This is a genomic window from Bradyrhizobium erythrophlei (assembly GCF_042430365.1).
In the GTDB taxonomy this organism is placed as follows: domain Bacteria; phylum Pseudomonadota; class Alphaproteobacteria; order Rhizobiales; family Xanthobacteraceae; genus Bradyrhizobium; species Bradyrhizobium erythrophlei.
On sequence record NZ_JBHMET010000259.1, the window covers coordinates 44,667 to 102,337 of the forward strand.

The 57,671-nt window shown below is 65.5% G+C and carries 50 protein-coding genes and 1 pseudogene (1 of these 51 only partly in view); 41 read left to right on the top strand and 10 right to left on the bottom strand.

Going from position 1 to position 57,671, the window contains the following annotated elements; translation table 11 throughout:
* Window positions 1-187 precede the first annotated feature (187 nt).
* Window positions 188-1,555, bottom strand: a complete 1,368-nt coding sequence (locus ACFFWD_RS39735; protein ID WP_376974845.1) for an ABC transporter substrate-binding protein — start codon at window positions 1,553-1,555, stop codon at window positions 188-190.
* Window positions 1,556-1,725: 170 nt separating this feature from the next.
* On the opposite strand from ACFFWD_RS39735, the gene ACFFWD_RS39740 reads away from it, so the two are divergent.
* Window positions 1,726-3,366, top strand: a complete 1,641-nt coding sequence (locus ACFFWD_RS39740) for a flavin-containing monooxygenase (RefSeq protein WP_376974846.1) — start codon at window positions 1,726-1,728, stop codon at window positions 3,364-3,366.
* A gap of 62 nt (window positions 3,367-3,428) precedes the next feature.
* Complete coding sequence (locus ACFFWD_RS39745) at window positions 3,429-3,851, top strand: (R)-mandelonitrile lyase (RefSeq protein ID WP_376974847.1); 423 nt, start codon at window positions 3,429-3,431, stop codon at window positions 3,849-3,851.
* A 118-nt stretch (window positions 3,852-3,969) separates the two neighbouring features.
* Here ACFFWD_RS39745 and ACFFWD_RS39750 read toward each other — a convergent pair whose 3' ends face one another.
* Window positions 3,970-5,034, bottom strand: a complete 1,065-nt coding sequence (locus ACFFWD_RS39750) for a LacI family DNA-binding transcriptional regulator (RefSeq protein ID WP_376974848.1) — start codon at window positions 5,032-5,034, stop codon at window positions 3,970-3,972.
* A gap of 87 nt (window positions 5,035-5,121) precedes the next feature.
* Complete coding sequence (locus tag ACFFWD_RS39755; RefSeq protein WP_376974849.1) at window positions 5,122-6,048, bottom strand: GlxA family transcriptional regulator; 927 nt, start codon at window positions 6,046-6,048, stop codon at window positions 5,122-5,124.
* Window positions 6,049-6,222: 174 nt separating this feature from the next.
* Between ACFFWD_RS39755 and ACFFWD_RS39760 the strand changes: the two genes are divergently transcribed.
* On the top strand, window positions 6,223-7,053 hold the full coding sequence (locus ACFFWD_RS39760; RefSeq protein WP_376974850.1) for a dienelactone hydrolase family protein: 831 nt from the start codon (window positions 6,223-6,225) through the stop codon (window positions 7,051-7,053).
* Window positions 7,054-7,061: 8 nt separating this feature from the next.
* Here ACFFWD_RS39760 and ACFFWD_RS39765 read toward each other — a convergent pair whose 3' ends face one another.
* Both ACFFWD_RS39765 and ACFFWD_RS39770 read right to left on the bottom strand, forming a co-directional pair.
* On the bottom strand, window positions 7,062-8,654 hold the full coding sequence (locus ACFFWD_RS39765; RefSeq protein WP_376974851.1) for an ABC transporter substrate-binding protein: 1,593 nt from the start codon (window positions 8,652-8,654) through the stop codon (window positions 7,062-7,064).
* Window positions 8,655-8,902: 248 nt separating this feature from the next.
* Window positions 8,903-10,105, bottom strand: coding sequence for a serine hydrolase domain-containing protein (locus ACFFWD_RS39770; protein WP_376974852.1), 1,203 nt, complete (start codon window positions 10,103-10,105; stop codon window positions 8,903-8,905).
* A 265-nt stretch (window positions 10,106-10,370) separates the two neighbouring features.
* On the opposite strand from ACFFWD_RS39770, the gene ACFFWD_RS39775 reads away from it, so the two are divergent.
* The 13 genes from ACFFWD_RS39775 (at window position 10,371) to ACFFWD_RS39835 (ending at window position 25,327) form a co-directional block, all read left to right on the top strand.
* Window positions 10,371-11,042 carry a helix-turn-helix transcriptional regulator gene (locus ACFFWD_RS39775; protein ID WP_376974853.1) on the top strand — a complete coding sequence of 224 codons (672 nt, stop codon included), beginning with the start codon at window positions 10,371-10,373 and terminating at the stop codon, window positions 11,040-11,042.
* 147 nt (window positions 11,043-11,189) lie between these two features.
* Window positions 11,190-12,767, top strand: a complete 1,578-nt coding sequence (locus ACFFWD_RS39780; RefSeq protein ID WP_376974854.1) for a gamma-glutamyltransferase family protein — start codon at window positions 11,190-11,192, stop codon at window positions 12,765-12,767.
* 90 nt (window positions 12,768-12,857) lie between these two features.
* A complete protein-coding gene (locus ACFFWD_RS39785) occupies window positions 12,858-13,853 on the top strand; it encodes a helix-turn-helix domain-containing protein (protein ID WP_376974855.1) in 996 nt (331 codons plus the stop codon).
* Window positions 13,854-14,007: 154 nt separating this feature from the next.
* Window positions 14,008-15,009 (top strand): SphA family protein, encoded by a 1,002-nt coding sequence (locus tag ACFFWD_RS39790; RefSeq protein ID WP_376974856.1) that lies wholly within the window; start codon window positions 14,008-14,010, stop codon window positions 15,007-15,009.
* 264 nt (window positions 15,010-15,273) lie between these two features.
* A complete protein-coding gene (locus tag ACFFWD_RS39795; protein WP_376974898.1) occupies window positions 15,274-16,938 on the top strand; it encodes an amidohydrolase in 1,665 nt (554 codons plus the stop codon).
* On the top strand, window positions 16,935-18,026 hold the full coding sequence (locus tag ACFFWD_RS39800) for a CobW family GTP-binding protein (protein WP_376974857.1): 1,092 nt from the start codon (window positions 16,935-16,937) through the stop codon (window positions 18,024-18,026). The genes ACFFWD_RS39795 and ACFFWD_RS39800 overlap by 4 nt, the downstream gene beginning before the upstream one ends.
* A gap of 33 nt (window positions 18,027-18,059) precedes the next feature.
* Entirely contained in the window at window positions 18,060-19,379 is a 1,320-nt protein-coding gene (locus tag ACFFWD_RS39805) for an ABC transporter substrate-binding protein (protein WP_376974858.1), read from the top strand.
* Window position 19,380: 1 nt separating this feature from the next.
* Window positions 19,381-20,112 carry an ABC transporter ATP-binding protein gene (locus ACFFWD_RS39810; protein WP_376974859.1) on the top strand — a complete coding sequence of 244 codons (732 nt, stop codon included), beginning with the start codon at window positions 19,381-19,383 and terminating at the stop codon, window positions 20,110-20,112.
* Window positions 20,099-20,797 (top strand): ABC transporter ATP-binding protein, encoded by a 699-nt coding sequence (locus ACFFWD_RS39815; protein ID WP_376974860.1) that lies wholly within the window; start codon window positions 20,099-20,101, stop codon window positions 20,795-20,797. Before ACFFWD_RS39810 ends, ACFFWD_RS39815 begins: the two co-directional genes overlap by 14 nt.
* Before the next feature lie 242 nt (window positions 20,798-21,039).
* Entirely contained in the window at window positions 21,040-21,906 is an 867-nt protein-coding gene (locus ACFFWD_RS39820; RefSeq protein ID WP_376974861.1) for a branched-chain amino acid ABC transporter permease, read from the top strand.
* Between the two features lie 4 nt (window positions 21,907-21,910).
* Complete coding sequence (locus ACFFWD_RS39825; protein ID WP_376974862.1) at window positions 21,911-22,930, top strand: branched-chain amino acid ABC transporter permease; 1,020 nt, start codon at window positions 21,911-21,913, stop codon at window positions 22,928-22,930.
* Window positions 22,931-22,997: 67 nt separating this feature from the next.
* The gene (locus ACFFWD_RS39830) at window positions 22,998-25,022 is read left to right on the top strand and encodes a copper amine oxidase (protein ID WP_376974863.1); all 2,025 of its coding nucleotides are present in this window, start codon (window positions 22,998-23,000) and stop codon (window positions 25,020-25,022) included.
* On the top strand, window positions 25,019-25,327 hold the full coding sequence (locus ACFFWD_RS39835) for a hypothetical protein (RefSeq protein ID WP_376974864.1): 309 nt from the start codon (window positions 25,019-25,021) through the stop codon (window positions 25,325-25,327). Before ACFFWD_RS39830 ends, ACFFWD_RS39835 begins: the two co-directional genes overlap by 4 nt.
* A gap of 126 nt (window positions 25,328-25,453) precedes the next feature.
* On the opposite strand, the gene ACFFWD_RS39840 is transcribed toward ACFFWD_RS39835, so the two are convergent.
* From ACFFWD_RS39840 to ACFFWD_RS39850, 3 genes are read right to left on the bottom strand one after another with little or no spacing between them, the layout of a single operon-like run.
* Window positions 25,454-26,806: an aminotransferase class III-fold pyridoxal phosphate-dependent enzyme gene (locus ACFFWD_RS39840; RefSeq protein ID WP_376974865.1), complete on the bottom strand. Its 1,353-nt coding sequence runs from the start codon at window positions 26,804-26,806 to the stop codon at window positions 25,454-25,456.
* Window positions 26,807-26,824: 18 nt separating this feature from the next.
* Window positions 26,825-27,490, bottom strand: coding sequence for an HAD-IA family hydrolase (locus tag ACFFWD_RS39845; protein ID WP_376974866.1), 666 nt, complete (start codon window positions 27,488-27,490; stop codon window positions 26,825-26,827).
* Window positions 27,487-28,755, bottom strand: coding sequence for a Tm-1-like ATP-binding domain-containing protein (locus tag ACFFWD_RS39850; RefSeq protein WP_376974867.1), 1,269 nt, complete (start codon window positions 28,753-28,755; stop codon window positions 27,487-27,489). The genes ACFFWD_RS39845 and ACFFWD_RS39850 overlap by 4 nt, the downstream gene beginning before the upstream one ends.
* Window positions 28,756-28,975: 220 nt before the next feature.
* Between ACFFWD_RS39850 and ACFFWD_RS39855 the strand changes: the two genes are divergently transcribed.
* The 15 genes and pseudogenes from ACFFWD_RS39855 to ACFFWD_RS39925 all read left to right on the top strand — a co-directional run bounded on the left by ACFFWD_RS39855 (window position 28,976) and on the right by ACFFWD_RS39925 (window position 44,747).
* Window positions 28,976-30,460: an aldehyde dehydrogenase gene (locus tag ACFFWD_RS39855; RefSeq protein ID WP_376974868.1), complete on the top strand. Its 1,485-nt coding sequence runs from the start codon at window positions 28,976-28,978 to the stop codon at window positions 30,458-30,460.
* Window positions 30,457-31,845, top strand: a complete 1,389-nt coding sequence (locus ACFFWD_RS39860; RefSeq protein ID WP_376974869.1) for a transaminase — start codon at window positions 30,457-30,459, stop codon at window positions 31,843-31,845. Before ACFFWD_RS39855 ends, ACFFWD_RS39860 begins: the two co-directional genes overlap by 4 nt.
* On the top strand, window positions 31,845-32,642 hold the full coding sequence (locus ACFFWD_RS39865) for an SDR family oxidoreductase (protein WP_376974870.1): 798 nt from the start codon (window positions 31,845-31,847) through the stop codon (window positions 32,640-32,642). Before ACFFWD_RS39860 ends, ACFFWD_RS39865 begins: the two co-directional genes overlap by 1 nt.
* The gene (locus tag ACFFWD_RS39870; protein WP_376974871.1) at window positions 32,643-33,413 is read left to right on the top strand and encodes an SDR family NAD(P)-dependent oxidoreductase; all 771 of its coding nucleotides are present in this window, start codon (window positions 32,643-32,645) and stop codon (window positions 33,411-33,413) included.
* A 182-nt stretch (window positions 33,414-33,595) separates the two neighbouring features.
* Window positions 33,596-34,762 carry a transporter substrate-binding domain-containing protein gene (locus ACFFWD_RS39875; protein WP_376974872.1) on the top strand — a complete coding sequence of 389 codons (1,167 nt, stop codon included), beginning with the start codon at window positions 33,596-33,598 and terminating at the stop codon, window positions 34,760-34,762.
* A 24-nt stretch (window positions 34,763-34,786) separates the two neighbouring features.
* Complete coding sequence (locus ACFFWD_RS39880; protein ID WP_376974873.1) at window positions 34,787-35,395, top strand: ANTAR domain-containing response regulator; 609 nt, start codon at window positions 34,787-34,789, stop codon at window positions 35,393-35,395.
* Between the two features lie 255 nt (window positions 35,396-35,650).
* Complete coding sequence (locus tag ACFFWD_RS39885) at window positions 35,651-36,886, top strand: transporter substrate-binding domain-containing protein (RefSeq protein ID WP_376974874.1); 1,236 nt, start codon at window positions 35,651-35,653, stop codon at window positions 36,884-36,886.
* A gap of 82 nt (window positions 36,887-36,968) precedes the next feature.
* The gene (gene urtB, locus ACFFWD_RS39890; RefSeq protein WP_376974875.1) at window positions 36,969-37,838 is read left to right on the top strand and encodes an urea ABC transporter permease subunit UrtB; all 870 of its coding nucleotides are present in this window, start codon (window positions 36,969-36,971) and stop codon (window positions 37,836-37,838) included.
* Window positions 37,839-37,857: 19 nt separating this feature from the next.
* On the top strand, window positions 37,858-38,994 hold the full coding sequence (urtC, locus tag ACFFWD_RS39895) for an urea ABC transporter permease subunit UrtC (RefSeq protein WP_376974876.1): 1,137 nt from the start codon (window positions 37,858-37,860) through the stop codon (window positions 38,992-38,994).
* Window positions 38,991-39,743, top strand: coding sequence for an urea ABC transporter ATP-binding protein UrtD (gene urtD / locus ACFFWD_RS39900; protein WP_376974877.1), 753 nt, complete (start codon window positions 38,991-38,993; stop codon window positions 39,741-39,743). The genes urtC and urtD overlap by 4 nt, the downstream gene beginning before the upstream one ends.
* A complete protein-coding gene (gene urtE / locus ACFFWD_RS39905; protein WP_376974878.1) occupies window positions 39,736-40,428 on the top strand; it encodes an urea ABC transporter ATP-binding subunit UrtE in 693 nt (230 codons plus the stop codon). Before urtD ends, urtE begins: the two co-directional genes overlap by 8 nt.
* 86 nt (window positions 40,429-40,514) lie before the next feature.
* Window positions 40,515-41,552, top strand: coding sequence for an aliphatic amidase (locus ACFFWD_RS39910; protein ID WP_376974879.1), 1,038 nt, complete (start codon window positions 40,515-40,517; stop codon window positions 41,550-41,552).
* A 218-nt stretch (window positions 41,553-41,770) separates the two neighbouring features.
* Complete coding sequence (locus ACFFWD_RS39915; protein WP_376974880.1) at window positions 41,771-43,111, top strand: purine-cytosine permease family protein; 1,341 nt, start codon at window positions 41,771-41,773, stop codon at window positions 43,109-43,111.
* Between the two features lie 74 nt (window positions 43,112-43,185).
* A pseudogene (locus tag ACFFWD_RS39920) lies at window positions 43,186-44,203 on the top strand (alpha/beta fold hydrolase).
* Between the two features lie 61 nt (window positions 44,204-44,264).
* Entirely contained in the window at window positions 44,265-44,747 is a 483-nt protein-coding gene (locus ACFFWD_RS39925) for an urease accessory protein UreE (protein ID WP_376974881.1), read from the top strand.
* Here ACFFWD_RS39925 and ACFFWD_RS39930 read toward each other — a convergent pair.
* Both ACFFWD_RS39930 and ACFFWD_RS39935 read right to left on the bottom strand, forming a co-directional pair.
* The gene (locus ACFFWD_RS39930) at window positions 44,723-47,053 is read right to left on the bottom strand and encodes a nitric oxide reductase activation protein NorD (protein WP_376974882.1); all 2,331 of its coding nucleotides are present in this window, start codon (window positions 47,051-47,053) and stop codon (window positions 44,723-44,725) included. The genes ACFFWD_RS39925 and ACFFWD_RS39930 overlap by 25 nt on opposite strands.
* Entirely contained in the window at window positions 47,041-47,841 is an 801-nt protein-coding gene (locus tag ACFFWD_RS39935) for a CbbQ/NirQ/NorQ/GpvN family protein (protein ID WP_376974883.1), read from the bottom strand. The genes ACFFWD_RS39930 and ACFFWD_RS39935 overlap by 13 nt, the downstream gene beginning before the upstream one ends.
* 542 nt (window positions 47,842-48,383) lie before the next feature.
* On the opposite strand from ACFFWD_RS39935, the gene ACFFWD_RS39940 reads away from it, so the two are divergent.
* From ACFFWD_RS39940 to ACFFWD_RS39985, 10 genes are all read left to right on the top strand, one after another.
* Window positions 48,384-49,172: an SDR family NAD(P)-dependent oxidoreductase gene (locus ACFFWD_RS39940; RefSeq protein WP_376974884.1), complete on the top strand. Its 789-nt coding sequence runs from the start codon at window positions 48,384-48,386 to the stop codon at window positions 49,170-49,172.
* A gap of 14 nt (window positions 49,173-49,186) precedes the next feature.
* The gene (locus ACFFWD_RS39945) at window positions 49,187-49,978 is read left to right on the top strand and encodes a MoaF C-terminal domain-containing protein (RefSeq protein ID WP_376974885.1); all 792 of its coding nucleotides are present in this window, start codon (window positions 49,187-49,189) and stop codon (window positions 49,976-49,978) included.
* 15 nt (window positions 49,979-49,993) lie between these two features.
* Entirely contained in the window at window positions 49,994-50,386 is a 393-nt protein-coding gene (locus ACFFWD_RS39950; RefSeq protein WP_376974886.1) for a nuclear transport factor 2 family protein, read from the top strand.
* 239 nt (window positions 50,387-50,625) lie between these two features.
* Window positions 50,626-51,891, top strand: coding sequence for an ABC transporter substrate-binding protein (locus tag ACFFWD_RS39955; protein WP_376974887.1), 1,266 nt, complete (start codon window positions 50,626-50,628; stop codon window positions 51,889-51,891).
* 6 nt (window positions 51,892-51,897) lie between these two features.
* Window positions 51,898-52,761 (top strand): branched-chain amino acid ABC transporter permease, encoded by an 864-nt coding sequence (locus ACFFWD_RS39960; RefSeq protein WP_376974888.1) that lies wholly within the window; start codon window positions 51,898-51,900, stop codon window positions 52,759-52,761.
* Between the two features lie 6 nt (window positions 52,762-52,767).
* Window positions 52,768-53,799 (top strand): branched-chain amino acid ABC transporter permease, encoded by a 1,032-nt coding sequence (locus ACFFWD_RS39965; RefSeq protein ID WP_376974889.1) that lies wholly within the window; start codon window positions 52,768-52,770, stop codon window positions 53,797-53,799.
* On the top strand, window positions 53,796-54,515 hold the full coding sequence (locus ACFFWD_RS39970) for an ABC transporter ATP-binding protein (RefSeq protein ID WP_376974890.1): 720 nt from the start codon (window positions 53,796-53,798) through the stop codon (window positions 54,513-54,515). The genes ACFFWD_RS39965 and ACFFWD_RS39970 overlap by 4 nt, the downstream gene beginning before the upstream one ends.
* Entirely contained in the window at window positions 54,512-55,222 is a 711-nt protein-coding gene (locus ACFFWD_RS39975) for an ABC transporter ATP-binding protein (protein ID WP_376974891.1), read from the top strand. The genes ACFFWD_RS39970 and ACFFWD_RS39975 overlap by 4 nt, the downstream gene beginning before the upstream one ends.
* A gap of 135 nt (window positions 55,223-55,357) precedes the next feature.
* Complete coding sequence (locus ACFFWD_RS39980; protein WP_376974892.1) at window positions 55,358-56,314, top strand: helix-turn-helix domain-containing protein; 957 nt, start codon at window positions 55,358-55,360, stop codon at window positions 56,312-56,314.
* 98 nt (window positions 56,315-56,412) lie between these two features.
* A protein-coding gene (locus tag ACFFWD_RS39985; protein WP_376974893.1) for an aldehyde dehydrogenase family protein crosses the window boundary here: on the top strand, window positions 56,413-57,671 show its 5' portion. Its footprint extends 148 nt past the window's final position; 1,259 of the gene's 1,407 nt are visible here — the first part of the coding sequence; its start codon is at window positions 56,413-56,415; the stop codon falls past the right edge of the window.

A 57,671-nucleotide genomic window follows, 5' to 3' on the forward strand; every position in this document is an offset into this window, starting at 1 on the left:
ACACGTCTTGCGAGGAGACACCTGCCACTGGGGCGTCAGGACCACACGACTTCACCGTCCGCATCATGCGCACTCGTCAGTTGCGCATTCCGCGTCCACCGCATCCCACACCACGTTCGTGACGATCGCGAGCCGCCCCTCGTGTTGGGTGGGACGGGGGAGTCGTAATGCTGAGTTGGGGTGCGGGTCAAGTAAAATTGCGAAAAGCAGAAATATATCTTCCGGGTATAGGCAGGTCTGCCCGGGGGCCGCACGAGTGCCCGTCTCGTTCATACAAAAGGCCCGCCATCTGCATGGCGGGCTCTGTTGCTCGGAGCGCCGGCCGGTATTCGCTGCCGACCTCGCCGGTGATGATATCGCCGAACAGCTTCCAGCTTTCGCCTTCGAAGCGCATCAACTGCTCCTGCTCGATCGGGCGGAAGTCGGCCGCGCCGGTGTTGATCTTGATGCCGGGCAGGATCATCTTTGGCGCGAAGTTCTTCAGGCTGGCGGCCTGCTTCATGACATTCTCGCGGGTCAGATCGTCGCCGCATTGCCGGAGCGCCTGCGCCAGCGTTTGCGCCACCGCGTAGCCATAGACGTGATTGCCGTTGGTCTTGTCGCTGTCGGGCATGTACTTGTCCATGAAGGCGCGCCATTCCTTGGTCTCGGCATCGTCGTTCCAGGCCGCATCGGTCGGGTCCTTCAGATAGGACACCGAGATGATGCCCTGCGAATGTTCGATGCCGGCGGCGCGCATCACCGAGGCAACCGACGTCGCCGTAGAGGTCAGGAAGAAGGCCGGCTTCCAGCCGAGCTCGGCGACCTTCTTGATGGTCTGCGCCGCGCCCTTCGGTGCCGCCCAGGTGAACAGGATGTCGGCGCCCGAGGCGCGCAGCGCCACGATCTGCGAGTCGAGCGTCGGATCGGTCACCTCGTAGGACTTGTCGGCGACGATCATGCTGCTCGCCTTGTCGCCGAGGCCGTCGCGCAGTCCCTTCAGCGCATCCTTGCCGGCATCGTCGTTCTGCCAGAGCACCGCGATCTTGCCGTCCGGGAACTTGTCGAGGATGTACTTGGCGTAGATGCGGCCCTCGCTCTGGTAGTTCGGCTGCCATCCCATCGTCCAAGGAAAATTCTTCGGGTCGCCGAAGCGCGTTGCGCCCGATGCGATGAAGAGGTGAGGGACCTTCTTGGTGTTGAGGTATTTCTGGATCGCGACGTTGGGCGCGGTGCCGAGCGGCTGGAACACCAAAAGCACCTCGTCGCCTTCGACGAGCTTGCGCGCCTGTTCGACCGATTTCGGCGGCGAGAAGCCGTCGTCATAGGAGATGAAGTTGATCTTGCGTCCGTTGATGCCGCCCTGGTCGTTGATCATGGCGAAGTAGGCCGCCTCGGTCTTGCCGATCGCGCCATAGGCGGAGGCGGGGCCGCTATAGGGCATGATGTTGCCGATCTTGATCTCGGTGTCCGAGACCCCCGGACCATAATTCTTCTGCGCGAGCGCCGGCGACAGCGCGCCGATCATCGCGGCGGCCGCCACACTCCACACGCGAAGACAAAAGCCGTTCAACATCCCTGATCCACTCCCTGCTGTCCGCCTTGAACCGCCGCCCGGCCCGCATGAGGGCCGAGGCGTTGACGGCCGGCGAAGATTATCGTAAGCGCTTCCGGTCTGGAAACGTTTCCAGAATGGCGCGTATTCCAGCGCATGGCAATATTCCTGCGACCCGGAGAGATCTGATCATGACGAAGCTGGAGCAGGCGAAGGCAGCCGATCGGCAGTACGGCCCAAGGCCATCAGTCATGGCCGACTATGATGCTGTCGTGGTCGGCGCCGGCTTCGGCGGGCTCTATGCGATCCATCGCCTGCGCCAGCTCGGCCTGAAGGTGATCGGCCTCGAAGCGGGGGCAGATGTCGGCGGCACCTGGTACTGGAATCGCTATCCGGGCGCGCGCTGCGACGTGCCGAGCCTGTTCTACTCCTACACCTGGTCGCCGGAGTTGCGGCAGGAATGGCGCTGGACCGAGAAATATGCCGCGCAGCCGGAGATCCTACGCTACGCGCAGCATGTCGCCGACCGCTTCGACCTGCGTTCCCTGATCCGGTTCGAGACGCGCGTAACGAGCGCCTGGTGGGACGAGGCGCGCCAGCGCTGGACCGTGCGCACCGACCGCGACGACTGCATCACCGCGTCATACTGCGTGATGGCGACCGGCAACCTCTCGGTCCCCAACAAGCCGAAATTGCCGGGCCTCGACTGCTTCCGCGGCGCGATCTATCACACCGGCCAGTGGCCGCATGACGAGGTCAGTTTTTCGCGGCTGCGGGTCGCGGTCATCGGCACCGGCTCCTCCGGCGTGCAGGCGATCCCGCTGATTGCGAAAGCGGCGAGCCGACTGACCGTGTTTCAGCGCACGCCGAACTACTCGGTCCCGGCGCGCAATGCGCCGCTCTCGGATGCCGACGTCGCGGCGGCGGAGCCGGTGATCGCCAAGTATCGCGAGAGCCTCGAGACGCCGGAATTCGGGCGGGTGCCGTCGAACGCGTTCGAGGCGCCGGTACCGGACAAGCACGTGCAATGGGCACGCTATCAGCAGCTCTGGGATCAGGGCGGCGGCGGCATCCTGACCGCATTCCCGAACATCCTGACCAGCGATGCCGTCAATCACGTCGCCTGCGAGTTCGTGCGCGACAAGATCCGCGGCATCGTCAAGGACAGCAAGACCGCGGAGGCGTTGTCGCCGAAGGATTATCCGCTCGGAGTCAAGCGCATCTGCATCGATACCGATTATTTCGCGACCTACAATCTGCCGCATGTCGAGCTGGTCGATCTTCGCGAGGAGCCGCTCAGGACGGTGACGGAGACCGGCGTCGAGACCGCGACGCGCACCTTCGCGCTGGATGCGCTGGTGCTCGCGACCGGGTATGACGCGATGACCGGCGCGCTCGCCGCCATGGATATTCGCGGCCGCGATGGCACGCGCCTGAAGGACGCCTGGGTGGACGGGCCGAGCACCTATCTCGGCCTGATGGTGTCGGGCTTCCCCAATTTGTTCGTGGTGACCGGGCCTGGCAGCCCGTCCGTGATCGGCAACGTGATCCACGCCTGCGAGAACCATGTCGAGTGGATCACGACCTGCCTTGATGCCATGCGCGCGAAGGGGCTGACCCGCATCGAGCCCGAGCGCAATGCCGAGCGCGCCTGGATGGCGCATGTCGCCGACGCGGCCAGCCGCACGCTCTATCCCAAGGCCAATTCCTGGTACCAGGGCGCCAACATCGCGGGCAAGCCGCGGGTCTTCATGCCCTATGTCGGCCAGGGCTACCGGCACCGCATCGCACAGATCGCGCAGCGCGATTACGAAGGGTTTGTGATGCAGTGAGCCGGCGGTCGGCGGCAATCTGGAACCGTTTCCAGATCTATGGTCAAGCAGAAGGACGACAGATGGAAATCACGCGTTCGGGATCGATCGCGAGCCGGCGCGGCGGCGCCGATTGGTTCAGCGGCACGGTATGGGCCGATGCGATCGTCAACGCGCCGGCGCCGGCGCACGTGCAGGCGGCGCGCGTCACCTTCGAGCCGGGCGCGCGCACCGCATGGCATACGCATCCGCTCGGGCAGACGCTCTATGTCACCGCAGGCGTGGGCTACGTCCAGAGCTGGGGCGGGCCGATCCGCGTGATCCGCCCCGGCGACGTGGTGTGGATTCCGCCGGGCGAGAAGCACTGGCATGGTGCGGCGCCGAAAACCGGCATGAGCCACATCGCGATCCACGAGACGCTCGACGGCGACTATGCGACTTGGATGGAGCACGTCTCCGACGCGCAATACGCGGCGGGACCGCAGGCGGATTGGGAGGGGCATTAGCTCGTCATGCCCGGCCTTGGGCCGGGCATCCACGACTTTCGTCACCGCTTGCAAGCAAGACGTGGATGGCCGGGACAAGCCCGGCCATGACGGATGCAGAGGAGCCAAGCAAAAGACGCTATTTCCGCCCGCGAGCCGGCGGCGCGGCGCAGGAGTGGCGCAGGATGAAGCGCGTCGGCAGATAGATCGGTTCGGCGGGCTTCGCCTTGTCGCCGTCGCGGATCTGCTCCAGCAGCAGCCGCGCGGCGGTGCGGCCGACTTCGTTCATGTCCCAGCTCAGCGCCGAGATCGCAGGCGTCGCATGGCGCGCGAGATCGGTGTCGCCGCTACAAACGATCGAGATGTCCTGCGGATAGCGCAGGCCGTTGCTCGTGATCGCCTCCAGCACCTCCGCCAGCATGCTGGTGCCGAGCGAGATGATCGCGGTCGGCGGCTTTGCCGACTGCAACAACTGGCATACTGAGCTGAACGCGGTGTTGGCGCCCTGCATGTGCGGGCGGATCAAATGCGGATCGACCTCGATCCTCGCTTCCTGATGCGCCTGGCGGTAGCCGGCGAGCCGCTCCGAGCTTGGCAGCACCGCGGCGCTTCCGGTCAAGAGCGCGATGCGGCGGTGGCCGAGGCCGATCAGATAGCGCGTCACCTCCAGCGCACCGCCGCGATGATCGACGCGAACCGAGGCGCTATTGGGCACCTCGCGGTCGACGGCGACGCAGGGCAGGTCGAGCGTCGCCAGGCCCTTCATGAAATCCTTGTGGGAATTGTCGCCGGCGAACAGCAGCAATCCATCCATCTGCCGGCGCCGCACCGCGGACAGGAAGGCCGCCTCGCGTGCCGGCTCGTGCTTGGTCGCGGCCAGCATCAGCAGGAAGCCGGCGCGCTGGAATTCCTCCTCCGCCGCGCTCACCATGCCGGTGTAATGCGGGTTGGAGAAATCGGCCACCATGCATCCGATCGTGTTGGAGGCCCGCGAGCGCAGCGCCTGCGCCGCCGAATCCGGCTCGAAGCCGAGACGCTTGACCGCGCGCATGATGCGGGCGTGCAGCTCGGCACTGGTATAGATGCCGCCATTGAGCGTCCGGCTGACGCTGCTCACCGACACGCCGGCCTCGGCCGCGACGTCACGAATCGTCGGTCGTGTCCGTCGCGTTCGTGTCATTCGTGGTCGGGCCCTGTCGCTCATGTTGCAGCCTCGCTAGACCTAATCAGGCTCTGCTGCGAATCTCAATGATTCTCGCGTGAGGTGTGGCTGATGGCGCCATCAGTCCCGTCACCCGGCGGACCGGAAATGCCGTGGCGAATGCCTGGTGTCGCGCCGGATCAACCGGCGCAGCGTCGACGGCTCGGCATAGCCGACCTCGCGCGCGATCTGCTCGACCGACAGTCGCGTGGTCTCCAGCAGAGACCGTGCCGTCTCGATCCTGATCTGCTGCACGAACTGAATAGGCGAGACGCCGCAGACCGCCTCGAGTCGTCTGGCGAAGGTTCGCGGCGCCAGCGCGGCGGCATCGGCGACGTCCTTGATCGTGAAGTCCCGGCTGATGTTGTTGCGCACCCATTTCTCGGCCTTGGCGACCGTGGCGTCCTGGCCTGCAAGATAGGCGATGGCCATGAACGGCGCCTGGGAGCGCCGTTCATCCAGCAGCAGGTAGTTGGCGCAGCCCTTCGCCACATCCGGGCCGGCGAAGCGCGCGACCACCGCGAGCATCAGGTCCATTTGCGCCATGGCCGCGCCGGCGGTAGCGATCGGCCAGTCGGCGACGACCATCCGCTCGGTCATCAGCTCGACCTTTGGATAGCGTTGCCGAAACAGCGGCGCAAACCACCATGTCGTGGTCGCGCGTTTGCCGTCGAGCAGGCCGGTCTCGGCCAGCAGGAAGCTGCTTGCGCAGGAGGCGGCGAGCGCGGCGCCGTCCGCGAATGCGGCAGCCAGCGCGTCGCGCGCGCGTTGGCAGGCGGGGGTCGCAAGCTTGCGCTCCAGCATCTCGGCCGATGCCGATCCGAGCCCGGGCACGATCACGAGATCGGCGCCGCGGAGACGACCGCCGCGCCGCCGCGGGCCGTAACGCAATGTCGTCACCTCGAAGCGCGTCCGCTTCGTCGCGCCGAGCCGGTTGGCGGTGGCCAGCACGTCGTAGGTGATGGCCGCACTCGACGCCAGGCAGCCGTCGATCTCGACAACGGCAATCTTGGGCATGGCATAAAATCCGCGATTAATGTCATTTTTGACACTAGCAGCCTGGCTGGAAATCGCAATGATCGCGACCAATACGCCGCCCGTTGCTCAGGCTCGGGAGTGTTCACGCGCGCGGGCGTCACGGTCTGCGTGCGGATCGCGCCCGAGCGCCATCCTCGACAAGGAGTACCGCCAATGCCGAACCGCTCGATGACGCAGGACGATCCGCTCGAGGATTTTGGACGCCGTGACATCACGCTCGATGGTGCGAGCAAGCTCGTCTATGTCGGAGGGAGCGGCCCTGCCGTCATCGTGATGACGGAGATGCCAGGCATCAGCCCGCATGTCGCGCGCTTCGCGCGCTGGGTTCGCGATGCCGGCTTCACCGTCTACATGCCGTCGTTGTTCGGCCGGGACGGCGCCGTTGCCAGCGCAGAGGAGGGCGCCGCGGTGTTTCAGCGCGCCTGCGTCAGCGCGGAGTTTCGCGCGATGGCCGCAAACCAGTCCAGTCCCGTGACGCAATGGCTGCGTTCGCTCGCGCGGTTGGCCCACGGCGAATGCGGCGGCCCCGGCGTCGGTGCCATCGGGATGTGTTTCACCGGCAATTTCGCGCTGACGATGATGCTGGAGCCATCGATGCTGGCGCCGGTGCTGTCGCAACCGTCATTGCCGCTGAACGATCCGGCGGGCATCGAGATCGCGCCCGAGGACGTGAAGGCCGTTCGCGAGCGGCTGGAGCGCGAAGACCTCACCGTGCTGGCCTACCGCTTCGCGGGCGACAAGTTCTGCATGGCACAGCGCTTCGCGGCCTATGCCGAGGCGCTGGGCGATCGCTTCGTCGGACGGGTTCTGCCTGACAGCGCGGCGAACCGAAGTGATCTCTCTCCCTTCTTCCAGAACTTTGTGACGACACCGCACAGCGTCGTCACCGCGCATCTGATCGACGGGGCCGGCCAGCCGACGATCGCGGCCCGCGACGAGATCCTCGCCTTCTTCAAACAGCGGTTGTCGACCGCCAGGGGTTGAGCCGCGCGTCAGCCGGTCTTGTCGACGTTCCAGAACAGCGGCACCGGGGCGCGAACGATGTCCTTCAGCGCCTTCCGCGTTCCGGCCGGCTGGTTGTACTGACCGGTCGGAACGTGGGTGACGACGTCATAGGCGCGGCCCTGGATCTTGTCGGCAAGCGCCTTCTGGTCCGCCGGTGCCGCGGCCCTTGCAAAGGTGTCGCGCAACTTTTCGAGCTCGGCGTCCTCGACCCAGCCGAAGAAGCCGCCATTCTTGCCCTTGCCGTTGACGCAGGCATTGCCGATCGGATTGACCAGGTCGGCGCTGGCCCAGGTCGAGTGATAGATCGACCAGCCGCCTTCGGCCGGCGGCGACTGCTTGGCGCGCCGCGCGACCACCGATCCCCAGTCCATGGCCACGAGGTTGACGTTCATGCCGATGCCGCGCAGCGCCTCGGCGGTGACGGTGCCGAGCGCGGTGATGATCGGTGCGTCGGTGGCGTGCAGGATCGTGATCGGCTCGCCCTTGTAGCCGCCCTGCTTCAGGAGCTCCCTGGCCTTTGCCGTGTCCGCCTTGGTCGACCAGCCATTCGTGCTCTCGAACGGCGTGCCGGCGATGAAGATCGCGGGCGTGACTTTATAATAGTCGGGATTGCCGATCTGGGTGTCGAGCCAGTCCTTCTGGTTCACCGCGTGCAGCACGGCCTGGCGGATCTCCGGCCGGTCGAACGGCGGGTAGAGCCAGTTCATCCGGCACATGCCGGAGAAGCCGAGCGTGTTGTAGTCGGTCAGCTCGACATTCTTGGCGCGCGCGAGCATCGGATGATGGTCGTGCGGCGGCACCTCGAAATAGTCGATCTCGTCGTTGATCAGCGCATTGGTTGCGGTCTGGAAGTCCGGCATGCTGAGCCATTCATAGCGGCCGATCTTCACGACCTTGCCGCCGCCGGTGCCGTCGGACGGCTCGTCGCGGGAGACGTAATCCGGGTTCTTCTCATAGGCCGCCTTGGCGCCGGGCTGGAATTCCGAGGTGATGAAGCGGAACGGGCCGGAGCCGAGGTGATCGGTGATGGCCTGGTCGGGCGGCATCGCCGCGATCCGCGCCGGCACGATGAACGGCACGTTGGCGGTCGGCTTGCCGAGCGCTGACAGCACGAATCCGCAAGGCTCCTTCAGCACCATGCGGAAGGTGCGTTCGTCGACCGCCTTCAGCTCGGCGACGAAGTCGAACAGCTTCTGTCCCATCGTGTCGCGCTTGGACCAGCGCTGCAGCGACGGGATCACGTCCGCCGACGTCACCGGAGAGCCGTCGTGGAATTTGAGGCCGGGCCGCAGGCGGAACGAGTAGGTCAGGTTGTCGGACGAGACCTCCCAGGCCTCGACCATCTGCGGCTTGATCTCGAACTTCGAGTTGGTCGAGAACAGCGTGTCGTAGATCATGTGGCCGTGGTTGCGCGCGGTCCACGCCGTCGTCATGATCGGGTCGGTGGCGCGCAGCGGCGCGTGCATCACCGAGATGATCGTCTTTGACGATTGCGCCCGCGCGATGCGCGGCATCGCGAGCCCCAGCGTCGCTCCGGCGCCGATCTTCAGGAGATTGCGCCGATCGATCGAATGCCCCATGACCATGTCTCCTTGTCGCGATGATTCCTGGTTGCTTCACCTCTCCCGCTTGCGGGGGAGGTCGCCGCGCGACGAGCGACGCGAAGCGTCGTCCGGAGCGCGGCGGGTGGGGGCTCTCTCCACAGTACGACTCGCTGTGATACCCCCACCCCAACCCTCCCCCGCAAGCGGGAGAGGGAGCACACCGTCTTTCCGGTCGCCAATTCGACCTAATCTCACCATGCTCTAGTCGCGATCGGCAGCCCGCTTCAGGACTTGCCGCCCAGCCTGTGTGCGATCGCGCGGTAGCCGCGCAGCCACATGTGATCGAGATCGAGGTCCATCGGCAGCGGCTGCGAGGAGACGCGGGTGATGACGGTCTCGTTCGCCGGATCGATGTAGATCCACTGGCCGTGGATGCCGACCGCCGCAAACGGCGTCTCGCCGCGATCGATCGTGTACCATTTGTTGCGGTAATTGCCCTTCGGAAACACTTTCGTCAGCTCGCCGCGCGTCCACGCCTCGGCGTTGCCGTTGTGCCTGATGTCGTCGATCCACCAGGTCGGCACCACCTGCCGGCCGTTGCTGACGCCGTGATTGCGCATCATCTCGCCGAAGCGGGCGAGATCGCGCAAGCTGGCGCAGATGCCGCCGGCGACACGCGCCGCGCCCTGCGAGTCGACCGTGATGTAGGCGTCGTGCGCGGCGCCCATCGGCTGCCAGAGATAGTGCGACAGGATTTTTGCGTAGGACATGCCGCAGGCGCGTTCATAGACCCAGCCCAGCACGTCGGTGTTGGTCGATACATAGTGGAAGGTCTGACCGTGCGGCGTGCCGTCCGGGCGCAGCGTCCTCAGATACTTCCGCAGATGGGTCGGCGGCACGCTTGCATCTACCGGCTCCCAACCCGTGGAGCGGCGATAGTTCATGACGTCGCCGTCGGGCGACATGTAGTCTTCCTCGAAGTGGATGCCGACGCTCATGTCGAGCAAATGACGCACCGTGCAGCGGCCGCCATAGACCGATCCCTCCATCTCCGGGATGTAGCGCGTGACCAGCGCCTCCGGATCGAGCTTGCCGCTGTCAGCAAGGATGCCACCGAGCGTGCCGGCGATCGACTTGCTGACCGAGAAGATCAAATGCGGGGCGTCCGGCGCAAGACCGTGCGTGTACCACTCGTAGACGATCTGGCCGCGATGCGACACCACGATGCCGTCGGTATGGCTGGTGCGCAGTGCGGTGTCGACGCCGACGGTCTCGCCGCGCGGGTTCGCGAAGCAGACATCATCGAGATAGCGTTGCGCGAAGGACAGCGGCGCCGGCGCCGCCGCGCGCGCGATGTTCGCGGTGGGCAACAATTCGCGCACGTTGCGGAAGGCCCATTCGTTGAACGGATGCTGCCGCCAGTTGGCGAGCGTGACTTGTGCCTCTGCGGCCGGCGGGAACGCGGCCATGATGTGTCGTGAATCCATTCCTCTGTCCGATAATCACCTCGTGAGCTGCTACAGATTTTCGCGCCGGTCGCATGGCCGGCAATCCACCGGATGGTGGAGGTTCCACCGCTGGTTACTCCTGCGTAACCGCAGCAAAACTCCTCCAGAACAATTGCTTGGCCCGCAATTTGCTTGACTAAGCGGCGCGTCTGTCCCAGCGTGTTCAGCTGTGAGGCGCGCAGACGTCCGCGATTGGGAAACGTCCACCATCGGAAATCGATCGGGAATCTTGGGAGGGTAGGTCATGATTGCGCTATTGGGCCGACCGGATCCGGCAACCACGCAAGCCATCCAGTTCGCGCGGGGGATTCTCGAGGGCTCCGCGACCGCTTTCTATGAGGTCGACAGCAACCTCAATCTCAACCGCTTTGTGCTCTCCACCGGTGTCCCGGCCGGCTTTCATGATCAGTATCTGGCCGGAATGAACCGGCTCGATCCGCTGCATCCGCGCTCGGCGACCAATCAGCCGATCGCCCGGCTGAGCACAGCCCTCAATCAATGCGCCACTCGCGATGCGGCGACCTACCGCAGCTTCGCCGACCAATGCGGCGTCGCCGACATGATCGAGTTCTTCTTCCGCCGCAACGACCGGATCGTTGCCGGGATGAGCGTGCTGTGGGCGCCGGGCTGCAAGATTCCCGACGGCAGCATGAACATCGCCGAGAAGATCCACGACTATCTCGAGTTCAACCTGACCAGCCGCCTGTCCGGCAGCGACGAGGCTTCGCGCTATGGCTTGACCGCGCGCGAGCTCGAGGTCGTCGAGCTGCTGTGCTGCGGCCGGACCAACCGTGAGATCAGCGAGTGCCTCAACATCGGCCTCGCCACCGTGAAGACGCACCTGATCCACATCTTCGAGAAGCTCGGCGTCGAGACGCGCTCCGCCGTCGTCGCGCTGATGTCGCGGCCGCATTAGGGCTCGCGGCATCACGCATCTGACCCATCCACCGTTCGGTTGATTGCTGCGGCGCACGCGGCGGGTCGAGATTTCAGCTATCGGCGTCGTTTCCGACTGCGTTGGCGAGCGGCTCCCGCTCTGGTCCACAACGCTCGAGGAAACGGCATGCGTGATTTCATGGCCATCGGCCGCTCGGTGGCGGTTGCGGAAAAAGGCATGGCCGCGACCTCGCATCCACAGGCGACGCTCGCCGCGGTCGAGATGCTGAAGGCCGGCGGCAACGCGGTCGACGCCGCGATCGCGGCGGTCGCGGTGCAGGGCGTCGTCGAGCCGCAGATGACCGGGATCGGCGGCGACTGCTTTGCGCTCTATTCGCCAAAGGCCGGCGCGCCGATTGCACTCAACGGCTCGGGACGGACACCCGCCGGCACCGATGTCGGCAAATATGCCGAAAGCGCGCAGCGCGACATTCCGCCGACCGCGCCGGAGGCGGTCACGGTGCCCGGCGCGATCGACGCCTGGTGCCGGCTCGCCGCCGATCACGGCAGCAAATCGCTCGAGGAGATCTTCCAGCCGGCGATCGCGGCGGCCGAGCAGGGTTTTTGCATCACGCCGCGCGTCGCCGAGGATTGGCGACGGTTCCGCGCGCGGATCGAGATCGATCCCAACGCGGCCGCGCAGTTTCTTCCCGGCGGCAAGGCGCCCGAGGTCGGCGACGTCCGCGCGCAGCCGGCGCTCGGCGCGACGCTGCGCAGGATCGCGCGCGAAGGCCGCGCCGCCTTTTATGTCGGCGAGGCGGCCAGCGAGATGGTCGCGATCCTCCGCGCATTGGGCGGCGCCCACACCTCGGATGATTTCGCGGCGCAGACCTCCGACTATGTGACCCCGATCTCCGCGCGGTTCCACGATCACGACGTGGTCGAGTGCCCGCCGAACGGGCAGGGGTTGGCCGCGCTAATGATCCTGCGCACGCTCGCGGGCTTCGACGTTGGTGCGCTCGCGCAGGCCGACCGCATCCATCTGCTGGCCGAGGCGACGAAGGCGGCCTACCGCGCGCGCGATGCGTTCTTCTGCGATCCCGCAACCGGCGCGATCGATCCGGCATCCTTCCTCACCGAGGACTACATCGGCAGGATCCGCGTGCGGATCGACATGGCGCGCGCATCCGACGCCATGACCTGGGACGATATCGAGCATCGCGACACCGTTTACGTGACCGTCGTCGACCGCGACCTCAACGCGATCTCGCTGATCAACTCGTTGTTCTATCCGTTCGGCAGCGGCATCTACGCGCCAAAATCGGGAATCCTCCTGCACAATCGCGGCTGGAGCTTCCGCGCGAGGCCCGGCCATCCCAACTCGCTCGAGCCGTGCAAGCGCCCGATGCACACGATCATTCCGGGCATGCTGCGCAAGGACGGCAAGACCGTGATGCCGTTCGGCGTGATGGGCGGACATTATCAGGCAGCCGGCCACGCCAATTTGCTGTCCAACATCTTCGACATGAAGATGAACATCCAGGCCGCCGCCGAGGCGCCGCGCTCCTTTGCCTTCGACGGCGTGCTGTCGCTGGAGACGACGATCGCGCCTGCGATCCGCGACGATCTTCGCGCACGCGGCCATGATGCGCGGTTCTCGCAAGAGCCGATCGGCGGCTGCCAGGCGATCCGCATCGATCATGCGCGCGGCGTCCTGCTCGGCGCCTCCGATCATCGCAAGGATGGTTTGGCGCTCGGTTTCTAAGGACAAACCAGGTTACCTCGACGCTATCGTTCCAACGGTTGATTGCTACCGCCTTGCCCGCTCGCCAAGCTCGATGCCGGGGAGCGCTTCATGGGGGGCAGACGCGGCGCGGTCGAAAGGACCGGCGTGTCGATCGTCGAGTCGGTCGATGCGAACGAGTATGCCGGCTGCCTGCGCGGCTGGAACATGCGGATGGACCAGGTGTCGTCGGGCCCCTTTGCCGGACGCCTGGTGATGATCAGGCTCGGCGGCCTTGAGATCGTCCGCGAGACGACGACGCAGGCCCTGCTCAAGCAAGGCTCGGCCTGGTCCGATGCGCTCGTCTTCAGCCTGCCGCTCGCGGTCTCCAATCCCGGATATTACAACGGCCGTCCGCTGGCGTTTCCACATCTCCTGCTCAGCGACGGCGCAAACCTGCTGCCGCTACTGACATCCACGCGGGTCGATGTGGTGTCGATTGCGGTCTCTCGTGATCGGCTGTCGTCATGCCTCGAAACGCTCGGCGAGCCGCGCGCGGCCGACTTCATCGCCGGCCTTCGCGATCAGCAGCACGCCTTCAGCGGATTGCATCACGGGCTGACCGGCCTTCAGCACGGCCTCCGCCAGATCTGCGACTATGGCCAGCGATTGGGACCGGCGCTCGCATTCGAACACGTGCGCCGTTCGCTTCAGGACACGGTCGTCGATGCGCTGGCCGGAATCCTGTCGGAGCACGCCTGGACCGACATCCGCGGCTGCACGGCGCAAACGGTCGATCGCATCCGCGAATATGTGTTCGAGCGGGTCGAGGACCCGCCGCGAATCGCCGAGCTCTGCCGTCATGTCGGCGTCAGCCGCCGGACGCTGCAGGATTGCTTCCAGGATGCGCTCGGGCTGACGCCGCTGCAGTATCTGCGCATGCTTCGGCTGAACGCGGTGCGCCGTGAGCTCGGCGCGCTTGCCGCGACGGGACAACCGGTCTCGATCGGCGACGTTGCGGCACGGTGGGGCTTCTGGCACTGGAGTCGCTTCGCCGAAAATTATCGGCAACTGTTTGGCGAGCTGCCCTCGCGCACCGTGCAGCGTGTGGCATCTGCCTCACGCTAGGATTTTTCACAGCGCGAATTGCACTTTTGCCGATTCCGGATAACGCCGGCTGAATACCCCTTTCTAGATTTCGCCCGCTCTGCACGACGCCGCACGCGATCGATCGTCGATCGACCGCGGCGCGATGCAGCGATCCTGGGGACAAGGGGGCTACATGACGATCAATCGAACAATTGCCGTTGCCGCGCTGGTGGTGGCGAGTGCGGGCGCAACATCGGCCAATGCCTACGAGTTTGGGTCTCCCGGCTGGGCACAGAAGCCGGGCATCACTCTGGGCGGAGGCACGGCCGGCACGCCGCCGCCGGGGCTTTACAGCTTCAACCAGGTCTTCACCTATCAAGCCAACATCGTCGGTCCGGGCGCGCCGAATGTCGGCGGCAGGGCAACACCGGTGCACGCCGCCGTCGAAGCATCGGGTCTCTTGTGGGTGCCGGGCTGGACCTTCCTCGGCGCGACCTACAACGCGGTCATCGTGCAGCCCTGGATCATGGCCGATGTCGGCGGGCCGATTAACGTCCAGCAGGCCGGCATGCACAACACCTTCATCGTGCCGGCGGAGTTGAGCTGGAAGCTCGGCGACAGCGGTTTCTTCGTCAAGACAGGCCTCGGCATGTATGTGCCGAACGGGTCGATCAGCGGACCGGCCGGATTGAACAATGTCGGCAATCCCTGGTGGACCTTGCAGCCTGAACTGGTCGTGTCCTACCTGAAGGACGGCTGGAATCTCACGGCCAATCTGTATCATGAGATGAACACCAAGAACTCGATCACGGGCTATCGATCGGGCGACGTCTTCCACGCCGAGTTCACCGCGGCCAAGACGATCGGCAATTGGACCTTCGGGCCGATCGCCTATTACGTCGGCCAGGTGACCGGCGACACCTCGAGCGCGTTCTATAACGGCGCGATCAACGTCAACCGCCACAACATCTGGGCCGGTGGCGGCCTGGTCGGCTACAATTTCGGACCGGCCGCACTGACGGTCTGGGCGACGCATGAGTTCTCCTCGAACGCCTCCGGTGGCACTGCCGGCCCGCCCGGGATCGACACCGCCTCCATCACCAAGGGCTACTCGGTGTTCGCCAATCTGAGTTTCCGGCTGTGGGCGCCGGACGAGCCGGCGACGCCGCCCAAGCGTCCGATGTTCCACAAGTAGCGGGGGCTACGGCGCAAGCCGCCGCTCGGCCGGTGCAGGGGAATCGCGACGACGTCGCGGTTCCCTGACGCGCGCCTGCCTGCCGGGTCGCGGCGGTGTGACACTGCATCCACCGGATGGTGGATTGTTCCCAAACGCGACATGCCGAACGTTTTGGCCAAGATGCCGACCTGTCTGTTCGCGGATGTGCGGCGTCCGTTGCGTGCCGATCGGCGGGAGACGCCCGTCCCGTCGACACGCTTTCAACCGGGAAGTTAGATGCCTATGGACAAGACCTACGCCGACGCGGTGTTTCGCAACGGCCGGATCTACACGTCGAACCGGCGGCAGCCATGGGCTGCGAGCGCCGCCGTCAAGGCGGGCCGCTTCATCGCCGTCGGCGAGGAGCGTGACATCGCGCCGCTGATCGGCGACGGCACCGTCGCAATCGATCTCGGCGGACGGATGGCGATGCCGGGGATCGTCGACATCCACAATCATATCATGATGGGCGGGCAGGCCGATCTCTACGAGCTGCGCTTCGCATCCAGCGACAGCATTCCGAAGATCGCCGAGACCCTGCACAAGGCCGCGTCGGCAGCGGCGCCCGGCGCCTGGATCGTCGGCGGTCAGTTCGGCAACAACCTGCTCAACGAGCTCAACACCGCCGAGTCCTGCGCGCTGCTCGATGCCGCGAGCCTCGGCCATCCCGTCGTGCTGCGCGACGACACCTATCATAACCGCTGGGCCAGTTCGGCGGCACTGCGGCTCGCCGGCGTGAACGCCGATTCGCCCAACCCGACCGACGGCGAGATCGGCCGCGACCTCAAGACCGGCACGCTCACCGGCGTGATGATCGAGGCGGCATCGGGGCTCGTCGAACGGGCGCTTGCGGCCTCCGGCCACTACACCGCGGAGATGGATCGCGCCGCCGTTGCGCGCTCGATCTCGGTCTTGAACGCCTATGGCGTCACCGCCTTCATCGACGCTGCCAGCATGGAGCCGATCATGGCGGCGCTGAAGGGGCTCGACGATCGCGGCGAGCTCACCGCCTGGGCGGTCTGCGCGATGCCGGTGGTCGAGCCGGGCTTCATGTTCGGCAAGGCGGGCGAGGAGCTGTTTGCGCTGCGCGAGCACTATCGCGGCGCCCATGTGAAGCCCGATTACGTCAAGGTGTTCCTCGATGGTGTGCCCGGCGCGAAGACCGCGGCATTCCATGAGCCCTACCTTGCCGATGCCGTGCGCGGCTGCTGCTTCCGCGGCTCGACCATGCTGACCGTGCCGGAATTGATCCGCTGGCTCGGCCGCTGCGAGAAGCTCGGGCTCGCCGCCAAGATCCATTGCGCCGGCGACGCCGCGGTGACGCAGGCGCTCGATGCGATCGACGTCGTGCGCAGCTTCAACGGTCCGACCAACCTGGTCCACCAGATCGCGCATGCGAGCTACATCACGCCGGACGACGTTCCACGCTTCGCCGAGCTCGGTGTCGCGGCGGATCTGTCGCCGATCATCTGGTACCCGACCATCTTCCTCGAGGCGCACAAGGCCGCAATGGGCGACGAGCGCGCCCAGCGCTTCTGGCCGAACAAGGACCTGAAGGCCGCGGGCGCGCTGATGGCCGGCGGCTCGGACTGGCCTGTCATCCCGATCCCCGATCCCTGGCAGGGCATCGAGGGCATGGTGACGCGGCAAAATCCGACCGGCGATTTCCCCGGCAAGTCGCTGTGGGCCGAGCAGGCGCTCGACCTCTCGACCGTGATCGACATCTACACGATCGACGCCGCGCACGCCGCCGGGCTCGAGCAGACCACCGGCTCGATCGAGGTCGGCAAATCGGCCGACCTGATCGTGCTCGACCAGATGATCTTCGATATTCCCACCGACCAGCTTGCCGACACGCGGGTCGAGATGACCTACTTCGCCGGCCGCAAGGTGTACGAGCGGGGATGACGATGGGCGCGGTGGCGGACCATATCCCGGTCACGGTTCTCACCGGCTTCCTCGGCAGCGGGAAGACCACGGTGCTGAACCATCTGCTGCGCCAGCCTGCGCTTGGCGGCGTCGTCGCCATCATCAATGAATTCGGCGAGGTGGCATTGGATCATCTCCTCGTCGAGAGCAGCGAGGATCGGCTGGCGCTGCTCGACAATGGCTGCATCTGCTGCTCGGTGCGCGAGGATCTGATCGAGACGTTGACCGATCTCGCCGCGCGCCGCGCCACGGGCACGATCCCGCCGTTCCACCGCGTGCTGGTCGAGACCACCGGCCTCGCCGATCCGGTTCCGGTGCTGCATACGCTGATTACCGCGCCCGATATCGTCGGCCGCTACCGGATCGACGGCGTGGTTGCGACCGTTGATGCGGTCAACGGCGCGCATACGCTTGATGTGCATCCGGAGGCCGCGAGGCAAATCGCCGTCGCCGACCGGCTGCTGGTGACCAAGACTGACCTTGCTGACGATGATGCGCTGGCGCGGCTCGAGGCGCGGCTTGCCGCGATCAACCCGGTTGCGGCGAGGTGCCAGGTCCGCAACGGCGTGGTCGATCCGGCCGGGATGCTGGACGCCGGACTGTTCGATCCGGCGGCAAGGTCGACTGACGTCGTGCGCTGGTTCGAAATGGCCTCGCAAGCCGCGAATGACCATCACGCCCATCATCATTGCGACGGGGAGGCGTGCGGGCATCACAGCCACCATGCGCATGATGAGGGCGTCTCGTCCTACAGCCTTGTTATCGACGAGCCGATCCGCCGCGACGCGTTTGCGCGCTGGCTCGACTATGTGGCGGCGCTGAAGGGCGAGGACCTGCTGCGCTTCAAGGCCATCGTGAATGTCGCCGAACAGCCTGATGTGCCGGTCGTGGTGCACGGCGTGCAGCACGTCTTCCATCCGCCGATTACGCTCGACGGCTGGCCGTCGGCGGACCGCCGCTCACGGCTCGTCTTCATCGTGCGCGGCATCCCGCGCGACATCATCGAAAACACATTGTGCAAGTTCGCAGCCGTCAGCCGCACGGCAATCCAGCGATCCGCAGCATAAGCGGCGATTTTCATCAAGGTCAGGGAGAGGGACATGACTGATAAGACAAACTCGAAATCGCCATCCACAGGCCGGCTCAACCGGCGTACGCTTCTGAAAGCTGCCGGCGCCTCCGGTCTTGCCGCCGCGACGAATTTTCCGCTGGTGAACATCGCGAGCGCGGCCAGCAACACCATCAAGATCGGCTGGGTCGGCTGCCTGTCCGGGGTCCGTGCGCCGTTCGCCGAGCCGGACACCTGGATCCACGAGCGGATCAAGGCCCGCCTGAAGGATGGGCTGAAGATCGGCGGCAAGACCTACCAGGTCGAGTTCGTCTTCAAGGACAACCAGTCCGATCCGAACCGCTCGTCGGTGGTCGCCAGCGAGCTGGTGCTGCGCGAAAAGTGCGACCTGATCCTGATCGAGGACGGCGACGCGCAGGCCCCGGTGCAGGAGCTCTCCGACGCCCGCGGCATTCCCTCGATCTCGACAATGGTGCCGTGGCAGGGCTGGATGTTCCCGCGCAAGGGCACGCCGGACAAGGGCTTCCCCTACAGCTTTCATTTCTTCTGGGGCGCTGACGACGTCGTGAAGAATTTCATGGGCATGTGGCAGTCGGTCGACACCAACAAGAAGGTCGGCACCCTCTATATCGACAACCCCGCGGGTCAGGCCTTCTCCGATCCGAAGGTCGGCCTGCCCGGCGGCATCACGCAGGCCGGCTACAAGGAGTTCTCGGCAGGCAAGTTCCAGATCGCGACCGACGACTTCACCAATCAGGTCTCCGCGTTCAAGAACAACGGTGTCGATATCGTCTCCGGCTTCACCTACGGCAATCACTGGGTGACGCTCTGGAACCAGGCGGCGCAGGCCGGCTTCCGGCCGCAGATCTGTACTGTGGCGGCGGCCTTCCTGTTCCCGAGTGCGGTGAACGCGCTCGGCGATCGCGGCGACGGCATGTCGACCGAGGTGTGGTGGACGCCGGCCTATCCGTTCAAGTCGTCGTTGACCGGCCAGAGCGCCGGCGAGCTCGCTGCCGAATGGGAGAAGACCACCAGCAAGCAGTGGACCCAGCCGATCGGCTACGCCCACGCCTTGTGGGAGGTTGCGCTCGCGGCGCTGCAGAAGAGCGATCCGAAGGACAAGAACTCGCTGCGCGATGCGATCGCGGGTCTCGACATGGAGACGGTGGTCGGGCAGGTCAAGTTCAAGGACAGCCCGATCAAGAGCGTTGCCGTGACCTCGCTGGCGGGCGGACAGTGGCGCAAGACCAAGAGCGGCAAGTCGAAATACGAGCTCCTGATCGTGCATAACGGCACCGCGCCGTTCATTCCGAAGCAGGCCGATCTCCAGTTGCTCTCCAAGCTGAGCTGAGATGGCACCGCTTCTGCGCGTCAATGGCTTGCGCAAGCGCTTCGGCGAAATCGTCGTCGCCGACGACGTCAGCTTCGAGCTAGCGCGCGGAGAGTGCCTCGGCGTGATCGGCCCCAACGGGGCCGGCAAGAGCTCGCTGCTCAACCTGATCGTCGGCCTTCTCACGGCCGACGACGGGTCGATCATGCTCGACGGCGAGGAGATCACCGGCTTGCCGCCGTATCGCCGCGCGCGCAAGGGCCTTGGCCGAGCGTTCCAGATTCCGCAGCCGTTCCCGCATCTGTCGGTTTATGAGAATGCGCTCGTTGCCGCGTCCTACGGCGCCGGGCTGCATGGCGACGCCGCGTCAAGCTGGACGATGGAGGTGTTGCAGCGCACCGGGCTCGAGGCCAAGGCGGACAAGCTGGCGGGCGCGTTGCCGCTGATCGACCGCAAGCGGCTGGAATTCGCCAAGGCGCTGGCCTCCAAGCCGGCGCTGATCCTGCTCGATGAAATCGCCGCCGGCCTCACCGAGCCGGAGGTCGAGCGCCTCGTCGCGATCATCCAGTCGGTCAAGGCCGATCATGCGATGATCTGGATCGAGCATATTGCGCACGCGCTGCGCGCGGTGTCCGATCGCATCCTGGTGCTCGACTTCGGCCGCAAGGTCCTGGAAGGGCCGCCGGCCGAGGTCATGGACAGCGCCGTGGTGCGCGAAATCTACATGGGGCTGAAGGCCGATGGCGTTGCTTGACGTAAGTGGCCTGCAGATCTTCTACGGCGATCTCCAGGCCGTGTTCGACATGAACTTCACGGTCGGAGACGGCGAGGCGGTGGCGCTGGTCGGCGCCAACGGCGCCGGCAAGTCGACCTTCCTTAAGGCGCTCGTCGGGCTGAACGAGGAGCGGTCGGGAGCGATCCATTTCGACGGCGCCGACATCTCGCGCATGCCGGCGGAGCAGGTGTCGCGGCTCGGGCTGATCATGATCCCCGAGGGACGGTTACTATTCGACTCGCTGACCGTCGAGGAGAATCTCTTGATGGGCACGGTCAACCGGCGTTCCGGAAGCTGGACGCTGCGGCGGGTGTTCGACCTGTTCCCGATCCTTGCAGAACGGCGGCGGATGAATCCCGGGCAGCTCTCCGGCGGCCAGCAGCAGATGGCTGCGATCGGCCGCGCGCTGATGTCGAACCCCAGGCTTCTGCTTTGCGACGAGATCTCGCTCGGGCTCGCGCCCGTCATGGTCGAGCAGATCTATCGCTCATTTGCCGACATCCGCGGCGAGGGGACCGCTGTCGTGCTGGTGGAACAGGACGTCAAGCGCGCGCTCGCGGCATCCGAGCGCATCTATTGCCTCTTGAAGGGGCGGGTGTCGTTGACCGGGTCGGCGCGCGACATGCAGCCGGAAGCACTCACGCATGCCTATTTCGGCAACTGAAGCATGATGATTTATGTTTGAATCGAGCTGGCCGCAGACTTGTTCCACCTCTCCCGCGTGCGGGGGAGGTCGCATCGCATCAAAGATGCGATGCGGGTGGGGGCTCTCTCCACGATGTGACTCGCGGAGTGAGCCCCCACCCCAACCCTCGCCCGCACGCGGGAGAGGGGGCGCAATTCCTTCGCGGCCGCAATTCGACTCGATTTCATCAAGCCATAACATCTGCAATCGGACCTTTGGATATGATCTGGGTTGAGACGTTGATCAACGGGGCCCTGCTGGGTGGGCTCTACGGCCTGCTCGGCATCGGCCTTGCGCTGGTGTTCGGCGTGATGCGGGTCGTCAACATCGCGCATGGCGAGTTCATGGTGCTGAGCGCGTTCTTCGCGGTGCTGCTTGCCGCGCTTTTTCCGTCGGTGCCGCCGCTGTTGATGCTGATCCCGGTGATCGCCGTGTCCTTCCTCGTCGGATGGGTCTACCAGGCGGTGATCGTCAACCGCGTCGCCAAGTCGCCCGATCCGCTGGCGCCGTTGCTGCTGACCTTCGGCGTCTCAGTGATCCTGCGCAATGTGATGGTCGAGGTGTTCGGCGCCGACGTGCGCAGCCTTCAGGTCGGCGAATTGTCGCGCGCAAGCCTCGAGGTCGCCGGCATCAACATTGGCATCATGCCGCTGCTCACGCTGGTGCTCGCCGTCGTGCTGTTCGTGGCGCTGCAACTCATCCTGCAGCGCACCGAGTTCGGCCGCATCGTGCGCGCGACGGCCGACCGCCGCGATATCGTCCGGCTGTCCGGCGTCAAGCCGGACCGTGTCTACAATTATGTCATGGGGTTGTCGCTCGCGCTCGGCGCGATCGCCGGCGTGCTGCTGGCGGTGCGCTCGAGCTTCACGCCGTTCTCGGGCGCCGAGCGGCTCCTGATCGCCTTCGAGGTGGTTGTGCTCGGCGGGCTCGGCTCGTTCTGGGGCGCGCTGCTCGGCGGCATCGCGCTCGGCATGGCACAGCTGATCGGGCTGAAGATCGATCCCAATGCCGGGCTGCTTTATGCGCACCTGTTGTTCTTCATCATGTTGCTGATCAGGCCGTCAGGTCTCGTCTCGAGCAAGGCATAACCCGATGCCGACACGGACAATTCTGATAGCCTGTGCCGTCGTCCTGGTCGCGGCCATCACTGGCGCGCCCTTTGTGCTCAACGAGGGCTTCCTGCGGCTCGCGACCGAGTGCCTGCTGCTGCTCACGATGGCGCAGATGTGGAACCTGCTGGCGGGCTATGCCGGGCTGGTGTCGCTCGGTCACCAGGTCTTCATCGCCTTCGGCGCCTATGCGCTGTTCCTGACGTCGGGCTGGCTCGAGGTCACCCCGTTCTGGGTGCTGCCGGTGGCGCCGCTGGTCGCAGCGGCCGTCGCCGCCATCATCGCCTTTCCGCTGTTCCGGCTGCGTGATGCCTATTTCTCGATCGCGATGTGGGTGTTCGCGGAGATCATCGGTGCGTTCGCAATGAAATCGCAAGCCGTCGGCGGCACCTCGGGGATGCCGCTGGCGACCAGCAAACTGATCGATTTCGACTGGTTCGAGCCGACCATGTTCTGGCTCGCGGGCGCGCTGACGCTCGGGACCATCGCGGCGCTGTACAAGCTGATGACCTCGAGCTTCGGCCTCGGGCTGATGAGTGTGCGCGACAACGACCTGGCCGCGATGAGCGTCGGCGTCGACGTCCGGCACAACCGCTTCGTCGCCTTCGTGCTCTCGGCTGCGGGATGTGGGCTGGCGGGCGCACTCAGCTTCCTGGGCAATCTCTTCATCGCGCCGCTCGCGGCCTTCGACGTCAACTGGTCCGTCTACATGATGTTCATCGTGATCATCGGCGGTATCGGAACACTGGAAGGCCCGATCCTCGGTGTCATCATCTTCTTCGGCCTGCGCGAGCTGATGACGGGACCCCTGGATCTCTCCGGCGGCTGGTACCTGGTCGGGCTCGGGGTCATCGCAGTCGTCGTGATGATGGTGGCTCCGCGGGGGATCTGGCCGGTGCTGCGCGACCGCATCGGCGTCCGCCTGCTCGACGTGCACCGCGCCGCGCCGCGCCCGGCCGACGAGGTCGTCGTGCCGAAGATAACGGAGCGGACCGCAGGGTGAGCAGGGGCTTCATGCCGCCGCCTTTGCGAGTATGCTCTGCGACAGCAGCTTTGAAGAGGAGAGCGGAATGGCAACGATATCGCTGACATCCTGGGGCCGTGGACGGGCGCTGACCGGTCTGGCCGCAGCAATGGTCGCCATCGCCTCGCCGACGCATGCCGAGACCCGGGTCGCGCCGCAGGCGACCGCGACGCATCCGATGGATGCGCTGACGGCGGACGAAATCCGCACCGTCATGGACGTGCTTCGCAGTGCCGGCAAGGTCGACACAGCCGCGCGGATCGTTTCGATCACGCTCGATGAGAATGCCAAGGACGAGGTGCGTGCCTGGCGGGCCGGGCAGCCATTCGCACGGCGGGCGGCCGCGACGATCCTTTCCAACAGCAATCTCTATGAAGCAAAAATCGACCTCGGCGGCCGCAGTCTTGCCGGCTGGGATGAGATCAAGGACCGACAATCGGCGCTGATCATCGACGAGCTGATGTCTGCCGGCGAGCTGCCGAAGCAGGATCAGCGGTGGGTGGCCGCGATGAACAAGCGCGGCATCACCGATTTTGCCAACGTCATGTGCCTTCCGCTGACCGTCGGCCCGGTCGCGGACCCCGCGCTCAAGGGCCACCGTCTGCTCAACGTTCCCTGCGTCGACACCACCGGCGCCGGCAACAATCTATGGGGCAGGCCGATCGAGAACCTGATGGCGCAGGTCGACCTCACCGCCAGGACGGTACTGTCGGTCACCGATCTCGGCGTGGTGCCGCCGCCCGCGCCGACGCCGTCGCATGCCTATGCCGATTCCGGAAAATATCGCGCCGCGCCGAAGCCGGTCGAGATCGGCGCGCCGCAGGGCTCCAACGTGGCGGTGGAGGGCGGGCAGGTCCGCTGGGACAACTGGTCGTTCCACGTCCGGCTCGAGCCGCGCGTCGGCGCGGTGTTGTCGCTGATCCGCTACGACGACCACGGCACCGCGCGCGACATCGCCTACCAGCTCTCGGCGAGCGAGATGTTCGTGCCTTACATGGACCCTGCTCAGACCTGGCAGTTCCGCGCCTACATGGACATCGGCGAATACGGCTTCGGCGTGCTGTCGAGCGAGCTGCGTCCCGGCGAGGATTGTCCCGCCAGCGCGCATTTCCTTGATCTCACGATCTCGGACACCAAGGGCGGGCCAATCGTCTCCAAGGGCGCGGTGTGCATCTTCGAGCGGCCGACCGGCGATCCGATCTGGCGCCACAGCGAGCTGATCAACAACACCGCCGAGGTGCGACCGAACAACGAGCTCGTCGTGCGCATGGCGCCCGTCGTCGGCAATTACGACTATCTCGTCGACTATGTGTTCGATCGCGCCGGGAATATCGATGTCCGGCTCGGCGCCTACGGCATCGACGCCACCAAGGGTGTTGCGAGCCGCAGCCTGAGCGACCCGACCGCGGCGGACGATACCGCCTACGGCACGCTGATCAGTGAGCGGCTGCTCGCGGTCAATCACGATCACTACATGACCTTCCGGATCGACATGGATGTCGACGGCACCGGAAACCGGTTGGTCGAGGATCGCTTCAGCGTTCGCAAATTGACCGGCGAAGGGCAGCGCAAGAGCCTCTGGCAGGTCGAGACAAAGCCGGTTGCGACCGAGGGGCCGGTTACGACGCCCTTGAATGCCGCCCAGTTCAGGATCGAGAGCACCGGCAAGACCAACAAGCAGGGGTATCGTACCAGCTATCAATTGATGCCCGGCCATTCCGACGTGTCGCTGCTCGCCAAGGACGATCCGATCCAGCTCCGCGCCGGCTTTGCCGCCTACACGCTGTGGGCCTCGGCCTATGCCAAGGACGAGAGATACGCCGCCGGCCTCTATCCCAACGAAAACCCTGACGTCGACGGCCTGCCGAAATGGACGGCCGCCAAGCGCGCAATCGAGGATCGCGATCTCGTCGTCTGGTACACGGTCGGCTTCCGCCATGTGCCGCGCGCCGAGGATTGGCCTGTGATGCCCGGCCTCTGGCATGGCTTCCGCCTGCGCCCGTTCAATTTCTTCGATCGCAATCCGGCGCTCGACGTGCCGCCGGCGGTCGATGCCAGGGCCGGGAAATGATCCGCCGCCGGCATCGCCTGGGCGCGGCCGCCGTTGCGCTGCTGTCGTTGCTGGCCGCACAGCTGACCCGCGGTACTGCGGCGTCGCGTGATGTCACAGGCGACGATACGTCCTTGCTCTATCTGAGCCCGGCGGATTGGGAGCAGCAGCCTCCGCCGCGCAAGGTTGCGCTGGCGGCCGATTTCATGCGGATCTTCTGCACGGACCAGACGATGTCGCCGGCGACGCTGGCCGACTGCCTCGACAAGGACAAGGCCAATGGCGCGCTGTTCGAGCGCGCCATTGCCTGTGCGAGTGGGCGATGATTTTCTGCGTGTAGCCCTATCCCCGTCATTGCGAGCGAAGCGAAGCAATCCATAGTGCGGCAGGTGCAGCTATGGATTGCTTCGTCGCTATCGCTCCTCGCAATGACGAGGATGCTGCATAACGTCTCAGCCGGCCGCTGACAGGCCGGCGCCGATGCCTTCGGCGATCCTGGCCACGTCGGCCGTAGTCAGGATCAGCGGCGGCGACAGGATGATGTTGTTGCCGGAGACGCGGAGCATCACGCCGGCCTCATAGGCGGCGTCGGCGACCTTTGCCATGGTCTTCTTGTCCGCGGGCTTCTTGCTGTCGCGATCGGCGACGAGCTCGAGCGCGGCCATCAGGCCCTGGCTCCTGACGTCGCCGACCAGCGAATGGCGCGCCTTGAGCGCTGCGAGCGCATCGGCAAGTTCCTTGCCGCGGGCGGCCGCGTTCTCGTCGAGCCTGAGGCGCCGGGTCTCGGCCAATGCTGCGAGGCCCGCCGCGCAGCCGACCGGATGCCCCGAATAGGTGTAGCCATGGCCGATCGAGCCGAACGAGGTCGTGTCGGCCTCGAACGCCGTCGTGACCGCCTCGCCGATCAGCGTGGCGCCAAGCGGGAAATAGCCCGACGTGATCGCCTTCGCGATCGTCATCATGTCGGGCTTCACGCTCCACAGCCGCGAGCCCGACCATGCGCCGGTGCGGCCGAATCCGGTGACCACCTCGTCGGCGATCATTAATATGCCGTGGCGGTCGCAGATCTCGCGCGCGAGCTTCATGAAGGTCTCGTGCGGCACGATCACGCCGCCGGCGCCCAGCACCGGCTCCATGATGAAGGCGGCGATGGTGTCGGCGCCCTGGAACGCGATCTCGTCCTCCATCGCGGCGGCGCAGAGCTGCGCGAGCTTGGCCGGGTCGGTCTCGTTGAAGGGATTGCGGTAGGTCGACGGCGCCGGGATGTGGAACACGCCGGGCAACAGCGGCTCGTAGTTGCGGCGGAAATTGGCGTTGCCGTTGACCGAGGCGCCGCCGAAATGCGTGCCGTGATAGCCCTTCTTCAGCGCCAGGAACTTGGTGCGGTCGGCTTGGCCCTTGATCTTCCAGTACTGCCGGGCGAGCCGCAGCGCGGTCTCGACCGAATCCGATCCACCCGAGGTGAAGAAGGCGCGGACCATGCCCTCCGGCTTGAACCACTCCGTCAGTTCAAAGGCGAGCTCGATCGACGGCGCGGTCGAGGTGCCGCGGAAGCTCGAGTAATAGGGCAGCGCGCCGAGCTGGTCGGCGATCGCCTTCTTGATGGGATCGCAGCTATAGCCGAGGTTGACGTTCCACAGGCCGCCGACGGCATCGATCACCGTCTTGCCGTCGATATCGGTAACGTGAACGCCTTCGCCCTGCATCACGATCCGCGGCGGCTGCGCCCGCAGCTCGGCGGGATGCGCCATCGGGTGCCAGATCGGCTTGGCGTTGTTCTCGAGGAGGAAGTTCCTGTCGCGCATGATCGCTCTCTGTCCGGCTCAGTCGAATTCCAGCCCGAAATGCCGCAGCGCCTCGCTGTATGACGCGGCGGGATTGCGCACATCGAATAGCACGGTGCGCATGTTGCACGCGGCCGCGCCGACAATGTTGCGGCGTTGGTCGTCGACGAAGACGCAATCTTCCGCCTCCAGTGCCAGTTCGTCCAGCACGCTTTGGTAGGCGCGCGGGTCGGGCTTCAGGATCTTGGTGTGGGTCGCGTCCACGATGGTATCAAAGCGCGCCAGGACGGGCAGGCGGGCGCGGAAATCGGCGCCGTAGAACAGGTCGAGCTCGTTGGAGAGGATGGCGAGCTTGAAGCCGGCATCGGCCGCGATCCGGATCGCCGCCTCCGCCTCGGGACGGATCACGGTTGCCGGATCGGCGCCGCGCGCCCGCTTCACGAAGGTCTCCATGTCCAGCCAGTCTTCGCCGAGCATGCGCCCGACCTCGCGGCTGCGCGTCAGCCAGTAGTCGCGCTCGGAAATCTCGCCGCGCTGCATCGAGGTCCAGAGCGGATCGCTCTCGGGCGCGAACGGGCCCAGCCATTTCAGCGTGCATGGCTCAAGCCCGAGCGCCTGCTCGGTCATGTCGTGGGTCTCGAACAGCGTCTTCGAGATCACCCCGCCGAAATCGAGCACCAGCGCCTGGGCGAGCGGCCGGGTCACGCGGCAACCGTCGTCTGGCCGGGGCGAACGATACCGGCCTCGACCCAGCGGTCGAAGATGCCGAGCACCGTGTCGTTGAACACCGTGCTGTTGATGTGGTCCTTGATCTCGTGCAGCTCGACCGGCGGCTCGATTGCGGAGCGCATCGCGTCGATGAAGGCGGACAGGCCGTCAGGATCGTGCAGCGCTTCGCCCTCGCGGTCCCATTGCTGGACGCCACCGGCGGGCAGCACGAAGGCGACCGGTGCCTTGGCCTGCGCCAGCTTGTCGGCGATCGCCATCGCGATCCGACGGCGATCGATCGGCCGCGATGTCGCCGATGCGAGCAGGCGATTATGCGCGTGGAAGGGACGGTCGGTGAGGTCGCGCGGGATCGACAGCCATGCCGGAAAATCGACCATGTCGATGGCGCCGGGCGCGACGATCTGGGGAATTCCCGCGCGTCCCGCGTTCTCCAGCCGGTCCGCGCCCGAATTCACCACCGAGCCGGTGAGCTGGTTGGCGACTTCCTGCAGGCTCAAATCCAGCACCGCGGCGAAGCCGCCTTGCGCTGCGATCGATTCCATCGCGCGGCCGCCCATGCCGGTGGTGTGGAAGATCACGACCTCGTAGCCGCGCTTCTCGAGCTCCGGCTTCAGCCCGACCATGTAGCGCAGGCAGCTCTTGCCAAGCGATGTGATGGCGACGACCGGCCGTTCCTTGCGGGGCCGGATCGCGCTCTTCGCCGCGCCGACGATCGCGCCGCAGGCCTGCGACAGCACCGCCGTGCAGGTGCCGTTCAGGCCGTAGAGGCCGCCGGCCCACAGGATCATCATCAAATCGGCCGCGACGCGCTCGGGCGGGATCAGATGCGAGAATGCGACCGTCGAAACGATCATTTTCGGCAGGCCGAGCGGCAGCGCCTGCGCGACGTCGAGCGCAAGGTCGGTGCCCATGGTGCCGCCGATCGCGATCACCGCGTCGATGGCGTCCTGCTCGGCAAGCTCGCGCACCAAATTGACCGCGCCGACCGCCATCAGCGACATCGCCGAGTTTTCGTCGCCGCTGGATGCGATCGCCTCGATCGTCGTGTTGGCCGCCGCCGCCACCGCGTGCTTGTCGTGCGCGGGCCGGTAGGGTGGGTCGCCGAGCACGCTGATGTCCATCATGATGGTCTCGCCGCCGGCCTTGGCGATGCAATCGCTCATGAACAGGAGCTCGTCGGCCTTGGTGTCGCCGGTTCCAATCAGGAGGATTCGGGGCTGTGTGGGTATCGTCTTGGGCATCGCGTGTCAGTGCTCGCCGGTGGGCTCGAAGGATGTGGACGACGTGATGGCACCGCGGGCAGGGCGTTCGGCCGTCGAGGTTGATGTCACGCTATGGGGCCAAGGTCCGGGATGACATCAACCTATCGGTTGATTGCTGCCAAGGCCTTGAATTGGCGAGGATTACCGACGTCAGCGTCCCCCGCCGGGGATCGCTTTGCCATCGCCACAATTGGATCAAATGCAGCAAGCCCAGATCGATCGGTTGAGGACGGCCGCCATTCCGGCCCAGCAGTTTTTTGTCGGTGGCCGGACGATCGCCGCAAGCGGCGACGCACGGCTCGACGTGGTATCGCCGATCGACGGCCAAGTGCTCACCACGATCGCCGATGGCGACGCCGCCGATATTGACGTCGCCGTCAAGCGCGCGCGGCAGGCGTTCGCGCAAGGAAGCTGGTCGCGCGCGGCGCCGGCGCAGCGCAAGAAGATCCTGCTTTGCTTTGCCGACCTGATCGAACAGCACGCGCTCGAAATCGCGGTGCTCGGCGTCCGCGACAACGGCACCGAGATCGGCATGGCCTACAAGGCCGAGCCGCTGTCGGCCGCCGGCACCATTCGCTACTACGCGGAGGCGATCGACAAGGTCTATGGCGAGATCGCCCCGACGGCGGGCGATGTGCTCGGGCTCGTCCATCGCGAGCCGCTCGGCGTCGTCGGCGTGATCGTGCCGTGGAATTTCCCGGTGATGATCGGGGCGTGGAAGATCGGTCCGGCGCTCGCGGCCGGAAACTCCGTCGTTGTGAAGCCGCCGGAAATCGCCTCCCTCACATTGCTGCGGCTTGCGGAATTGGCGAGCGAGGCGGGACTGCCCGACGGCGTCCTCAATGTCGTCACCGGCCGCGGCGCGTCGGCCGGCGAGGCGCTGGCGCTGCACATGGATGTCGACGCGCTCGCCTTCACCGGCTCCGGCGCGGTCGGCCGCCGGTTGCTCGAATGCTCGGCGCGCTCGAACTTGAAGCGCGTCCATCTCGAGCTCGGCGGCAAGTCGCCCAACATCGTCTTTGCCGACGTGCCCGACATCAAGCAGGCGGCGAAGGTGTCGGCAAACGGCATCTTCCGCAACTCCGGCCAGGTCTGCGTCGCCGGTTCGCGGCTGCTCGTGCAGTCGCAGGTCTATGATCGCTTCATGGACGAGTTGCTCGAGGCGACCACGAAGCTCAGGGTGGGCGACCCGCTCGACCTCACGTCGGACATCGGCGCGATATCGAGCCGGGCGCAGTTGCGCAAGAACCTTGACGCGGTCGCCCGCGCCGAGGAGCAGGGCGCGAAGCGGCTGGCCGGCGGCGAACAGATTCGTGCCGAGAGCGGCGGCAACTACATGTCGCCGGCGATCCTTGCCGAGGTCACGCCGGCAATGGAGCTGTGGCGCGAAGAGGTGTTCGGGCCGGTGCTCGCGGTCACCCGCTTTGAGAGCGAGGACGATGCGATCGCGCTCGCGAATGCGACGCCCTACGGGCTTGCGTCCGCGGTGTGGACCGGCCGCCTGTCGACGGCGCACCGGATGGTACGCGCGATCCATGCCGGCGTCGTGCACGTCAACACCTATGGCGGCGCCGATATCACCGTGCCGCTCGGTGGCTTCAAGCAATCCGGATTCGGGCGGGACAAATCGCTCCACGCGCTCGACGCCTACACCGACCTCAAGACAGCCTGGATCGCCCTATGACAACAGCAACCGCCGAGCGTGCCGGCATCCTGAACCGATTGCTCGATGCCGAGCAGGACCGCTTCCGCACGACGCATCCGCGCGCTGCGGAAGCCTGGCAGGAGGGCAAGCGCAACTTCCTCTATGGCGGGCCGTCGCACTGGATGCGGCGCTGGGCCGGCGGCTTCCCGATCTATGTCGATGAGGCCAGCGGCGCGCATATTCGCGATATCGACGGGCGCGACTATATCGACTTCTGCCTCGGCGATACCGGCGGCATGTGCGGCCACGCCCCCGAGGCGGTCACCGAAGCCGCAATGCGCCAGCTCAAGCGCGGCGCGACGATGATGCTGCCGACCGAGGACAGTCTCTGGGTCGGCGCCGAGCTCTCGCGCCGCTTCGGCCCGCGATACTGGACGCTGACGACGTCGGCGACCGACGCCAACCGCGCCGCGATCCGCATCGCGCGCATGATCACCGGCCGCCGGAAGGTGCTGGTGTTCTCCGGCTGCTATCATGGCGGCGTCGAGGAGGCGCATGTCGAGATCCGCAACGGCCGCGTCGGCCTGCGCAACATGATCCATCCGAACGGCATCGATCATGACGCGGTGAGCAGGGTCGTCGAGTTCAACGATGTGGCGGCGCTGGAGGCGGCTCTGACGCATGGCGACGTCGCCTGCGTGCTGGCCGAACCACTGATGACGAACTTCGGGATGATCCCGGTCGATGCAGGCTATCACCGCACGCTGCGCGAGCTGACCCGGCGCGCCGGTGCCGTGCTCATCATTGACGAGACGCACACGCTCTCGTCAGGGCCGGGCGGCTTCACGCAGGCGCACGGCCTCGAACCCGACATCTTCGTCGCCGGCAAGACGATCGCGGGCGGCATTCCCGCCGGCATCTTCGGTCTCAGCCCGGAGATCGCCGAACGGCTCTGGGCGCTCGTTCCGCACGTCAATCCACGCGAACGGCAGTCCGCCCATCTCGGCTTCGGCGGCACGCTTGCCGGCAATGCGCTGACGGTCGCGACCATGCGCGCCGTGCTGGAGAAGGTGCTGACGCCGGAAAACTACGAGCACATGATCGCCACCGCGACGCGGCTGGCGAACGAGGCCCGCGGACTGATCGCGGACAACCGCTTGCCCTGGCATGTCACGCAGATCGGCGCTCGCGCCGAGATCATGTTCATGCCCGAGCCGCCGCGCAGCGGTGCCGACGTGATTGCCGGCCGGCAGCCCGACCTCGAGACGCTGTTGCATGCGTTCTACATGAACGAAGGAATCCTGGTGACGCCGTTCCACACCATGCTGCTGATGTGCCCCGCGACGTCGGCGCAGGACGTGGAGCGGCACACCGCCGTGTTCGGCCGGTTCATCGAATTGCTGCGCAAGTCCGGGGTGATGTGATGGCAAAGCATCCGTTCGATCTCTCCGGGCGGGTCGCCATCGTCACCGGCGGGGGCAGGGGCATCGGGGCGGCCATCGTCACGCGGCTTGCGCAAGCCGGCGCCGTCGTCGTGATTGCCAACCGGACGCAAGACGTTGCCGAAGCCCTGGCGCGCGACCTGGCGGCGGAGGGGGGCACCGCGCATTGCGTGCCGTTCGACAATCTTGATCGCGACAGCCTGCGTGCCATGGTCGATGGCGTTGCCCGGCAGCACGGCCGGCTCGACATCGTCGTGCACAATGCCGGCGGCTGCCCATGGTCGTCACTGGAGGACCTCGACGAGGCCAAGCTCGAGGAGACGCTGACCTTGAACCTCAGCGCCAGCGTCTGGCTCGCGCAGGCCGCGATCCCGCATATGCGCGCCAACCGCCTCGGACGAATCCTCGTGACGTCGTCGGTGTCGGCGCGGGTCGCGATGGGCGGCGGCGCGCATTACTCCGCGGCGAAGGCCGGCGTCAACGCATTCATCCGTGGCGCCGCGTTCGAACTGGCGCGCGACGGCATCACGGTCAACGGCGTCGAAGCCGGCTTCATCGCCAAGCCGGGCCGCGGCACCATGAGCCAGCCGGAGAACCGCGCGAAGCTCGAGCGCTTCATCCCGGTCGGACATATGGGCGAGGCCGACGACATCGGCTGCGCGATGCTCTATCTCGCCTCCGTCGAGGCCAAATATGTCACCGGGCAGACCATCGTCGTCGACGGCGGCTCGACGCTGCCGGAGACTGGATTTGCCGTCGAGCGACAGTGGGGGCTTTAGATGTCGCGGCTTGCAGGCAAGACGGCGCTCGTTACGGGAGCGGCAACAGGCATTGGCCGGGCCACGGCGTTGCTGTTCGCCCAGAACGGTGCGCGCGTCGTGCTGTTCGGCCTTGGTGATGTGGAGCTCGACGCGGCCGCGCGTGAAACGGGTGGGCAAGCGGTGCGCGGCGACGTCACGCAATCGGCCGACATCGCACGAGCGATCGCGGCGTGCGGCGCTGAGCTCGACATCCTCGTCAACGCGGCCGGCCTGATCATTCCCGATCAGCCGCTCGGCGTGTCCGATGAGGTCTGGGCCAGGACGCTCGACGTCAACCTGACCGGCACGATGCGGGTGTGCCGCGCCGCCTTGCCGCTCCTCAAGCAGCGCGGCGGCGCCGTCGTCAACATCGCATCGGTTGCCGCGTTCAACGCGAGCCCTGATAGCGCGAGCTATGCCACTAGCAAGGCGGGTGTCGTTGCCTACACGCGTTCGCTCGCCTATGCGCACGGAACGGATGGCATTCGCGCCAATGCCATTGCGCCGGGCTGGGTGCGGACGCCGATGAGCGCGTATGAGATGCAGCTGCTCGCGGACCAGAACGGCACGACTGCGGACGCCGAGTTCCGCGCCGTCGAGCGGCGGATTGCACTCGGACGAATGGCCGAGCCCGCGGAGATCGCCGCGTGCTGCCTGTTCCTGGCGTCGGACGAAGCGTCCTTTGTCACCGGTGCAGTGCTCGTTGCCGATGGCGGCGGCCGCGCACCGACCCAGAACCGCGCGGTCTAGTTACGCACGTCATCCTGCAAAGGACCGCACCGCGCGATGATCTCGACGACACCGCGCATGGTCCTTCGCGCGCGCAAATGACGATCCGAAGATTTGCGGGCTTTTCAATTCCAACAAATCGAGACTAAGCTGTCGCACGGCCGGGGGATCCAATCGACGGCAGCGGAGTGATTTGATCTATTATGGCAGTGATGGAGGACCATGGCGGCGCCTGGCGCGTCGGTGTTCTGTTTTCGCAGACCGGCGTGACGTCGGCGATCGAGCGGACCCAACTGAATGCCACGTTGCTGGCGATCGAGGAGATCAACGCGGCGGGCGGCGTGCTCGGCCGGCCGGTCGAGCCGGTGATGTACGATCCGGGGTCGGACCCGAAGAAGTTCCGCTCCTTCGCCGAGCGACTGTTTCAGGTCGACAAGATCAAGCTGCTGTTCGCCTGCTACATGTCATCGACGCGCAAGGCGGTGCTGCCGGTCGCCGAGGCGCATCGCGGCCTGCTGTTCTATCCGACCCTCTATGAGGGGTTCGAGTATTCGCGCCACTGCGTCTACACAGGCGCGGCGCCGAACCAGAACTCGCTGCAGCTCGCGAAATTCCTGTTCTCGGCCTATGGCAACCGCTTCCTGTTCGTCGGCTCGAACTACATCTATCCCTATGAATCCAATCGCGTGATGGGCGATTTCGTCAGCCAGGGCAAAGGCAAGATCCTTGACGAGATCTATGTCCCGCTCTACCCCGATCCAAAGGACTTTGAGCGGGTCATCAGCCGCATCAGGAAGACCTCGCCCGACGTGATCTTCTCCACCGTCGTGGGCAGCGGCACCGCCGAACTCTACAGCGCCTATCGCGCGGCCGGCTTCGACCCGACGCGGATGCCGATCGCGAGCCTCACCACCAGCGAGGCCGAGGTCGCCGAGATGGGCGCGGAGGCCGCCGAAGGCCACATCACCGCGGCGCCGTTCTTCGAGACGTTGTCGTCGCCGGCGGCGCGGCGTTTCGTCAGCAGTTTCAAGGAGAAGTACGGAGCGAACGCGCCGGTGACGGCCGGTGCGGAGGCATCCTATTTCCAGCTTCATCTGGCGATGCGCGCGGTCGCGAAATGCGGCACCGACGACCCGGAGCAGGTGCTTGCCAATCTGCGTGACGCCGAGTTCGACGCGCCGCAGGGGCGGGTAAGGATCGATCCGGAGAACAACCACACCTACCTCTGGCCGCGCATCGCGCGCCTCGACCGCAACGGCCGCTTCCAGGCGGTGTGGAATCCGGGCGTGCGCGTCAAGCCAGACCCGTACTGCGTCGTGCAGAGCCTGGACGACTGGTCGGTCGACGAACTGCCGCTGCTCCACTCATGAGCACCCCGTAACGGAGAACTGGACGTGGCTATCCAAATTCTTCGTGATCTGCGGGGGTTGCGGGTCCACGTCGTGCACCCGCCGGACACCGAGCGGACAAGGCTCATCGAGCATCTGCGCCGCATCGGCTGCATGGTGGAGACGCAGTGGCCGGTGCCGGACTGCTGGGCCGACGGCGCCGACATCGTGCTGCTGGCGATCGAGCACGACGTGCGCGAGGAGATCCAGCGCCTGCTCAAAACCGACACCGCGCATCGGCCGACGATCATCGCGATCGTCAGCTACGAAGATCCATCCACGTTGCAGCTCGTGCTCGAAGCCGGTGCGGTCGCGGTGATCGAGCGGCCGATCCGTCCGTTCGGCCTGCTCACCAATCTTACGATCGCGCGCAGCCTGTGGCTCGAGCGTCGCGACGCCGAGAAGCGCGTGCGCAAATTGGAGCGCAAACTTGCTGGCATCCAGCGGATTCAAAAGGCGAAAGTGATTCTGATGGATGGTCAGGGACTGAACGAAGCTGAAGCCTATGAAAGCATTCGGCGTCAGGCGATGTCGAAGCGTTTGTCGATGGACGACATGGCGGCCGCGATCATCCACGCAAATGAACTATTGCAATACCGCGTGAAAGGTGATTAGCTTTTTACCCGTCGCCAGAGAAAAAATCTCTCGCGACATTTTGCTGGACCATCGAGGATGCTGGTCCGGCTCCGGCTAGGTAGCCCGAGGGATCCGCAAGGATCTGTCGGGCTTTTTTGTTTTTCGGATCGTGTTTGACCGCCGACGCACCAAGCGTTTTCGGGGCTCGATCTGATCGTGGACTTTTCTGGCTTCGAAACAACGCGCTTCGGCGCGAACGGCTTGGTGTTGCCTGAACACAGGGGGAATCGAGTGATGGCGATCGATAGGCGCAAGTTTCTCAGGAATGGTTTGCTCGCTTCGGGTACGTTGATCACGTCGCCATGGGTCTTCCAGACCGGCGCGCGTGCGGCGGGTGAGGTCAAGGTCGGTGTGTTGTTCTCGCTGACGGGAACGACCGCGATCATCGAGGAGTCGCTCAACAAGGCGACGCTGCTGGCGATCGAGGAGATCAACGCGGCCGGCGGCATCAAGGGCAACAAGATCGTTCCCATTGTCGAGGATCCGGCGTCCGATCCGGCCACCTTCTCCGAAAAGGCGCGCAAGCTCGTCGTCGGCGACAAATGCGTCAGCGTGTTCGGCTCCTACACCTCGGCGAGCCGCAAGGCGGTGTTGCCGGTCTTCGAGCGCCAGAACAATCTCTACTGGTATCCGACCCTCTATGAGGGCCGCGAATGCTCCAAGAACGTGATCTATACCGGCGCGGTGCCGAACCAGCAGCAGGACGAGTTCGTGCCATGGCTGATCAAGAAGTTCGGCAAGAAGTTCTATCTGATCGGCTCCAATTACATCTATCCGAAGGAAGAGAACAACTACTGCAAGAAGCTGCTGGAGAAATACGGCGGCGAAGTCGTCGCGGAAGAGTACGTGCCGCTCGGCCATTCCGAGTTCTCGTCCGTCATCAACAAGATCCGCTCGACGCAGCCGAACGTGATCTTCTCCACCGTGGTCGGCGATTCCGTGGTCGCATTGCATCGCCAGTACCGCGCCGCCGGCCTCGATCCGGAAAAGATGCCAATGGCGAGCCTCACCACTTCGGAGAATGAGGTTGCGGCGATGGGCGGCGAGGCGGCTGCCGGTCACTTCACCTCGGCGCCGTACTTCATGGTGCATAAGTCGCCGGAGAACGAGAAGTTCGTCGAGGCCTACAAGAAGCGCTGGGGCGCCGACAAGGTCACGCACTTCGTCTCGGAAGCCTGTTACTTCCAGGCCTACCTGTTCAAGCAGGCGGTCGAAAAGCTCGCGACCAGCGATCTGACGCCGAACAACATCCGCGACGCGGTCAAAGGGCAGGAGATGATTGCGCCGCAGGGCAAGGTTCGTCTCGAGTCAGAGAACCTGCACACCTGGCTGTGGCCCAAGATCGCGCAGGCCAAGTCGAACGGCCAGTTCGAAATCCTGGTCGAGGCCAAGGAATGGCTGAAGCCGGTGCCTTACGCGGCATACCCCGGGCAGACATGCACCGAAAAGGGCCTGGTCGAAAAGAGCTAGCGTTCTCCCGAGGCTGACTGCGGCCGCCGTCCTTCGGGCCGGCGGCCGCCTTTCGGGACATCTCGCGAGCGGGGAGGCTGGCGTGGACCAATTCATCGAGCAGATCATCACCGGCCTCAGCATCGGGTCGATCCTGTTGCTGGTGGCGATGGGCCTGTCGATCATCTACGGCTCGATGGGCATCATCAATCTCGCCCATGGCGAGTTCGTGATGCTCGGCGCCTATGCCGCCTGGGTGTTTCACACCTATCTCGGGCTTGGCCTGCTGGCGAGCCTGGTTCCGATCTTCCTGGTGGTCGCCGCGTTCGGCTGGATCATCGAGCGTTACGTGTTGAGCCTGCTGAACAACCGGCCGCTCGATACTATCCTCGCGACCTGGGGTGTCGGCATCATGCTGCAACAGGGGGTGCGGCTGATGGTCGGCAGCGAGCTGCGCTATGTGCAGCTGCCGCAGTCGCTGTCGGGCAGCATGGAGTTGCTCGGCCAATCCGTGTCGTCCTACCGCGTCTTCCTGTTCATCGTTGCGATCGCGCTGTTCACCGCGACCTGGCTGCTGATGAACCGGACCATGGTCGGCATGAAGCTGCGCGCCATCATCCAGGACCGCTCGGTCGCGGCGTCGTTCGGCATCAATGCCAAGCGCGTCTATGCCTTGACGTTTGCCTATGGCGCCGGGCTTGCAGGCCTTGCCGGCGCGCTGGTGTCGCCGCTCAAGAGCGTCTCGCCCGACATGGGCACCGGCTACGTGGTCGATGCCTTCATGGTGGTCGTGCTCGGCGGCGTGCAGAGCCTCGCCGGCACGGTCGCCTCTGCGTTCATCCTGGGTGAGCTCTCCGGCGCCATCGCCTTCCTGCAGAACGACACCGTGGCCAAGGCCATCGTGCTGCTTGCGATCGTGGTGCTCATCCGTTTCCGCCCCGAGGGACTATTCACCGCGCGCGTGCGCGCCTGAGGTGAGAATCGAAAACTCCATGTCATCGAAGGCTTCACCCAAGAATGGACTGCAGCGACTGACGGCGCAGATCGCGCCGCTGGTCATCGTCTGCGTGCTGATCTTCGCGCTGCCGCTGATCCTCAACAACGACTTCCTGCTCAACAAGACCGCGCGCTATCTGGTGCTCGGCATCCTGACGCTGTCGCTGGCGCTGTCATGGGGATTTGGCGGGATCCTCAATCTCGGCCAGGCCATGAGCTTCGGTCTCGGTTCCTACGCGATGGCGATGGCGCTGAAGCTGAAGACCATCCCGGTTCACACCGGCTCGAGCGGCCTTCCGGACTTCATGGTCTGGAACAACGTCCAGCAACTGCCGTGGTTCTGGGCGCCGTTCCGCTCGCTGACCTTCGCGATCGCCGCCGGCATCATCGTTCCGGCGCTGGTTGCGGCGGCGCTGGGCTGGTTCATGTTCCGCGGCCGCGTCACCGGCGTCTACATCTCGATCATCACGCTCGCCACCATGGTGGTGCTCAACCTCGTGATCATCGACCAGCAGAGCTACACCGGCGGCTTCAACGGCATCACCGACCTCGCGCAGCTCGAGATATTCGGCATCGCCTTCGATGCCTATGGCCGCGCCACCTACTATCTGGTCGCCGGCTGCGTCACGCTCTGCCTCCTGGTCGCGTTCGCATTCACCCGCACCAAAGCGGGGCTGATCGTTCAGGCGATCCGCGATCACGAAAGCCGGGTGCGCTATTTCGGCTACGACGTCGCGCTGTACCAGATCTTCGTGTTCGCGCTCTCGGCCGCGATCGCGGGCCTCGCCGGCATGCTCTACACGGTGGTGATGGAGTTCGCCTCGCCGACATTCCTCGGCGTGCAGCTCTCGCTGTCGGTCGTGGTGTGGTGCGCGGTCGGCGGCCGGCAGAGCCTGGTCGGCGCCTTCCTCGGCGCGGTGCTGGTCGCCGGCGTGCAGGGCGCGCTGTCGGAATCGGCGGCGTTCCTCGAGACCTGGACGCTGGTGATGGGCGCGCTGTTCGTCCTGGTCGTGCTGTTCCTGCCCAAGGGGCTTGGCGGCCTCGCGCAGGGGGCCTGGCGCTGGGTCGTCCAGCGGCGGCACGCCGGCAACCATGTCGCGCAGGGCGTCAGCCAGACAGAGGGCAGCGCATGAACTCCCATCTCGAGCTCCGTGACATCTCTGTCAGCTTCAACGGCTTCAAGGCGCTCAACGAGCTCAACATGAGCGTGCGCAAGGGCGAGCTGCGCTGCCTGATCGGCCCGAACGGGGCGGGAAAGACCACCGCGCTCGACACCATCTGCGGCAAGGTCAAGCCGAGCGCCGGCACGGTCACCTTTGCCGGCAGCGCGTTGCAGGATCTCGAAGAGCACGAGATCGCCCGGGCCGGCGTGGGCCGCAAATTCCAGGTGCCGAGCGTGTTCCGCGACCTCACGGTCAGCGAAAACCTCGAGGTGGCGCGGGCGCGCCGCACGAGCGTGTTCGCCAATCTGCGCTGGGATCAGCGCAGCGCGGGGCGCGAGGATATCGAGCGGCTCGCCGAACTGATCGGTCTCACCGAGCAGCTCGACCGGCCGGCCGCCTATTTGTCGCACGGCCAGACGCAGTGGCTGGAAATCGGCATGCTGGTCGCGCAGGACGCCGAGTTGATCCTGATGGACGAGCCGACCGCCGGCATGACCACGCAGGAGACGCGCAAGACCGCCGAGCTGTTCGCGCGGCTGAAGGGCAAGCACACCCTGATCGTGGTCGAGCACGACATGGGCTTCGTGAAGGCGATCGGCGACATCATCTCGGTCATGCATATGGGCCAGATGCTGGCCGAAGGCACCGCGGCGGAGGTCGAAGCGCATCCGGACGTGCGGCGGGCCTATCTCGGATCGGGGGGCATCACCAATGCTTGAGCTCGCCGACGTCGATGCATTCTACGGCAACAGCCACGCCCTGCAGAGCATTAACCTCAAGGTCGCGCCCGGTGAATTCCTCTCGGTGCTCGGCCGCAATGGGGTCGGCAAGACGACGCTGATGCGCAGCATTCTCGGCCTGATGGACCGCGTCACCGGACAGCTCTCGCTCGATGGCGCCGACATCTCTGCCTTGCGTACCTACCAGCGCGCCAAGGCAGGTATCGCCTATGTGCCGCAGGGGCGGGGCATCCTGCCGCGCTTCACCGTGCGCGAGAACCTCGTGCTCGGCACGTTTGCCGCCAAACAGGCCAACGGCATCGAGGAGTGGGTGATCGAGCTGTTCCCGGTGCTCAAGGACTTCCTCAACCGTTACGGCGGCAATCTCTCCGGCGGCCAGCAGCAGCAGCTTGCGATCGCGCGCGCCCTGCTGGCGCAGCCCAAGGTCATCCTGCTCGACGAGCCCACCGAGGGCATCCAGCCCAACCTCGTCGAAGAAATCGAAAACGTCATCATCAGGCTCAACCGCGACGTCGGGCTGACGGTCGTCCTGGTCGAGCAGAATGTTTCGTTCGTTCGCCGTGCAGCTCATCGCTTCGCCATGATGGAGAAGGGACGCGTCGTGGCAGCGGGCGATATCGGCGAGCTCAGCGACGCGCTGGTTCACCGCCACATGGCGGTGTGACCGGAGGCGCCGGTGGGCAGGGAGTAGCGGTGCATGAAGGAGCGGCACCGGAAGTCTGTGACCAGAAAACTGCAAGGAGAGCGATAATGCTGCACGGTGATATTTCTTCCAGCAACGACACGGTGGGCGTCGCCGTTGTGAACTACAAGATGCCGCGCCTTCACTCCAAGGCGGAGGTGCTCGACAACGCCCGCAAGATCGCCGACATGATCGTCGGCATGAAGACCGGCCTTCCCGGCATGGATCTCGTGATCTTCCCGGAATACTCCACGCACGGCATCATGTACGACTCCAAGGAGATGTACGAGACCGCCTCGGTGGTGCCGGGCGAAGAGACCGAGATCTTCGCCGAAGCCTGCCGCAAGGCCAAGGTGTGGGGCGTGTTCTCGCTGACCGGCGAGCGGCATGAGGAGCATCCGAAGAAGGCGCCCTACAACACGCTGATCCTGATGAACGACAAGGGCGAAATCGTGCAGAAGTATCGCAAGATCATGCCCTGGGTGCCGATCGAGGGCTGGTATCCCGGCAACTGCACCTACGTATCTGAAGGTCCGAAAGGGCTGAAGGTCTCGCTGATCATCTGTGACGACGGCAACTATCCCGAAATCTGGCGCGACTGCGCCATGAAGGGCGCCGAGCTGATCGTGCGCTGCCAAGGCTACATGTATCCGGCCAAGGACCAGCAGGTGATCATGGCCAAGGCGATGGCTTGGGCCAACAACACCTATGTCGCGGTCGCCAACGCGGCCGGCTTCGACGGCGTCTATTCTTACTTCGGCCATTCGGCGATCATCGGCTTCGACGGCCGGACGCTCGGCGAATGCGGCGAGGAGGACTACGGCGTGCAATATGCCCAGCTCTCGAAGTCGTTGATCCGCGACGCCCGCCGTACCGGCCAGTCGCAGAACCACCTCTTCAAGCTGGTGCATCGCGGCTACACCGGCATGATCAACTCCGGCGACGGCGATCGCGGCGTCGCGGCCTGTCCCTACGAGTTCTACGCCAAGTGGATCGCCGACCCCGAAGGCACCCGCGAGATGGTTGAGTCCTTCACGCGGAGCACGGTCGGCACCGAGGAATGTCCGATCGAGGGCATTCCGGCTAAGAAGGTCGCGCATCGCTAGGCATGATGCGGGACATGGCGCCGGCGGATCGGTCCGCCGGCGCACACGAGCGGGGAGGGCATTCGCACGCACGGCCGGCCCGCCTGACTCCGGATCGCGCCGCGCAGGGCGAAGTCTGATCCAGCAACACCAGACCCTGCCGACGCCGTCGCGCTCGCCAACGGCGAACGAGACCCCATGCGCGAATTGAACCTTACCCATCGAAGGATGTTGCAACCATGACCAGCAGTGCCACCAAACCGGCCTCCGTCGCCGATGGCCTCCATGTCGCCGAAGACCAGGTCGATCACCTCCTAGGCAACGAATATGAGCACGAACCCGTGCCGATGGATGCGCGCCGCAGCGCGTTCTCGGTCACCCTCGTTTGGCTCGGCTTTCCCATGATCATCACCGGCGCCATGACCGGCTCGCTGCTGGTGCTCGGCATGGGCTTCTCGAACGCACTGGTTGCTATGATCATCGGCAACCTGATCATGTTCTGCTATGTCGGGCTGCTCGGCCTGATCGGCACCAAGCGCGGCATGAACTTCGCGCTGATCGCCAGCATCGTATTCGGCCGGAAGGGCTATGTGTTCGCCTCCGGCCTGCTGTCGACATTGCTGCTCGGCTGGTACGCGGTGCAGACCGGCATCACCGGCGCGCTGATCTCCTCGACCTACGGGCTCAACTATGTCGCGATGAGCATCGTCGCCGGGCTGCTCTACATCGCCATCACCTTCGTCGGCGTGAAGGGGTTGCACTATATCGGCCTGGTCTCGGTGCCGCTGTTCGTCGTGCTCGGGCTTGGCGTAGCCGCCGATGCGGTGGCGACGCATTCGGTGTCCGCGATCTTCAGCTATCCCGGCAACAACGGCGTCGCCACCATGTCGATGGGCGTCGGGCTGACGGTCGTGATCGCGCTGTTCATTGACGCCGGTACCGTGACCGCGGACTTCAACCGCTGGGCCCGGACGCCAACCGCGTCGCTCGTCGCGACCTTCAGCGCGTTTCCGTTCGCCAATCTGATCGCGATGCTGGTCGGCGGCGTGACGACGGCGGCGCTCGCCGTGCCGAACGCCAATCCGTTCGGCGCCGACAACATGTTCGGCTACATGAACGGCAAGCAGCTGGTTTGGCTGAGCGTGCTGGCGTTCCTGTTCCTTTACATCAATCTCGGCTCGGTCTGCTCGCACTGCCTCTACAACGCCGCCACCGGCTGGTCGCGCATCCTCGGCACGCATATGCGGCTGATGGCGGTGATCCTGGGCGCGATCGGCATCATCGTTGCCGCCGGCAACGTCTGGGCGTTCTTCATCCAGTGGCTGTCGCTGCTCGGCATCCTGGTGCCGCCGATCGGCGCCATCATCCTGATCGATCAGTATCTGTTCCGCCCGAATTCGCAGGTCGACTGGCGGCCAGGTGCCTTCGCTGCCTGGGCGATCGGATCGGTCTGCGCGTTCGTGGTGGAGGAGTGGCTGCCCTATCTGTCGACGGCGATTTCAGCTGCCGTCGTCGCCAGCATCGCCTATTACGTCATCGCCAAGTCCACGCGCACCAGCGTGGCGCTGGCCAAGACGTGACGGCGGAGGACCGGCGCCTGCGCCAGGCGGCGGTTCTGCTCTCGCGAGCAAGCACAATAAGAAGGGAGATCAAGATGAGCCTCGATTATGAAATCTACAATCTCGGCGACCACAGGCTGCAGCGCGGCGCGACCATTCGCGACTGCAAGCTGGCGTACAAGACGTTCGGCACGCTGAACGCCGCCAAGGACAATGTGATCGTTTACCCAACCTGGTATTCCGGCCAGCACTACGACAATGAGTGGCTGGTCGGCGAGGGGCGCGCGCTCGATCCGAAAATACTTCATCATCATCCCGAACATGCTGGGCAATGGGTTGTCGTCGTCGCCGAGCAACACGCCGGAGCCCTACAACGGGCCGCGCTTCCCGCTTGTCACGGCCTACGACAATGTCCGTGCGCAGCATCGCCTCGTCACCGAGAAGTTCGGCATCAAGCACATCCGCCTCGTCACCGGCTGGTCGATGGGCGCGCTGCAGACTTTCCACTGGGGCGCGCTCTACCCCGACATGATAGACCTGATCGCGCCGTTCTGTGGCTCGGCCAAATGCTCGCGGCACAATTTCGTGTTCCTCGAGGGCGTCAAGGCGGCGCTGACGGCGGATGCAGCCTGGAAGGAAGGCTGGTACAGCGAGAAGCCGGCACGCGGACTGCGCGCCGCGGCCCGCGTCTATGCCGGCTGGGGGTTCTCGCAGGCGTTCTATCGCGAGAAGCTCGATCTCCAGGCGATGGGCCATTCCTCGCTGGAGGATTTCCTGGTCGCATTCTGGGAAGGTTTCTTTCTGCCCAAGGATGCGAACAACCTGCTGACGATGCTGTGGACCTGGCAGAACGGCGACATCAGCGACAACGAGCTCTATCACGGCGACTTCAAGAAGGCGCTCGGCGCGATCAAGGCCAAGGCCTATGTGATGCCCGGCCAGACCGACCTCTACTTCCCGCCCGAGGACAGCCAGTTCGAGGTCGCGCACATGCCGAACGCTGAGTTCATCCCGGTGCCCTCGATCTGGGGACATTTCGCGGGCGGACCCGGCACCAATCCAAAGGATGTCGACTTCATCGACGCCAAGCTGAAACAGCTTTTGGCCGGATGAAGCGCCATGGCGGCGGGGCCCGGCCGCCCGGGCCCTGCCGTCCCTTGCAGGACGTACGACGATGCTGCGTATTGCTCACATCATCGGAAGCCGGCTAGAGCCGGCCTTCTCGGAGAGGCTGCAGCTTCTGGCGCACCGTAACGCGGTCGACGAGATCGAGCTTGCGCCGGAGCATCTTGATCAGCAGGAGCTCTCGGCCACGACGCGGGGCGGGCGGGAGCTCGTGATCTCCTTGCCGCGCCATCAACGACTGTTCGACGGCGCCGTGCTGATGCTCGACGACAACAGCGCCATCGTGGCGCGCGCCGCGGGCCAGCGCTGGCTCAGGCTCGAGCCGCGGTCGATCGGCGATGCCATCGAACTCGGCTATCACGTCGGCCATCTGGGCTGGCGCGTGCGCTTCGAAGGTGAGGTGCTGCTGGTTGCGATCGAAACGCGGCCGGAGCACTACATGGTGCGGCTCGGCGAGCTGTTCTGGTCGCGCCGGGTCGGCATGAGCGTGCTCGACGAGGAGGAAGATCAGCGCCGCGCCAGCCTGAAATAGAGCTCGGACAGCCGCCCCGGCAAATCCTCGATGCGATGCACCATCATGGTGTTACCGCGCCCGAAGATGCGGGAGGCCGCCTGTGCACCGGCCTGCCCGAGCACGACGCCATAGGCGTCGATCCCTGCGCTCTTCAGGCCCACTGCTGCACGCCGCGCGTCCTCGACGAGGTCGACGGGATCGGAGACGTCGATGTCGGACGGCTCGCCATCGGTCAGCACGATCACGAGCTTGCGGCCGGAATTGGTTTTGCCGATGACATGGCCGGCATGACGCAGCGCGGTGCCGAGCCGTGTCGACAGGCCTGACGTCAGCCCGGCGAGGCGCGCGGCGCAGCCGCGGTCATAGCCGTCCGCGAAGGATTTGATCGTGGTCATCCGCACGTCCTCGCGCCCGTCGGAGGCGAAGGCGAGCAGGCTGAAGGGATCGCCGAGCCGGTCCATGGCCTCCGCAAGCACGGCAACCGCGAGCCGCTCGACGTCGAGGATGGTGGCGCCGGAGGCGAGGCGGTCGCGGGTCGATTCGGAGATGTCGATCAAGAGCAGTGCAGCGAGATCGCGGTGCATCGAGGTCGACGAGCGGAACACGCGTGGATCGGGCTCCTGGCCGGTGCGCAACGCGATGCCGGCGTCGAGCACCGCATCGAGGTCGAGATCGTGACCCTCGTGCTGGCGGTTGAGGCGGATGGTGCGCCCGATCCGCACGCCGCGCACCAGCTGCCCGATCCGGTTGCGGAGCGCATCCGCGGCATTGAGCGCCTCTTCAATCAGGCGCGGATCGCGCGGGCGTACAGCAACCTCGCGCACGATGGTCCATTCCGGCCGCTCGATGCCGTGCACGCGATCCCATTCCGGATATGTCGCGATCACAACGCCGCGCTCGTCGGGCGCGACGGGCCGGCCGCGGCCGAGTGCGCTGCCAGTCTCATCGGGCTCGCTGTTGTTGCCGCCCTCCTGTGTCTCCTGCCGTTCCATCCTGACGGCGTCGACCGGCAGCTCCATCACCTCGCCTGACGGCGGTGCATTCTCGCCAAAGTCCCACAGGCCGAGACCGTCGTCGCGATAGACCGGCTCGACGACATAGGTCTTAACGTTGAACTGCACGCGCATCTGGCCGAGGTCGTTGCCGAGCAGCATGCCGATCTCGCGGCTGATCGCAGGATCGTCGAGTCGCGGCAGCCGCGCTTCGAACATGGCGCGGCCCTTGGCGACGAAACTGTCATCATCCACGTGGGACGGGTCGAACAGCGCGCGCGCTAATCGCGCGAGCAGGGTCGGGGCGGCGACGACGCCCGACGGGCTCGCGACGTGATAGGGCGCCCACAGCCGGCGCAAGCCGGGCAGTTGCCGCATCGCGAGCGTCTCAATCCGCGCATCCTCGATCAGGTTGACGAGCGCGATCTGCAGCGGTTTCAGCGTGCCGACCGGAAACAGGCCCTGGCCGAGCACGAGGTGGGCCTGCGCATGCGCGGCCGCGGCGCGGAACAGGGCGCGTGCGGCGTCACCCCGCACACCGCGGAACGTTTCGGGCAGCCGGATCAGGGGACCGGCGATCGAGGAGCGCCGTTGCGGCGCCTGGCTGTTATCGGCGGCAAAGCTGCGCAACAGTGGCGTCTTGCCCCACAGTGCGGTGATGAAGGCCTTCAGCTCGACCTCGGTCTCCAGGAAGGTGACGCTGCCGAGATCGCGGGCAATCATGCGGCGCGCAAGGTCATCCTCGAGGCCGAAGAAGGCGAGCCGACGCGCCTTGTTGCCGGAGGCGAATTTCAGTCCCGCCGCGACAAAGTTCTCGAAGGCGTCGATCGTGCCGGGGGTGAGAATCTCGCCGATGTTGCTCGCGACCGGCGTCAGCGATTCCGGCGCCTGCCGCGCCAACAGCTCCATCGTCCGCCACCATCGTGCCAGCGCCGGGCCAGAGCCGAGCACGCGGCTAGCGACAGGCACGGCGCGCAGCGCTGTGGTTGCTGCCTGCGCGCCGGCGTGGCGGCAGATGTCGGCGGCCGTCTGGCCCGCCGCGATCAGCGGCGCGATCTCCGGCCGCTCGGCCGCGATCCTGCTCGCGTCCCAATAGGCGATCAGGCAGGCGGGACCTGCGTTGACATTTGCGAGCGTCAGCACGGCGCTGGCCCAGGCTTCGAGCTCCGTGGCGTCGAACTGATGCGACAGCTCATCCCAGGCAGCGCGGAACATTGGCCGCAAGCTCTCGCGCTGAAGCATCAAGCGATGGATGCGATGCGTCGCGCTGTCCTCCTGGTCGGGAGGCACCAGATGCAATGAGACCGATTTCAGCGCGTTCACGGCAGGCACGCCTGGATCGCGTCGCTCAGCGCCGCGCGGATATCGGGATTATCGGTGATCGGCAGTACGATCGACGACTGCACCGCGGCCTCCAGCGGCAGGCCGGCGCGCACCATCCGTCCGGCATGGATCAGCATCCGGGTCGAGGCGCCTTCGTCGAGCCCATGGCCCTGCAAGTTGCGCGAGCGCTGCGCAATCGCGACCAGGATGCCGGCGAGATTGTCGTCGGTGCCGCTCTCGCGGACGACGATCGAAGCCTCGGTCGCCGGCGGCGGGTAGGCGAAATCGATCGCGACGAAGCGCTGCTTGGTGGATTCCTTCAGGTCCTTCACCGCGCTCTGGTAGCCCGGGTTGTAGGAGATCGTGAGCTGGAAATCGCCATGCGCCGGCACGATCTCGTTGTGCTTCTCCAAGGGCAGGATACGCCGCGCATCGGTCAGGGGGTGGATGACCACGGTGGTGTCCTGGCGCGCCTCGACGATCTCATCGAGGTAGCAGATCGCACCAAAGCGGACGGCAAGCGTCAGCGGGCCGTCGTGCCAGACCGTGCCCTGCGGCTCGAGCAAATAGCGGCCGGCGAGGTCCGCCGCGGTCATGTCCTCATGGGCCGCGACCGTGATCAGCGGCTTGCCGAGCCGCCAGGCCATGTGCTCGATGAAGCGGGTCTTGCCGCAGCCGGTCGGGCCCTTCAGCATCACCGGCAGCCGCTCGGCATAGGCGGCTTGAAAAATCGCGACCTCGTCGCCAAGCGGCTGATAATAAGGCTCGGCTGCGATCCGGTAGGGGGCGAGATCCATGAAAATCCTCCGTGCGCGACGAAGGATCGATGGTCAAAAGGCCAAACGCCGCCGACCCCTCGTGGAATGGGTGTGGCAGCCTTTGCCGGGGGACACGCTGCGGCCTCGAAGCGTGCAAGCAGGCGATCAAACGCCTCGAGCCGATTAGACCCCGAAAAGCAGGCCCAGCACAAGCGGAATGAGGCGGCAGTATCCGCGGCCGCGGCGCTCAATCAATTCAACAGCCCGGCCCAATCTCGACCGGATCAAATCGAGTTTGTCGGCTGACGTGACCAGGCCGATTTGATCTCGACCTTCGGCTGATTACCTCGCGGTAACCGGCAAGATCATCGAGACAGGCTCGACGAACTGAGCTCGTCGCGGCGGCAAATGCTGCCGCACAACACCCTCGCGCACACCGTGCGTCCAAGTCCTAACGGTGCTTGCGCCGGAGTCCAAGACAGGCTCCGGCCGCTCGGCTTATCTCACGGCAAGATCAACGTCATGGCTTGCCGGCTCCTCGCGAGGAGTGTGCAGGCGTAGCAGAGCAGTCGAACAAACACATGAGATTTTCAGGACGAACAGCACTGGTGACCGGTGGTGGGACCGGCATCGGCGCGGCGGTTGCGCGACGCCTCGCTGCGGAGGGCGCCAAGGTCGCGGTCATGGGCCGGCGGCGGGAACCGCTGCGTGCGCTTGCCGATGAGACCGGTTGCCTCGTGGTGCAGGCCGATGCCGCCGATGGCGAGGCCGTGCGCGCGGCGCTCGGTGAGATCCACGGCAAGTTCGGCAAGGTCGACATCCTGATCGCCAACGCCGGCGGCCACGGCGTCGGTCCCACCATCTCGATGACGGACGAGACCTGGGCGCTTGCGACCCGGCTCAATCTCGACACCGCATTCGTTTGCGCGCGCGAGAGCCTGCCTGATCTGATCGACCGCAAGGGCAATGTGGTGATCGTCGCCTCGATCGCCGGCCTGTTCGCCGGCCCGCAGGCCGCGGGCTACGTGACGATGAAGCATGCCTGCATCGGGTTCGGAAAGTCGCTGGCGCGCGACTACGGCCGCAAGGGCGTGCGGACCAATATCGTTTGCCCCGGCTGGGTCGCAACCGCGATGGCCGACGAGCAGATGCAGGTGATTGTCGAGAAGCACGGGCTCTCCTCGATCGAGGAAGCCTACCGGTTGGTCACGAAGGACGTGCCGCTGGGCCGCCCGGCAACCTCGGAGGAGGTTGCGAACGTAATCTGCTTCCTCGCCTCCGACGAAGCATCGGCGATGAACGGCTCGATCCTGACCGTCGACGGAGGCGCGACCGTGGTCGACCTGCCGACGCTCGCCTTTGTCGACTGAACCGGAGGTGCATGATGCAGGGAAGTGACAGGCCGGCCGACTGGAAGAACTTTGATGACTTCGCCGCCGGCATTGCAACCAACCGGCTGCCGACCACCAACGCGCTGTCGGGCCGGACGCTGAACATCACGCTGAAGGACGGCCGCACGATCGATCTTGCCTTCGCCACCGACAGGATCGAGTGGCGCGAGGGCGGCGACACCGGCGCCGACTGGTACGAGGCGATCAACGTCGCGCGTGATGTCTTCTTCATCAACATGACGTTCGCGGCCCGGCCCGACGAGGACGAGGCCTTCATCATCAATACCAAGACCCGGCGGGTGTTGTCGGTGCGCGAGCGCGTGCGTCCGGCGGGCGAAGCGCCCGGGGAGCCGCGCGTTGCGCAGGTCTACACATCAGGCGCTCTCGGCGATCCCGCCGTCCCGCCCACGGGTTTCGAGCCGGCGCCGTCGCGCGATCTCGTCGGCATGACCGCGCATTATGAATACAGCCCGCAGCATCTCTACGAGCACGTCTATCTCAGCTCGCAGCGCTACGCCTGGCAGAACCTCGTCGGCGTGCAACGCGGCCATGGCGACGTCGATCTGACGACGACCTACAAGTTCGACCACAACCAGTATGTCTTCGGCTTCCGCGAGTTCATCATCCCGGTCGCGTCGATTTTCTTCTACGACTGGGATGCCATGCGCTCCACGGGGAAGTTCCTGGGCGTGACCAGCCAGGGTCGGATCGAGAACAAGCCGGCAGGCGCATTCATCAAGATCAAGTCCAGAACCAGCTACGACGCCGGCAAGGAGCCGCTGTGACCAGAGGGCGGTGACGTGAACCGGAATTACGAGGCCATCAAGGCGCACTACGCAGGATCAGATCGCAAGGATCTCGGAGCCATGATGGCGCCGATCACCAGCGAAACCAGATGGACTGAGATGGCGGGCTTTCCCTATGCGGGAACCTATGTCGGGGCGGATGCCATCATTGCCGGTGTTTTCAAGCGCATTGGCGAGGAGTGGGACAACTACACCTTCTCCCTCGAGCGGCTGATCGACGGCGGGACGACGATCATCGGGATCGGGACCTACGCCGGACGTTACAAGGCGACCGGAAAGGCGATGCGCGCGCGCGTCGTGCATGTCTGGGACGTCGACGACGGCCGGGTCGTGAGCTTCGAGCAATTCACCGATACCAGACTGGTTGCAGAGGCGACGACGCGGTGAGGTGCTGATATTCGCGACTGGAGTGCATGCTTCTCGTAGCGCTCGTGCGCTGCTCGTTTGTGTCCTAGGCGCGGCTGCGCCCGAGTCCAAGACGCCTGCGATCGAGCCTGCCTACTATCGGCGAGGTCCGGGTCATCAGCCGAAGAAGGATCGCGTCGCTTTTGCAAGCGCACAGCGGTCACGAAGTGACGCCGAAAAGATCAAGCCAACAACAGAGCTTGGGTATGGAGGGGAAACGCATGAAGTGCAGAAACACGATCTTGACGGCCGCGATAGCAATGCTTGCGGTGAGCTTCGGCAGCGCGGCCTACGCGGCCGATCCGAAATGCGGAGCCAACACCGGCAAGGCGGCCTCTGGGGAGCCGATCGTCTTCGGCGGCATCGTCAGCGTCACCGGCCCTGACAATTTCAGCTCGTCCGGCCAGGCGGCCGCGGCATATTTCAAGTGCCTGAACGCCAATGGCGGCGTGAACGGACGCCCAGTCAAGTATCTGCTCGAGGATGACGCCTGGAATCCCGAGCAGTCCTCGCAGGTCGCAGCCAAGCTGATCCGCGACCAGAAGGCGGTCGCGCTGGTCGGAAATATGAGCTTCGTGGATTGCGGCGCCAACCAGGGGATCTACGAGAAGGAAGACATCATGGTGATCGCCGGCGTCGGCGTGCCCCGCGATTGCTTCTTCCAGAAGAACTATGCGCCGACCAATGCCGGCCCGCGGGTCAGCAACACCAAGGCCGTGATGGACGTCGCACAGACCTATCCCGGCAAGGTCAAGCGCGTCGTCTGCATCGCGCCGAACATCCCGAATGTCGGCGAATGGTCCTGCACCGGCGCGGTCGCCTGGATCAAGAAGCAGGGCGGCGACGGCAAGATCATCACCTTCGATCCGGGCTCGCTGGACGCGACCTCGATCGTGCTCGAGGCGATGGCGTTCAAGCCCGATGTCATCAGCGTCGGCACGCCCAAGGGTCTAGCGGTTCCGATCTTCGCCGCGGCGGAGGAGCAGGGCCTTGCCGACAAGGTGCATTTCACCGGTCCGGCCTCGCTCTATAACCTCGATTTCCCGCGTGCGATCGGGAAGTACTGGGACGGCAAGGTCACCGTCGACATGGAGCTGAAGGCGGCCGACGCCGGAACGCCCGACATGCAGAACTGGCTCGCGGTCATGGACAAGTACGGCCAGTCGTCCGACCCGCGCGACACCTTCTCGCAGGCCGGCTACCTCGCCGCGCGCGTCACGGCGGAGACCCTGCTCAAGATGGATGCCGCGAAGATCGACCGGGCATCGGTGACGGCGGCGCTGCGCAACGTGAACCGGTTCGAGAGCGACATGTTCTGCTCGCCCTGGTACATCGGCTCCGCGCCGCGCCACAATGCCAACCATGCCGGGCCGGTGTCGGCGGTCAAGGGCGGCAAGTTGCAGCCGAAGCCGGTCTGCATCGAGTCCGAGGATCCCGAGCTCGACGACGTCCATGCGTTCGAGAAAACTATCGACATTGCGAAGTAGATAGCGATGCCGGATTTCACGCCCTTTCTCGTCTCGGGTCTCGCGACCGCAGCGACCTACGTGCTTTCGGGGGTCGGCATCGTGGTGCTGTATCGGGCGTCGGGCGTGGTCAACTTTGCCCAGGGCGCCGTCGGCGCCCTGGCAGCTTTTATTTCCTGGTCGATCGTCGAGCGCGGCGGGTCGGCCGGCTGGTCGTGGATCGCCGGTGTCGTTGCCGCGGCCGCGGTGTCGTACTTCTATGGCCGCATCATCGCGCCGTGGCTCGCCTACAGCGATCCGATCATGCGCGCGGTCGCGACCTTGAGCTTCGCGCTGATCCTGATGGGGTTCATGGGCTATGTCTGGGGCGAGGCGCCGCGGCGGCTTCGCCTGCCGACGGATACGATGAGCTTCGAATTGCTGGACGTCCGCATCACCATGACGCGCGCGGTGGCATTCGGCCTCGGCGTGCTGGCGACAGCCGCGGTGATGGTGTTTCTCGCCTATAGCCGCGTCGGCCTGCAGATGCGCGCGCTGGCGAGCAGCCGCGATCTCAGCGCAATGCTCGGCGTTCAGGTGTTTCGTGTCGATGGCTGGGCCTGGGTGATCTCGGGCGTGCTGGCGGGCGTGAGCGGCGTGCTGCTCGCTGACCTGCAGCGGCTGAGCGGACACGCGCTGACATTTGCCGTCATTCCGGCGATCGCGGCTGCGGTGGTTGGGCGGTTCGCGTCGCTTCCGGCGACCGTCGCGGGCGGGCTTGCGATCGGCGTGTGCGAGGCGCTTTTGACGCCGGTGCCGGTGGTCGGACCGTTCCGCACCGCGGTGCCGTTCCTGTTCGCGGTCGGAGCGATGCTGTGGATGCAGCGCAAAGTCGTCTTCGTCTACAGGTGAGCTGACGTGACCGATCAAAGCCTTGAGGGAACCTCGCCCATTCGCGCTGCCAATTTGCCGCTTCGCGCGGCAGCCATGTGCGCTGTCGCGCTGGTCGGCCTCTATGTCATGCCGGATGTGCTGAGCAATTACTGGCTGCGGACGCTGATTTCGGCCGCGGCGCTGACGATCGCGAGCCTCAGCGTCAGCCTGCTGTTCGCGCAGGTCGGCATGGTGTCGTTGGCGCAGTTCGGCCTGCTCGGTGTCGGCGGCTGGTTCGCGCTGCGGATCTCCCATGGCCTCGGTGTGCCCTTTGAAATTGCGCTTCTGAGCGGAGGCGTCACCGCGGCGCTGGTCGGTCTCCTCGTCGGGTTGCCTGCGCTGCGCATGCGCGGGCTCTATCTCGCCATCATCACGCTGATGATGGCCGGCGCGATCCAGGTTTTGATCAGCGCCTTTGGTTTCCCGGATGGCGGTCCTGGCGTGCTCGGCAAGAGCACCGGCGCGCGGCTGATGATGGCGCGGCCGTTCATTGCGCAAAGCGATGAAGCCTATCTGCGCTATGCCATCGTCGTCACCGCGCTGTGCTATCTTCTCGTGTTCGCGCATGTTCGCGGGCGGCCCGGCCGCGCCTGCGCGATGATCCGCCGCAGCGAAGTCTGCGCGCTCGCTGGCGGAGTGCACATCGTCGCCTACAAGGTCTGGGCCTTTGCGCTCGCCGGCTTCCTGGCCGGCGTCGCTGGCGGCGTGCTCGCCGGCGGGGTGGGGCAGCTCGACGGCAGCGCGTTCCCGGCGAGCCAGTCGATCATGCTGTTCGCGCTGACGATCGTCGGCGGCGCCTATTCCTGGTCCGGACCTGTTATTGCCGGGCTGATGCTGCGGGCCTTTCCGGCGCTGCTGAATGATTTTCGCGTCGACGGCAACATCGCCACCATGGTGTTTGGCATCGGGCTGTTGCATGCGCTGATCACGGCGCCGCACGGCATCGCCGGCCAATTGTCCGGCCTCGTGGAGACGGTTCGCCGCGCCTTCAACGGCAGACCAAAGGCTGGCCCATGATCGAGATCGACGATCTGACGGTGCAGTTCGGCGGCGTGCGCGGCCTGAGCGCGCTGACCGCGCGCCTGCCGGAGCCGGTCACCGGACTGGTCGGGCCGAACGGCGCGGGCAAGACGACGCTGATCAACGTGCTGTCGGGATTTGTGCGGCCGACGACGGGACAGGTCCGCATCGCAGGCCAGGACCTGAAGGCGATTGCGATCCACAAGCGCGCCGCGTTCGGGATACGGCGTACGTTCCAGAACGAGCAGGTCGTGGAAAATCTGACCGCGGCCGATAACATCGCCGCCGTGCTCGACAACGTGCCGACCGGTGGCCAGCCGCGGGCGGCGCTGATCGCGCGGGCGCTGGAGTTCGTCGGCCTCTCCGCCAGGCGCGATGCGCTCGGCCGCGACCTTAATGCCTATCAGCGGCGCATGCTCGAGATCGCCCGCGCGACCGTCGGGCGCCCGCGGCTGATCATGATGGATGAACCTGGGGCAGGCCTTGCGCAGCACGAGAGCGAGCACCTGCGTGATGTGATCAGGCAGATCGGCGGCTATTGCGGCGCGCAGGTGCTGCTGGTCGATCATGACGTCGATCTGATCTCCGCGACCTGCGCGGCAACGCTGGTGCTCGATTTCGGCTCGGCGATCGCCTATGGGCCGACCGCGGGCGTGCTCGCGGATCCCAAGGTCAGGGCCGCCTATCTCGGTGTTCTGGAGGATGCGACGTGAACGCTGGACTGGTGGTGGAGGGCCTCAACGTCGCCCGCAACGGCAAGGCCGTTCTGCATGGCATCGATGTCGTGATTGCGCCGGGCAAGATCACGGCGCTGCTTGGCGCGAACGGCGCCGGCAAGAGCAGCCTCGTTCTTGCGATCGCGGGAGCGTTGCCTGTGAACTCAGGCATGGTCACGTTGGACGGCCGATCCATCATGGGGCTGCGGCCGGAGGCCATTCGCGCCGGCGGGCTTGCCGCCGTGCCCGAAGGGCATCAGGTGCTGAACGAGCTCAGCGTCGAGGACAATCTCCGGGTGGCGGGCAGTCATCTCGCGCGCGCCGAACTCAAATCGGCCGTCGATGTCGCGCTCGGAACGTTTCCGGAGCTGCGCGAACGCCTGCAGGCGAGGTCGGGCAATTTGTCGGGCGGGCAGCAGCAGATGGTCGCGCTCGCGCAGGCGATCGTCGCACGACCGCGCTATCTGTTGGCCGACGAGCTGTCCTTTGGCCTCGCTCCGGTCGTGGTCGCGCGCCTTGTTCCCGTGCTGCAAGACCTCGCCGCGCAAGGCGTCGGCGTCCTGCTGATCGAGCAGTTCACCGACATCGCGCTGAAGGTCGCGGACGCCGCCTATGTCATGGAACGCGGAAAGATCTGCTTCGCCGGTGCGCCGCAGGAACTGATCAATAATCCGGAAATCCTGCACAGCGCCTATCTGGCGTAGGTTCCGCGCATTTCGACGCGCCGGCTGCGACGCCGGGCCAATGCGCTTGCCCTGAATATCCGTTGACACGGCAGGGGAGGTGCTTAACATGTTATGAAAAGTGCCGCCCGACGGTCTTTCGAGGGGAGGAGCCGCGTGCAGCTCCAGGAGTTTAGCAGCTGGACTCCCGAGGTCTGGGGTCAGGCTCCGTTGGAGGAGTGGAGGGACAAGCTCCGGTCCGTCTGCGGACGGTTCACTCCGTTCAGTTGGGAAGAGCGCAACCTCGTTCATGGCGGGGTCGTGTTGCGCGACGGCGCCGGGATGGAGATCGTCCAGGTCGCCACCGATGTCGAGGTCGTACGGCGCGTCGAGCGCGACATTCGCCAGGACTATGGCGAGCACTTCTTCCTCCTGGTTCAGCTTCAGGGCGTGTGCGGGGTCGAGCAGCAGGGCCATCAGAGCATCATCTCGCCGGGGGACTGCATCTTGGTCGATTCCTCCCTGCCGTCGAACTTCTTCTTCAACGGCCAGTTCAGCAATCATTTGTCGGTGCACCTGCCGCGGCAATTGCTGCTGTCGGAGAAGCCGAACGATTTCGAGGTCTCGCGGCGGCTTGGCGCCGAGGATCCGATGCCGACGATGCTGCGGGCGCTGGTCGCCAAGATGTTGCAGATGCCGTCCGGTCACAAGCGATCGGGCGAATTGCGGCAATTGCTGCTGCAGGCAACGCGACAGGCTTTCGCCGCCGACGGGCCGGAGGTGCCGCTGTGCCCGAAGGAGCGCGCGTCGGGCCGCCTTGAATTCGCGCAGGCGCTGGTCGACCGCCACCTCACCGCCGAATGGCTGACGCCGCAATGGCTCGCCAATCGCCTCGGCGTCTCGATGCGCACGCTGCAGGAGGATTTCAGCGCGGTGGGGACGACGGTGACGAGCTTCATCCGCGATCGCCGCCTGCATCTCGCCAAGGACCGCCTGGTCGAGAAGCAGCGCGGTTTGGACGGCGGCACCATCGCCGAGATCGCCTATTCCTCCGGCTTCAACGACATCTCCTATTTCAACCGCTGCTTCAAGAAGGCGTTCGCCTGCTCGCCGACCGACGTCGTGCGCAGATAGTCGCGCTTCTGTCCAATTGAGGCCGCGCTCGTTTCCAAGACAGACGACGGGCAATCGTCTTTGCTGAACCGCACCGGTTGCGGTTAGGAGACGTTTGCATGCAGCGCTGGACCCTGCTTATCGGCGGTCGCAAGATCGAGACCGAGGGCTTTCAGAACGTGATCAATCCCTCGACCGGAGGCGTCGTCGGCGCGATGCCGCTGGCCACGGCGAAGCATCTCGATGCCGCGGTGGCGGCCGCCGCCAAAGCCTTCGTGACATGGACGGACGTGTCCGATTCCGATCGGGCCGATGCCTGCCGTACGACCGGCGATACGATCGAGGCGCATGCCGAGGAACTGGCGCGGCTGTTGACGCTCGAACAGGGCAAGCCGCTGAACGGCCTCGGCTCGCGGTTCGAGATCGGCGGCGCCGTCGCCTGGACGCGCTACACCAGCGGGCTGTCGCTTCCGGTCGAGGTCCTGCAGGACGGCGCCGAGGGACGCGTCGAGCTGCATCGCAAGCCGATCGGGGTGGTCGGTTCGATCACGCCGTGGAACTGGCCGGTGATGATCGCATGCTGGCACATCATTCCGGCAATCCGCGCCGGCAACACGGTGGTGATCAAGCCTTCGCCGTTGACCCCGCTCAGCACGATCCGTCTTGTCGAGCTGCTCAATGAAAAACTGCCGCCGGGGGTCGTGAATGTCGTCACCGGCGAGAACGAGATCGGCAGTCTGATGTCGGCGCATCCCGGCATTGGCAAGGTCACCTTCACGGGTTCGACCGCGACCGGCCGCAAGATCATGCAGAACGCCGCCGGCACCTTGAAGCGCCTGACGCTCGAGCTTGGCGGCAATGACGCCGGAATTGTCCTGCCCGACGCCGAGCCGAAGAAGATCGTCGAGGGGCTGTTCTGGGGCGCCTTCATCAATGGCGGCCAGACCTGCGCCGCGCTGAAGCGGCTCTATGTCCATGACAGCCGTTATGATGAGGTCTGTCGCGAGCTCACGGCCTATGCGAAGCAGGTCGTCGTCGGTGACGGCCTGTCGGAGACCTCGACGCTCGGCCCGGTGCAGAACCGCCGGCAGCTCGACATCGTCTCAACCTTTGTCCAGGAAGCGCGCGACAAGGGCGGGCGCGTCTTGATCGGCGGCACGCCTGCCGATGGCCCCGGCTACTTCTACCCCGTGACGCTTGTCGCCGACGTCGATCACGGTTGCAGGCTGGTGGATGAGGAGCAGTTCGGCCCGGCGCTGCCGATCATCCGCTACACCGATGTCGAGGACGCCATCGCCAAGGCCAATGCAAGCTCGATGGGCCTCGGCGGCTCGGTTTGGGGCTCAGATCTCGGACGCGCGCGATCGGTCGCGCAGCG

Coding starts and splice junctions, on each gene's coding strand:
- ACFFWD_RS39735 (WP_376974845.1), bottom strand. CDS start 1,555: ATGTTGAACGGCTTTTGTCTTCGCGTGTGGAGTGTGGCGGCCGCCGCG.
- ACFFWD_RS39740 (WP_376974846.1), top strand. CDS start 1,726: ATGACGAAGCTGGAGCAGGCGAAGGCAGCCGATCGGCAGTACGGCCCA.
- ACFFWD_RS39745 (WP_376974847.1), top strand. CDS start 3,429: ATGGAAATCACGCGTTCGGGATCGATCGCGAGCCGGCGCGGCGGCGCC.
- ACFFWD_RS39750 (WP_376974848.1), bottom strand. CDS start 5,034: ATGAGCGACAGGGCCCGACCACGAATGACACGAACGCGACGGACACGA.
- ACFFWD_RS39755 (WP_376974849.1), bottom strand. CDS start 6,048: ATGCCCAAGATTGCCGTTGTCGAGATCGACGGCTGCCTGGCGTCGAGT.
- ACFFWD_RS39760 (WP_376974850.1), top strand. CDS start 6,223: ATGCCGAACCGCTCGATGACGCAGGACGATCCGCTCGAGGATTTTGGA.
- ACFFWD_RS39765 (WP_376974851.1), bottom strand. CDS start 8,654: ATGGGGCATTCGATCGATCGGCGCAATCTCCTGAAGATCGGCGCCGGA.
- ACFFWD_RS39770 (WP_376974852.1), bottom strand. CDS start 10,105: ATGGATTCACGACACATCATGGCCGCGTTCCCGCCGGCCGCAGAGGCA.
- ACFFWD_RS39775 (WP_376974853.1), top strand. CDS start 10,371: ATGATTGCGCTATTGGGCCGACCGGATCCGGCAACCACGCAAGCCATC.
- ACFFWD_RS39780 (WP_376974854.1), top strand. CDS start 11,190: ATGCGTGATTTCATGGCCATCGGCCGCTCGGTGGCGGTTGCGGAAAAA.
- ACFFWD_RS39785 (WP_376974855.1), top strand. CDS start 12,858: ATGGGGGGCAGACGCGGCGCGGTCGAAAGGACCGGCGTGTCGATCGTC.
- ACFFWD_RS39790 (WP_376974856.1), top strand. CDS start 14,008: ATGACGATCAATCGAACAATTGCCGTTGCCGCGCTGGTGGTGGCGAGT.
- ACFFWD_RS39795 (WP_376974898.1), top strand. CDS start 15,274: ATGGACAAGACCTACGCCGACGCGGTGTTTCGCAACGGCCGGATCTAC.
- ACFFWD_RS39800 (WP_376974857.1), top strand. CDS start 16,935: ATGACGATGGGCGCGGTGGCGGACCATATCCCGGTCACGGTTCTCACC.
- ACFFWD_RS39805 (WP_376974858.1), top strand. CDS start 18,060: ATGACTGATAAGACAAACTCGAAATCGCCATCCACAGGCCGGCTCAAC.
- ACFFWD_RS39810 (WP_376974859.1), top strand. CDS start 19,381: ATGGCACCGCTTCTGCGCGTCAATGGCTTGCGCAAGCGCTTCGGCGAA.
- ACFFWD_RS39815 (WP_376974860.1), top strand. CDS start 20,099: ATGGCGTTGCTTGACGTAAGTGGCCTGCAGATCTTCTACGGCGATCTC.
- ACFFWD_RS39820 (WP_376974861.1), top strand. CDS start 21,040: ATGATCTGGGTTGAGACGTTGATCAACGGGGCCCTGCTGGGTGGGCTC.
- ACFFWD_RS39825 (WP_376974862.1), top strand. CDS start 21,911: ATGCCGACACGGACAATTCTGATAGCCTGTGCCGTCGTCCTGGTCGCG.
- ACFFWD_RS39830 (WP_376974863.1), top strand. CDS start 22,998: ATGGCAACGATATCGCTGACATCCTGGGGCCGTGGACGGGCGCTGACC.
- ACFFWD_RS39835 (WP_376974864.1), top strand. CDS start 25,019: ATGATCCGCCGCCGGCATCGCCTGGGCGCGGCCGCCGTTGCGCTGCTG.
- ACFFWD_RS39840 (WP_376974865.1), bottom strand. CDS start 26,806: ATGCGCGACAGGAACTTCCTCCTCGAGAACAACGCCAAGCCGATCTGG.
- ACFFWD_RS39850 (WP_376974867.1), bottom strand. CDS start 28,755: ATGCCCAAGACGATACCCACACAGCCCCGAATCCTCCTGATTGGAACC.
- ACFFWD_RS39855 (WP_376974868.1), top strand. CDS start 28,976: ATGCAGCAAGCCCAGATCGATCGGTTGAGGACGGCCGCCATTCCGGCC.
- ACFFWD_RS39860 (WP_376974869.1), top strand. CDS start 30,457: ATGACAACAGCAACCGCCGAGCGTGCCGGCATCCTGAACCGATTGCTC.
- ACFFWD_RS39865 (WP_376974870.1), top strand. CDS start 31,845: ATGGCAAAGCATCCGTTCGATCTCTCCGGGCGGGTCGCCATCGTCACC.
- ACFFWD_RS39870 (WP_376974871.1), top strand. CDS start 32,643: ATGTCGCGGCTTGCAGGCAAGACGGCGCTCGTTACGGGAGCGGCAACA.
- ACFFWD_RS39875 (WP_376974872.1), top strand. CDS start 33,596: ATGGCAGTGATGGAGGACCATGGCGGCGCCTGGCGCGTCGGTGTTCTG.
- ACFFWD_RS39885 (WP_376974874.1), top strand. CDS start 35,651: ATGGCGATCGATAGGCGCAAGTTTCTCAGGAATGGTTTGCTCGCTTCG.
- urtC (WP_376974876.1), top strand. CDS start 37,858: ATGTCATCGAAGGCTTCACCCAAGAATGGACTGCAGCGACTGACGGCG.
- urtD (WP_376974877.1), top strand. CDS start 38,991: ATGAACTCCCATCTCGAGCTCCGTGACATCTCTGTCAGCTTCAACGGC.
- urtE (WP_376974878.1), top strand. CDS start 39,736: ATGCTTGAGCTCGCCGACGTCGATGCATTCTACGGCAACAGCCACGCC.
- ACFFWD_RS39910 (WP_376974879.1), top strand. CDS start 40,515: ATGCTGCACGGTGATATTTCTTCCAGCAACGACACGGTGGGCGTCGCC.
- ACFFWD_RS39915 (WP_376974880.1), top strand. CDS start 41,771: ATGACCAGCAGTGCCACCAAACCGGCCTCCGTCGCCGATGGCCTCCAT.
- ACFFWD_RS39925 (WP_376974881.1), top strand. CDS start 44,265: ATGCTGCGTATTGCTCACATCATCGGAAGCCGGCTAGAGCCGGCCTTC.
- ACFFWD_RS39935 (WP_376974883.1), bottom strand. CDS start 47,841: ATGGATCTCGCCCCCTACCGGATCGCAGCCGAGCCTTATTATCAGCCG.
- ACFFWD_RS39940 (WP_376974884.1), top strand. CDS start 48,384: ATGAGATTTTCAGGACGAACAGCACTGGTGACCGGTGGTGGGACCGGC.
- ACFFWD_RS39945 (WP_376974885.1), top strand. CDS start 49,187: ATGCAGGGAAGTGACAGGCCGGCCGACTGGAAGAACTTTGATGACTTC.
- ACFFWD_RS39955 (WP_376974887.1), top strand. CDS start 50,626: ATGAAGTGCAGAAACACGATCTTGACGGCCGCGATAGCAATGCTTGCG.
- ACFFWD_RS39960 (WP_376974888.1), top strand. CDS start 51,898: ATGCCGGATTTCACGCCCTTTCTCGTCTCGGGTCTCGCGACCGCAGCG.
- ACFFWD_RS39970 (WP_376974890.1), top strand. CDS start 53,796: ATGATCGAGATCGACGATCTGACGGTGCAGTTCGGCGGCGTGCGCGGC.